59 protein-coding genes, 1 tRNA gene, 1 other RNA gene and 1 riboswitch (2 of these 62 cut by a window edge) are annotated in these 53,945 nt (G+C 67.0%); of the genes, 35 read left to right on the forward strand and 26 right to left on the reverse strand.

Annotated elements, in window-relative coordinates:
• From DM992_RS07560 to nadC, 4 genes are all read left to right on the forward strand, one after another.
• Window positions 1–669 carry the 3' portion of a mechanosensitive ion channel domain-containing protein gene (locus tag DM992_RS07560; protein ID WP_111016294.1) on the forward strand. It extends 729 nt beyond the left edge of the window, so 669 of the gene's 1,398 nt are visible here — the last part of the coding sequence; its start codon lies off the left edge, out of view; its stop codon occupies window positions 667–669.
• Between the two features lie 225 nt (window positions 670–894).
• A complete protein-coding gene (locus DM992_RS07565; protein WP_072444883.1) occupies window positions 895–2,091 on the forward strand; it encodes an acyl-CoA desaturase in 1,197 nt (398 codons plus the stop codon).
• Between the two features lie 302 nt (window positions 2,092–2,393).
• Window positions 2,394–3,530, forward strand: a complete 1,137-nt coding sequence (gene nadA, locus DM992_RS07570) for a quinolinate synthase NadA (RefSeq protein ID WP_111017853.1) — start codon at window positions 2,394–2,396, stop codon at window positions 3,528–3,530.
• Window positions 3,527–4,408 (forward strand): carboxylating nicotinate-nucleotide diphosphorylase, encoded by an 882-nt coding sequence (nadC, locus tag DM992_RS07575; RefSeq protein ID WP_111016295.1) that lies wholly within the window; start codon window positions 3,527–3,529, stop codon window positions 4,406–4,408. Before nadA ends, nadC begins: the two co-directional genes overlap by 4 nt.
• A gap of 93 nt (window positions 4,409–4,501) precedes the next feature.
• Here the strand turns inward: nadC and nadB are convergent, their stop codons facing one another.
• The 4 genes from nadB to radC all read right to left on the reverse strand — a co-directional run bounded on the left by nadB (window position 4,502) and on the right by radC (window position 7,681).
• On the reverse strand, window positions 4,502–6,088 hold the full coding sequence (gene nadB / locus DM992_RS07580) for an L-aspartate oxidase (RefSeq protein ID WP_111016296.1): 1,587 nt from the start codon (window positions 6,086–6,088) through the stop codon (window positions 4,502–4,504).
• A gap of 160 nt (window positions 6,089–6,248) precedes the next feature.
• Window positions 6,249–6,416 (reverse strand): 50S ribosomal protein L33, encoded by a 168-nt coding sequence (rpmG, locus tag DM992_RS07585; RefSeq protein WP_006478046.1) that lies wholly within the window; start codon window positions 6,414–6,416, stop codon window positions 6,249–6,251.
• A gap of 17 nt (window positions 6,417–6,433) precedes the next feature.
• The gene (rpmB, locus tag DM992_RS07590) at window positions 6,434–6,667 is read right to left on the reverse strand and encodes a 50S ribosomal protein L28 (RefSeq protein ID WP_004186391.1); all 234 of its coding nucleotides are present in this window, start codon (window positions 6,665–6,667) and stop codon (window positions 6,434–6,436) included.
• A gap of 240 nt (window positions 6,668–6,907) precedes the next feature.
• On the reverse strand, window positions 6,908–7,681 hold the full coding sequence (radC, locus tag DM992_RS07595) for a DNA repair protein RadC (RefSeq protein ID WP_111016297.1): 774 nt from the start codon (window positions 7,679–7,681) through the stop codon (window positions 6,908–6,910).
• On the opposite strand from radC, the gene DM992_RS43365 reads away from it, so the two are divergent.
• The 9 genes from DM992_RS43365 (at window position 7,680) to DM992_RS07635 (ending at window position 15,034) form a co-directional block, all read left to right on the forward strand.
• Window positions 7,680–7,805 (forward strand): hypothetical protein, encoded by a 126-nt coding sequence (locus tag DM992_RS43365; protein ID WP_275427575.1) that lies wholly within the window; start codon window positions 7,680–7,682, stop codon window positions 7,803–7,805. The two genes, radC and DM992_RS43365, sit on opposite strands and share 2 nt — an antisense overlap.
• A gap of 11 nt (window positions 7,806–7,816) precedes the next feature.
• Complete coding sequence (locus tag DM992_RS07600) at window positions 7,817–8,272, forward strand: peptidylprolyl isomerase (RefSeq protein WP_034178811.1); 456 nt, start codon at window positions 7,817–7,819, stop codon at window positions 8,270–8,272.
• A gap of 2 nt (window positions 8,273–8,274) precedes the next feature.
• Window positions 8,275–9,255 carry a 4-hydroxy-3-methylbut-2-enyl diphosphate reductase gene (ispH, locus tag DM992_RS07605; RefSeq protein ID WP_034178810.1) on the forward strand — a complete coding sequence of 327 codons (981 nt, stop codon included), beginning with the start codon at window positions 8,275–8,277 and terminating at the stop codon, window positions 9,253–9,255.
• Between the two features lie 205 nt (window positions 9,256–9,460).
• On the forward strand, window positions 9,461–10,165 hold the full coding sequence (locus DM992_RS07610; RefSeq protein WP_239511316.1) for an amino acid-binding protein: 705 nt from the start codon (window positions 9,461–9,463) through the stop codon (window positions 10,163–10,165).
• Window positions 10,166–10,378: 213 nt separating this feature from the next.
• Window positions 10,379–11,329 (forward strand): branched-chain amino acid ABC transporter permease, encoded by a 951-nt coding sequence (locus tag DM992_RS07615; protein WP_034178808.1) that lies wholly within the window; start codon window positions 10,379–10,381, stop codon window positions 11,327–11,329.
• An 18-nt stretch (window positions 11,330–11,347) separates the two neighbouring features.
• Window positions 11,348–12,517, forward strand: a complete 1,170-nt coding sequence (locus tag DM992_RS07620) for an ABC transporter ATP-binding protein (protein ID WP_111016299.1) — start codon at window positions 11,348–11,350, stop codon at window positions 12,515–12,517.
• 23 nt (window positions 12,518–12,540) lie between these two features.
• Entirely contained in the window at window positions 12,541–13,317 is a 777-nt protein-coding gene (locus tag DM992_RS07625) for an ABC transporter ATP-binding protein (RefSeq protein WP_034178806.1), read from the forward strand.
• Window positions 13,317–14,033: an ABC transporter ATP-binding protein gene (locus DM992_RS07630; protein WP_111016300.1), complete on the forward strand. Its 717-nt coding sequence runs from the start codon at window positions 13,317–13,319 to the stop codon at window positions 14,031–14,033. Before DM992_RS07625 ends, DM992_RS07630 begins: the two co-directional genes overlap by 1 nt.
• Window positions 14,034–14,362: 329 nt before the next feature.
• Entirely contained in the window at window positions 14,363–15,034 is a 672-nt protein-coding gene (locus tag DM992_RS07635; RefSeq protein WP_111016301.1) for a DUF2278 family protein, read from the forward strand.
• A 27-nt stretch (window positions 15,035–15,061) separates the two neighbouring features.
• Here the strand turns inward: DM992_RS07635 and DM992_RS07640 are convergent, their stop codons facing one another.
• From DM992_RS07640 to DM992_RS07650, 3 genes are all read right to left on the reverse strand, one after another.
• The gene (locus DM992_RS07640; RefSeq protein ID WP_111016302.1) at window positions 15,062–15,517 is read right to left on the reverse strand and encodes a GNAT family acetyltransferase; all 456 of its coding nucleotides are present in this window, start codon (window positions 15,515–15,517) and stop codon (window positions 15,062–15,064) included.
• 13 nt (window positions 15,518–15,530) lie between these two features.
• Window positions 15,531–16,715, reverse strand: a complete 1,185-nt coding sequence (locus tag DM992_RS07645; protein WP_034178802.1) for an acetylornithine transaminase — start codon at window positions 16,713–16,715, stop codon at window positions 15,531–15,533.
• A gap of 287 nt (window positions 16,716–17,002) precedes the next feature.
• Window positions 17,003–18,034: a CDP-6-deoxy-delta-3,4-glucoseen reductase gene (locus DM992_RS07650; protein WP_034178801.1), complete on the reverse strand. Its 1,032-nt coding sequence runs from the start codon at window positions 18,032–18,034 to the stop codon at window positions 17,003–17,005.
• Between the two features lie 107 nt (window positions 18,035–18,141).
• Between DM992_RS07650 and DM992_RS07655 the strand changes: the two genes are divergently transcribed.
• Window positions 18,142–19,179, forward strand: a complete 1,038-nt coding sequence (locus DM992_RS07655; RefSeq protein WP_111016303.1) for an NAD-dependent epimerase/dehydratase family protein — start codon at window positions 18,142–18,144, stop codon at window positions 19,177–19,179.
• Here the strand turns inward: DM992_RS07655 and DM992_RS07660 are convergent.
• Window positions 19,162–19,350, reverse strand: a complete 189-nt coding sequence (locus DM992_RS07660; protein ID WP_111016304.1) for a hypothetical protein — start codon at window positions 19,348–19,350, stop codon at window positions 19,162–19,164. The two genes, DM992_RS07655 and DM992_RS07660, sit on opposite strands and share 18 nt — an antisense overlap.
• A gap of 106 nt (window positions 19,351–19,456) precedes the next feature.
• On the reverse strand, window positions 19,457–20,173 hold the full coding sequence (locus DM992_RS07665) for a 16S rRNA pseudouridine(516) synthase (RefSeq protein ID WP_111016305.1): 717 nt from the start codon (window positions 20,171–20,173) through the stop codon (window positions 19,457–19,459).
• Between the two features lie 112 nt (window positions 20,174–20,285).
• Here DM992_RS07665 and copC point away from each other — a divergent pair, with 112 nt between their 5' ends.
• The 4 genes from copC (at window position 20,286) to DM992_RS07685 (ending at window position 23,315) form a co-directional block, all read left to right on the forward strand.
• Complete coding sequence (gene copC / locus DM992_RS07670; protein ID WP_111016306.1) at window positions 20,286–20,660, forward strand: copper homeostasis periplasmic binding protein CopC; 375 nt, start codon at window positions 20,286–20,288, stop codon at window positions 20,658–20,660.
• A 65-nt stretch (window positions 20,661–20,725) separates the two neighbouring features.
• Window positions 20,726–21,226: a DinB family protein gene (locus DM992_RS07675; RefSeq protein WP_034178796.1), complete on the forward strand. Its 501-nt coding sequence runs from the start codon at window positions 20,726–20,728 to the stop codon at window positions 21,224–21,226.
• A gap of 179 nt (window positions 21,227–21,405) precedes the next feature.
• Window positions 21,406–22,179, forward strand: coding sequence for an SDR family oxidoreductase (locus DM992_RS07680; RefSeq protein ID WP_111016307.1), 774 nt, complete (start codon window positions 21,406–21,408; stop codon window positions 22,177–22,179).
• A 200-nt stretch (window positions 22,180–22,379) separates the two neighbouring features.
• On the forward strand, window positions 22,380–23,315 hold the full coding sequence (locus DM992_RS07685) for a LysR family transcriptional regulator (RefSeq protein ID WP_111016308.1): 936 nt from the start codon (window positions 22,380–22,382) through the stop codon (window positions 23,313–23,315).
• A gap of 40 nt (window positions 23,316–23,355) precedes the next feature.
• On the opposite strand, the gene DM992_RS07690 is transcribed toward DM992_RS07685, so the two are convergent.
• Window positions 23,356–24,252 (reverse strand): LysR substrate-binding domain-containing protein, encoded by an 897-nt coding sequence (locus tag DM992_RS07690; RefSeq protein WP_111016309.1) that lies wholly within the window; start codon window positions 24,250–24,252, stop codon window positions 23,356–23,358.
• Between the two features lie 106 nt (window positions 24,253–24,358).
• Here DM992_RS07690 and DM992_RS07695 point away from each other — a divergent pair, with 106 nt between their 5' ends.
• Entirely contained in the window at window positions 24,359–25,249 is an 891-nt protein-coding gene (locus DM992_RS07695) for an alpha/beta hydrolase (RefSeq protein ID WP_111016310.1), read from the forward strand.
• 30 nt (window positions 25,250–25,279) lie between these two features.
• Here DM992_RS07695 and DM992_RS07700 read toward each other — a convergent pair whose 3' ends face one another.
• Together DM992_RS07700 and DM992_RS07705 are read right to left on the reverse strand one after the other, a co-directional pair.
• Window positions 25,280–26,179 carry an SDR family oxidoreductase gene (locus DM992_RS07700; protein ID WP_111016311.1) on the reverse strand — a complete coding sequence of 300 codons (900 nt, stop codon included), beginning with the start codon at window positions 26,177–26,179 and terminating at the stop codon, window positions 25,280–25,282.
• A 47-nt stretch (window positions 26,180–26,226) separates the two neighbouring features.
• A complete protein-coding gene (locus tag DM992_RS07705) occupies window positions 26,227–26,964 on the reverse strand; it encodes an SDR family oxidoreductase (protein ID WP_111016312.1) in 738 nt (245 codons plus the stop codon).
• Between the two features lie 117 nt (window positions 26,965–27,081).
• Between DM992_RS07705 and DM992_RS07710 the strand changes: the two genes are divergently transcribed.
• The gene (locus tag DM992_RS07710; RefSeq protein WP_111016313.1) at window positions 27,082–27,984 is read left to right on the forward strand and encodes a LysR family transcriptional regulator; all 903 of its coding nucleotides are present in this window, start codon (window positions 27,082–27,084) and stop codon (window positions 27,982–27,984) included.
• 39 nt (window positions 27,985–28,023) lie between these two features.
• Here DM992_RS07710 and DM992_RS42245 read toward each other — a convergent pair whose 3' ends face one another.
• The 4 genes from DM992_RS42245 to DM992_RS07725 form a co-directional block, all read right to left on the reverse strand.
• Entirely contained in the window at window positions 28,024–28,191 is a 168-nt protein-coding gene (locus DM992_RS42245) for a hypothetical protein (RefSeq protein WP_204356106.1), read from the reverse strand.
• Window positions 28,192–28,343: 152 nt separating this feature from the next.
• Window positions 28,344–28,428: transfer RNA gene (locus DM992_RS07715), tRNA-Leu, on the reverse strand.
• Between the two features lie 94 nt (window positions 28,429–28,522).
• Window positions 28,523–29,680, reverse strand: coding sequence for an ABC transporter substrate-binding protein (locus tag DM992_RS07720; protein WP_111016314.1), 1,158 nt, complete (start codon window positions 29,678–29,680; stop codon window positions 28,523–28,525).
• A gap of 171 nt (window positions 29,681–29,851) precedes the next feature.
• Window positions 29,852–30,793 carry a CysB family HTH-type transcriptional regulator gene (locus tag DM992_RS07725; protein ID WP_096471548.1) on the reverse strand — a complete coding sequence of 314 codons (942 nt, stop codon included), beginning with the start codon at window positions 30,791–30,793 and terminating at the stop codon, window positions 29,852–29,854.
• A gap of 219 nt (window positions 30,794–31,012) precedes the next feature.
• Here DM992_RS07725 and DM992_RS07730 point away from each other — a divergent pair, with 219 nt between their 5' ends.
• The 6 genes from DM992_RS07730 to cobA all read left to right on the forward strand — a co-directional run bounded on the left by DM992_RS07730 (window position 31,013) and on the right by cobA (window position 37,209).
• A complete protein-coding gene (locus tag DM992_RS07730) occupies window positions 31,013–32,692 on the forward strand; it encodes a nitrite/sulfite reductase (protein ID WP_111016315.1) in 1,680 nt (559 codons plus the stop codon).
• Between the two features lie 25 nt (window positions 32,693–32,717).
• A complete protein-coding gene (locus tag DM992_RS07735) occupies window positions 32,718–33,260 on the forward strand; it encodes a DUF934 domain-containing protein (RefSeq protein ID WP_034178786.1) in 543 nt (180 codons plus the stop codon).
• Window positions 33,257–34,006, forward strand: a complete 750-nt coding sequence (locus DM992_RS07740; protein WP_111016316.1) for a phosphoadenylyl-sulfate reductase — start codon at window positions 33,257–33,259, stop codon at window positions 34,004–34,006. Before DM992_RS07735 ends, DM992_RS07740 begins: the two co-directional genes overlap by 4 nt.
• 76 nt (window positions 34,007–34,082) lie before the next feature.
• Window positions 34,083–35,045 carry a sulfate adenylyltransferase subunit CysD gene (gene cysD / locus DM992_RS07745; RefSeq protein ID WP_034178784.1) on the forward strand — a complete coding sequence of 321 codons (963 nt, stop codon included), beginning with the start codon at window positions 34,083–34,085 and terminating at the stop codon, window positions 35,043–35,045.
• A gap of 22 nt (window positions 35,046–35,067) precedes the next feature.
• Window positions 35,068–36,384, forward strand: coding sequence for a sulfate adenylyltransferase subunit 1 (locus DM992_RS07750; RefSeq protein ID WP_111016317.1), 1,317 nt, complete (start codon window positions 35,068–35,070; stop codon window positions 36,382–36,384).
• A 75-nt stretch (window positions 36,385–36,459) separates the two neighbouring features.
• The gene (gene cobA / locus DM992_RS07755) at window positions 36,460–37,209 is read left to right on the forward strand and encodes a uroporphyrinogen-III C-methyltransferase (protein ID WP_111016318.1); all 750 of its coding nucleotides are present in this window, start codon (window positions 36,460–36,462) and stop codon (window positions 37,207–37,209) included.
• A gap of 76 nt (window positions 37,210–37,285) precedes the next feature.
• Here cobA and DM992_RS07760 read toward each other — a convergent pair whose 3' ends face one another.
• Genes DM992_RS07760 through lptF form a run of 3 tightly spaced genes read right to left on the reverse strand, consistent with a single transcriptional unit; the run spans window position 37,286 to window position 39,943 of the window.
• The gene (locus DM992_RS07760; RefSeq protein WP_111016319.1) at window positions 37,286–37,669 is read right to left on the reverse strand and encodes a CbiX/SirB N-terminal domain-containing protein; all 384 of its coding nucleotides are present in this window, start codon (window positions 37,667–37,669) and stop codon (window positions 37,286–37,288) included.
• Window positions 37,670–37,696: 27 nt separating this feature from the next.
• Window positions 37,697–38,845, reverse strand: a complete 1,149-nt coding sequence (gene lptG, locus DM992_RS07765) for an LPS export ABC transporter permease LptG (RefSeq protein WP_111016320.1) — start codon at window positions 38,843–38,845, stop codon at window positions 37,697–37,699.
• A gap of 3 nt (window positions 38,846–38,848) precedes the next feature.
• Window positions 38,849–39,943, reverse strand: a complete 1,095-nt coding sequence (gene lptF / locus DM992_RS07770) for an LPS export ABC transporter permease LptF (RefSeq protein ID WP_072443565.1) — start codon at window positions 39,941–39,943, stop codon at window positions 38,849–38,851.
• A 122-nt stretch (window positions 39,944–40,065) separates the two neighbouring features.
• Here lptF and DM992_RS07775 point away from each other — a divergent pair, with 122 nt between their 5' ends.
• Genes DM992_RS07775 through DM992_RS07785 form a run of 3 tightly spaced genes read left to right on the forward strand, consistent with a single transcriptional unit; the run spans window position 40,066 to window position 42,794 of the window.
• Window positions 40,066–41,577, forward strand: coding sequence for a leucyl aminopeptidase (locus DM992_RS07775; protein WP_111016321.1), 1,512 nt, complete (start codon window positions 40,066–40,068; stop codon window positions 41,575–41,577).
• A gap of 34 nt (window positions 41,578–41,611) precedes the next feature.
• Window positions 41,612–42,028, forward strand: coding sequence for a DNA polymerase III subunit chi (locus DM992_RS07780; RefSeq protein WP_034178777.1), 417 nt, complete (start codon window positions 41,612–41,614; stop codon window positions 42,026–42,028).
• Between the two features lie 25 nt (window positions 42,029–42,053).
• On the forward strand, window positions 42,054–42,794 hold the full coding sequence (locus tag DM992_RS07785) for a DUF2486 family protein (protein ID WP_111016322.1): 741 nt from the start codon (window positions 42,054–42,056) through the stop codon (window positions 42,792–42,794).
• A 128-nt stretch (window positions 42,795–42,922) separates the two neighbouring features.
• Here DM992_RS07785 and DM992_RS07790 read toward each other — a convergent pair whose 3' ends face one another.
• Both DM992_RS07790 and ilvD read right to left on the reverse strand, forming a co-directional pair.
• A complete protein-coding gene (locus DM992_RS07790; RefSeq protein ID WP_111016323.1) occupies window positions 42,923–43,249 on the reverse strand; it encodes a c-type cytochrome in 327 nt (108 codons plus the stop codon).
• 127 nt (window positions 43,250–43,376) lie between these two features.
• Window positions 43,377–45,050, reverse strand: coding sequence for a dihydroxy-acid dehydratase (ilvD, locus tag DM992_RS07795; protein ID WP_111016324.1), 1,674 nt, complete (start codon window positions 45,048–45,050; stop codon window positions 43,377–43,379).
• Between the two features lie 135 nt (window positions 45,051–45,185).
• Between ilvD and DM992_RS07800 the strand changes: the two genes are divergently transcribed.
• Complete coding sequence (locus DM992_RS07800) at window positions 45,186–46,100, forward strand: LysR substrate-binding domain-containing protein (RefSeq protein ID WP_111016325.1); 915 nt, start codon at window positions 45,186–45,188, stop codon at window positions 46,098–46,100.
• Between the two features lie 89 nt (window positions 46,101–46,189).
• The gene (gene lgt, locus DM992_RS07805; RefSeq protein ID WP_105393084.1) at window positions 46,190–47,080 is read left to right on the forward strand and encodes a prolipoprotein diacylglyceryl transferase; all 891 of its coding nucleotides are present in this window, start codon (window positions 46,190–46,192) and stop codon (window positions 47,078–47,080) included.
• A 111-nt stretch (window positions 47,081–47,191) separates the two neighbouring features.
• On the opposite strand, the gene DM992_RS07810 is transcribed toward lgt, so the two are convergent.
• The 5 genes from DM992_RS07810 to DM992_RS07830 all read right to left on the reverse strand — a co-directional run bounded on the left by DM992_RS07810 (window position 47,192) and on the right by DM992_RS07830 (window position 49,635).
• Complete coding sequence (locus DM992_RS07810; RefSeq protein ID WP_111016326.1) at window positions 47,192–47,932, reverse strand: SIMPL domain-containing protein; 741 nt, start codon at window positions 47,930–47,932, stop codon at window positions 47,192–47,194.
• A gap of 205 nt (window positions 47,933–48,137) precedes the next feature.
• The gene (locus DM992_RS07815) at window positions 48,138–48,599 is read right to left on the reverse strand and encodes an EVE domain-containing protein (protein WP_111016327.1); all 462 of its coding nucleotides are present in this window, start codon (window positions 48,597–48,599) and stop codon (window positions 48,138–48,140) included.
• Window positions 48,600–48,710: 111 nt separating this feature from the next.
• A non-coding RNA gene (gene ssrS, locus DM992_RS07820) (6S RNA) lies at window positions 48,711–48,892 on the reverse strand.
• A gap of 81 nt (window positions 48,893–48,973) precedes the next feature.
• Window positions 48,974–49,288 carry a cell division protein ZapA gene (locus DM992_RS07825; protein WP_011352906.1) on the reverse strand — a complete coding sequence of 105 codons (315 nt, stop codon included), beginning with the start codon at window positions 49,286–49,288 and terminating at the stop codon, window positions 48,974–48,976.
• A complete protein-coding gene (locus tag DM992_RS07830; RefSeq protein ID WP_111016328.1) occupies window positions 49,285–49,635 on the reverse strand; it encodes an ATPase in 351 nt (116 codons plus the stop codon). The genes DM992_RS07825 and DM992_RS07830 overlap by 4 nt, the downstream gene beginning before the upstream one ends.
• 154 nt (window positions 49,636–49,789) lie before the next feature.
• Window positions 49,790–50,044, forward strand: a riboswitch (cobalamin riboswitch).
• Window positions 50,045–50,107: 63 nt separating this feature from the next.
• Here DM992_RS07830 and DM992_RS07835 point away from each other — a divergent pair.
• The 4 genes in view from DM992_RS07835 to cobT are tightly spaced (at most 52 nt apart) and all read left to right on the forward strand, a layout consistent with a single transcriptional unit that may run on beyond the window.
• Window positions 50,108–52,024: a TonB-dependent receptor gene (locus DM992_RS07835; protein WP_111016329.1), complete on the forward strand. Its 1,917-nt coding sequence runs from the start codon at window positions 50,108–50,110 to the stop codon at window positions 52,022–52,024.
• An 18-nt stretch (window positions 52,025–52,042) separates the two neighbouring features.
• The gene (locus tag DM992_RS07840) at window positions 52,043–53,062 is read left to right on the forward strand and encodes an iron ABC transporter permease (RefSeq protein WP_239511317.1); all 1,020 of its coding nucleotides are present in this window, start codon (window positions 52,043–52,045) and stop codon (window positions 53,060–53,062) included.
• A complete protein-coding gene (locus DM992_RS07845; protein ID WP_111016330.1) occupies window positions 53,059–53,880 on the forward strand; it encodes an ABC transporter ATP-binding protein in 822 nt (273 codons plus the stop codon). Before DM992_RS07840 ends, DM992_RS07845 begins: the two co-directional genes overlap by 4 nt.
• A gap of 52 nt (window positions 53,881–53,932) precedes the next feature.
• Window positions 53,933–53,945, forward strand: the 5' end (the start) of a protein-coding gene (cobT, locus tag DM992_RS07850) for a nicotinate-nucleotide--dimethylbenzimidazole phosphoribosyltransferase (protein WP_111017855.1). Its footprint extends 1,043 nt past the window's final position; the window shows 13 of its 1,056 coding nt (coding positions 1–13); its start codon is at window positions 53,933–53,935; its stop codon lies beyond the right edge, outside the window.

Here is a 53,945-nt window from a genome sequence, read left to right on the forward strand (position 1 = left end):
CTCGGCGTGTTCGGCGGCGCGGTCGGTGTCGGCCTCGGCTTCGGGCTGCAGAAGATCGCGAGCAACTACGTGTCGGGCTTCATCATCCTGCTCGACCGCTCGCTGCGGCTCGGCGACGCGATCAGCGTCGGCGGGCTGCAGGGCGTCGTCACGCAGATCCGCACACGCTACACGGTCGTGCGCGGCCTCGACGGCAACGAGACGCTGATCCCGAACGAGAAGCTGATCACCGATGTCGTGCAGAACCAGTCGTCGTACCTGACGCGCGGCTATGCGAAGGTCGCGGTGCAGGTCGCGTACACGAGCGATGTCGAGCACGCGCTCGCGCTGCTCGCCGACGCCGCGAAGGACGTGCCGCGCGTGCTGGCGGAGCCCGCGCCGACCCCGTATCTGGTGAGCTTCGGCGCGGACGGGATCGACCTGGAGCTCGGCTTCTGGATCGAAGATTCGGCCAAAGGCACGTCGGGCGTGCGTTCGGCCGTGAACCGCAACATCTGGCGGCTGTTCAACGAGCACGGGATTTCGATTCCGTTTCCGCAGCGCGAAGTGCGCGTCGTCGGGTTGCCGGACGGTTTTGCCGCCGCGGGCGCGGCGGCGGGGCACGATCCGGCGGCGGGCGATCCGGCGGCCGGCAACGGTGCGATGGACGGGCGCGCCCCGGCTGGATAGCGCGCGTCGGTCGTCAATCGTATCGACCCCGCGGCCGGAACCGGATCGCGGGCCCTTCCAAGTCCGCCCGTGGACTGTTCCGGTTGCGCCAGGGCAAGAAAATATTCATTTTTTACAAAGACTTGGAACGGTTGAAGTAAAATCCAAGTCTATTCGCGGTATGCTTTCATTTTTCTGACGCCTGCGCGAGCCGGCGTCGCTCTCATCTCATCACAGGTAACTGCCTTGTTGAATTCCCTGCTCGATTTTCTTTCCCACGGGCTCCTGCATTTTTCGTGGTGGCAGGTCGCGTTGTTCGCGCTCGCCGTCACGCACGTCACGATCATCGGCGTGACGGTCTACCTGCACCGTTGCCAGGCGCACCGCGCGCTGGAACTGCATCCGATCGCGAGCCATTTCTTCCGCGTCTGGCTGTGGATGACGACCGGCATGCTGACCGGCCAGTGGGCCGCGATTCACCGCAAGCACCATGCGAAGTGCGAGACCGAGGAAGATCCGCACAGCCCGCAGACGCGCGGCATCTGGAAGGTGTTCCTGGAAGGCGCCGAGCTGTATCGCGCGGAAGCGAAGAATGAAGAGACGATGCGCAAGTTCAGCCACGGCACGCCGAACGACTGGATCGAGCGCAATGTCTACTCGAAGTACCCGATCCTCGGCGTGAGCCTGATGATGGTGATCGACGTCGCGCTGTTCGGCGTGCTCGGCCTGACCGTGTGGGCCGTGCAGATGGTCTGGATTCCGTTCTGGGCGGCAGGCGTCGTCAACGGCTTCGGCCACTTCTGGGGCTACCGCAACTTCAACTCGGCCGACGCGAGCACGAACCTGTTCCCGTGGGGCATCGTGATCGGCGGCGAAGAACTGCACAACAACCACCACACGTTCGCGACGTCGGCGAAGCTGTCGAACAAGTGGTACGAGTTCGACATCGGCTGGATGTACATCCGCATCATGTCGGCATTCGGTCTCGCGAAGGTGAAGAAGGTCGCGCCGACACCGCGTCTGAACAAGCCGAAGACGGTGCTGGACCAGGAAACGCTGCAGGCCGTGCTGTCGAACCGCTACGAAGTGATGGCGCGCTACGGCAAGGCCGTGAAGCGTGCGTACCGTCAGGAGCTCGCGCACCTGAAGGAGCTCGGTTCGAGCGAGAAGTACCAGTTGATGCGCGGCGCGCGCAAGTGGTTCCACAAGGACGCGGACGGCCTCGACGAGCCGCAGAAGAAGCTGCTGCCGGAAATCTTCGCGAACAGCCAGAAGCTGCATACGTACTTTCAGTTGCGCCAGGATCTCGCCGCGATCTGGGATCGTTCGACCGCGTCGCGCGAACAGCTTCTCGCGCAATTGCAGGATTGGTGCCATCGCGCCGAACAAAGCGGCATCAAGGCGCTGCAGGAATTCGCGACACGCCTGCGTCGCTACGCCTGATTCGAAATCGATTAGAATCTCAGGACGTCAAAAACCCCGCGTTGGCGGGGTTTTTTCATTTGGGCCGCCGGTTTTTGACGGAAGCGATCGGCCCGAATTTGTATGAGGCTTGGGGCAGCGGCGCAATGGTGCCCCGGGGCGAGCGTAGAGGATGGGATCGGAGTAGTGTTGAAGCGCTGATTCTGGTTGACCGCGAAGCATGGGACCGGGGTAGACGCTAAAGCGATAACTCCGGTCGACCGCGAAGCATGGGGTCCGAGTAAGCGCTAAAGCGCTAACTCGGACCGACAGGAGATATGGAGATGCAATCGACGATCAAACCCGTCGAGTACGACCGGCCCGTCGCAGCAGGGACCGTGTGCGGCGTGGGGCACGCATGGGCCAAGGTGCCCGATGCACCGACCCCCGACGAACGCGCTGCGCTGAAGGCGCGCATCAAGGCGCTGCTCGTGCGTGAAAAGGCCGTGCTGGTCGCACACTACTACGTGGATGCGGAACTGCAGGAACTCGCCGACGAAACCGGCGGTTGCGTTGCCGATTCGCTCGAAATGGCCCGCTTCGGCCGCGATCACGACGCGCAGACGCTGGTCGTCGCCGGCGTGCGCTTCATGGGCGAAACCGCGAAGATCCTGAGCCCGAACAAGCGAATCCTGATGCCCGATCTCGATGCGACCTGTTCGCTCGACCTCGGCTGCCCGGTCGATGAATTCTCGGCGTTCTGCGATGCGCATCCCGATCGCACCGTCGTCGTCTATGCGAACACCAGCGCGGCCGTGAAGGCCCGCGCGGACTGGATGGTCACGTCGTCGATCGGCCTCGAGATCGTGGCCGACCTGCACGCGCGCGGCGAGAAGATCATCTGGGCGCCCGATCGCCATCTCGGCAGTTATATCCAGAAGAAAACCGGCGCGGACATGCTGTTGTGGCAGGGCTCGTGCCTCGTCCACGACGAGTTCAAGGGCATCGAGCTCGACCTGCTGCGCGCCGAATATCCGGACGCGAAGGTGCTCGTCCATCCCGAATCGCCGGAAAGCGTCGTTGCGCAGGCCGATGTCGTCGGCTCGACCACGCAGCTGATCGATGCGGCCGTGAAGCTGGACGCGACGCGCTTCATCGTCGCGACCGATCTCGGCATCCTGCACAAGATGCAGCTCGCGGCGCCCGGCAAGACCTTCATCGCAGCGCCGACGGCCGGCAATAGTGCGACCTGCAAGAGCTGCGCGCACTGCCCGTGGATGGCGATGAACGGCCTCGCGAACCTCGCCGATGTGCTCGAACGCGGTCACAACGAGATCTTCGTCGATCCGGCGATCGGCGAACGTGCACGCCTGCCGATCGATCGGATGCTCGATTTCGCGGCCGCGCACAAGAAGCGCGTGCAGGCGAGCGGCGACCTGCAGCGCGACCAGCAACTGTTTGCGAACGTGGGGGCGGCATGACCAGTGCTGTATCTCCACTTTACGACATCGTTCGCAAGCAATACGGCGCGGCATTCGATGAAGCGATCGCGCGCAACGTTGCCGATGCGATTGCGGAAGACGTCGGCACCGGTGACCAGACCGGGCGGCTCGTGCCGGCCGGCGGGCGTCGCCGCGCGCGCATCATCGTGCGCGAGGAAGCCGTGCTGTGCGGCGTGCCGTGGTTCGAGGCCGTGATCGGCCGGATCGATCCGGCGATCACCGTGCAATGGCGCTATCGCGAAGGCGACCGGATGATGCCCGATTCGACCGTCTGCGAACTCGAAGGGCCGGCGCGCGCGCTGTTGACGGCCGAGCGCAACGGGCTGAACTTCCTGCAACTGCTGTCGGGTGTCGCGACCGCGACGCGCCGTTACGTCGACCGCGTCGAAGGCACGCGCGCGAAGATCCTCGATACGCGCAAGACGCTGCCGGGCCTGCGCCTCGCGCAGAAGTACGCGGTGCGCGTCGGCGGCGGCGAGAACCAGCGTCTCGCGCTGTACGACGGCATCCTGATCAAGGAGAACCACATCGCAGCGGCGGGCGGTGTCGGCGAGGCGCTCGACGCGGCGTTCGCACTCGATTCGGGCGTGCCCGTGCAGGTTGAAGTCGAGACGCTCGCGCAGCTCGACACGGCGCTCGCGCATCGCGCGCAGTCGGTGCTGCTCGACAACTTCACGCTCGACATGATGCGTGAAGCGGTGCGCGTCGCGGCCGGCAAGGCCGTGCTCGAAGTGTCGGGCGGCGTCAATTTCGATACGGTCCGCGCGTTCGCGGAGACGGGCGTCGATCGCATCTCGATCGGCGCGCTGACGAAGGACGTGCGCGCGACGGATTATTCGATGCGGATCGTCGACTGATCGAGCGTCATACGATCAGACAGAAAAAGCCGTTGGCGCGCAAACGCCAACGGCTTTTTTCCTGCGCGACCGCAGTCGGGAAGGTGCCGCGGTTCAGCGACGCGCGCGCGGCGTGAGCACGCTCGGCAGCGCCTTCGGCAGCGTGTAAGGCCAGTCGCGGCTGTAGTGCAGCCCGCGGCTTTCGCGGCGCGATTGCGCGCTCTTCACGATCAGCGTCGCCACGTCGACGAGGTTGCGCAGCTCGAGCAGGTCGCGCGTCACGCGGAAGTTCGCGTAGTACTCGTGGATCTCGTCGCGCAGCAGCGACAGCCGGTGCTTCGCGCGTTCGAGGCGCTTGTCGGTGCGCACGATGCCGACGTAGTTCCACATCAGGCGGCGCAACTCGTCCCAGTTGTGCGCGACGACGACTTCCTCGTCCGCATCCGACACGCGGCTTTCGTCCCATGCGGGCAGCGTGGCTGGCGTTTCCGAATCGAAGCCGGCCGCCTCGATCGCCTCGGCCGCCGCGCGGCCGATCACGAGACATTCGAGCAGCGAGTTGCTCGCGAGCCGGTTTGCGCCGTGCAGCCCCGTGTACGACGTTTCGCCGACCGCGTACAGGCCCGCGAGATCGGTGCGCCCGGCGAGATCGGTCACGACGCCGCCGCATGTATAGTGCGCGGCCGGCACGACGGGGATCGGCTGTTTCGCGATGTCGATGCCGAATTCGAGGCAGCGCGCATGGATCGTCGGGAAGTGCTCGCGCAGGAACGCTTCCGGCTGATGGCTGATGTCGAGATACACGCAGTCGATCCCGCGCTTCTTGATCTCGAAGTCGATCGCGCGCGCGACGATGTCGCGCGGCGCGAGCTCGGCGCGCGGATCGTGCGCGGGCATGAAACGCGTGCCGTCGGGCAGCTTCAGCAGGCCGCCTTCGCCGCGCACGGCCTCCGAAATCAGGAACGATTTCGCATACGGATGGAACAGGCAGGTCGGGTGGAACTGGATGAATTCCATGTTCGACACGCGGCAGCCCGCGCGCCATGCCATTGCGATGCCGTCGCCGGTCGCCGTGTCGGGGTTGGTCGTGTACAGATAGACCTTGCCGGCGCCGCCCGTTGCGAGCACCGTGTGCGGTGCCTCGATCGTGATCGTGCGGTCGTTGTCGACGTCGAGCGCATATAGGCCGTGACAGCGGCGGCCGGGCAGGCCGAGCCGGTCCGACGTGATCAGGTCGATCGCATGGTGATTTTCGAAGAACGTGATGTTCGGATGCTGGCGCGCGCGCGCCGACAGCGTCGCAAGCACCGCATGGCCGGTCGCGTCGGCCGCGTGAATGATCCGGCGGTGGCTGTGGCCGCCTTCGCGCGTCAGGTGGAAGCCGAGTTCGGCTGCGTCATCCTTCGTGAACGGCACGCCTTGCGAGATCAGCCATTCGATCGCTTCGCGGCCGTGCTCGACGATATAGCGCGTCGCGCCTTCGTCGCACAGGCCGCCACCGGCGACCAGCGTGTCGTCGACGTGGTTCTCGATGCTGTCCGCCGAATCGAGGACCGCCGCGATGCCACCCTGCGCATTATCGCTTGCGCCCTCCATCATCGAACGTTTCGCGATCAGCGCGACACGTCGCGTGCTGGCCAGATTGAGTGCGACCGACAGCCCTGCCAGGCCGCTGCCGACGATCGCCACGTCGAATTTCATGCTGCATCTCCATCGTTGCGCTTTTGATCTTGTGCGTTCCGGCGGCCATGGCCGCGGAAAGGGGAGAGCATACCGCGTCGGGCCCGAGCGTGCGCGCAAAACAAAAAGCCCCGCATGCGCGGGGCTTTTCGGTCGCCGTCAGGCTGGCAGAAACCGGAGATTACTTGATCTTGGTTTCTTTGTATTCCACATGCTTGCGGACGACGGGATCGAACTTCTTGATCGCCATCTTTTCCGGCATGTTGCGCTTGTTCTTCGTGGTCGTGTAGAAGTGACCCGTACCAGCGGTCGACTCAAGCTTGATCTTGTCGCGTGCGCCTTTTGCCATGATTGTGCTCCTTGGGCTTAGGCTTCGCCGCGTGCGCGCAGGTCAGCGAGCACGGAATCGATGCCGTTCTTGTCGATCAGGCGCAGGCCGGCGTTCGAAACGCGCAGGCGCACCCAGCGGTTTTCGCTCTCTACCCAGAACCGGCGGTTTTGCAGGTTCGGCAGGAAGCGGCGCTTGGTCTTGTTGTTGGCGTGGGAAACGTTGTTGCCGCTCATCGGCGCTTTCCCAGTTACTTGGCATACGCGTGCCATGAGAGCACTCCTAATACGCTAAATTCGGGGTTCGATCGCCGATGAAGGTTCTCATCGCACCGCCACGTGATCCATGGCCGCACTCTCAGAACGCCGTAGCCCTTGCAGACAAGGCCCTTCGATGGCTAGAACTGGTTGGAAAAAAGACAGACGGCGATTCTAGCAGAAAAAGTTCAGGAAAATCAAACCTAATTTCGCTTCGCCGTTGCGGCGCCCCGGGGCGGGCCGCCGCGCCACAGTCTACAGCCAACCGGCACGTGCGAACGAGAAAGTGTCGCTGGTGCCGACGACGACGTGATCGAGCAGCCGCACGTCGACGAGTTCGAGCGCGTCGCGCAGCACGCGGGTCAGGCGGCGGTCCTCAGCGCTCGGCTGCACCGCGCCCGACGGATGGTTGTGCGCGACGATCAGCGCCGCGGCGTTATGCGTCATCGCGCGGCGCACGATCTCGCGCGGGTAGACGGCCATGCGCGTCAGCGAGCCGCGCGTGATTTCCTCCGTCTCGATCAGGCCGTGGCGGGCGTCGAGGTACACCGCGACGAACACTTCGTGCGGGTGCGAGCCGATCTTCAGCCGTAGATAATCCTCGACCGCGCCGGGCGAATCGATCGGCGTACGTTCGGCTGCTTTCTCCTTCAGCATGCGCCGCGCGATCTCGGTGACCGCGGCCAGCCGTGTGGAGCGCGCAGGGCCGATGCCGGGGTGCGCCTCGAAATCGTCGGTCGTCGCCTCGAGCAGCCCGCGCAACGTTCCGAACTGCTTGACCAATGCGCGGGCGCTGACGAATACGTCGTGCCCGGGCTTGCCGGTGCCGAGCAGCAGCGCGATCAGTTCGTCGTCGGTCAGCGCGGCCGGTCCGCGCTCCAGCATTCGTTCGCGCGGCCGCTCGGGCCGCCAGTCCACCGGGCGGTGCTTGCGCCGGCGGATCGGGAGGACGCGGCGGGGCGGATCGGCCGGCGCGTCGGCGGCGTCGCGGCATTCGATCGGCGGCAGGGTGAGGCAGGGTGACAGCATGCTCGAAACTCCATTGGTGGCGGGCGGGCTGCGCGACGTCGTCGCACTTTCCGCCTTGCGCGCTCAGGTGACTTACAATATCGGCTTTGCGCCGGGCCTTTCGGCCGTATCGGGCGCCGACTGAACGAGTAATTCATGAGCCTCATCGATCTATCCGAAGTGAAGCCCGGTTCCCACGTCACGTTGCATTACCGGCTCGCACTGGCCGACGGTGCCGACATCGTCAACACCTTCACCGACAAGCCCGCCACGCTGCTGCTCGGCGCGGGGCAACTGGCGCCGTCGCTGGAACAGATTCTGCTCGGGCTCAGGGTTGGAGACCACTCGACTTTTCAGCTAACGCCCGAACAGGGGTTCGGTCCCCGGAATCCCGACATGCTCCAGCGCGTGACGCTGTCGACGCTGCGCGAGAACGGGATGGTCGGCGACGATTTCACGCCGGGCGAGCTGATCGAGTTCAATGCGCCGGACGGCGGACGGTATGCAGGGGTGCTGAAGGAAGTCGGCGAAACCTCGGCGCTGTTCGACTTCAACCATCCGCTCGCGGGCCAGGCGCTCACGTTCGAAGTGAAAATCATCGGAATCCTGTAATCATGAGCACCACCGATACGCTGTCCGGGCAGACCGTCGCCGCCGACGCCGAAATCCTGCTGGCCCAGCCGCGCGGCTTCTGCGCGGGCGTCGACCGCGCGATCGAGATCGTCGAGCGCGCGATCGCGATGCACGGTGCGCCGATCTATGTCCGTCACGAAATCGTCCACAACAAGTACGTGGTCGAGGATCTGAAGAAGAAAGGCGCGATCTTCGTCGAGGAACTCGAGGAAGTGCCGGCCGGCAATACCGTGATCTTCAGCGCGCACGGCGTGTCGAAGGCCGTGCGCGACGAGGCGGACGTGCGCGGGTTGCGCATTTACGACGCAACCTGCCCGCTGGTCACGAAGGTGCACGTCGAGGTGGCGAAAATGCGCCAGGACGGCGTCGACATCGTCATGATCGGGCACAAGGGTCACCCGGAAGTCGAAGGCACGATGGGGCAGGTCGAGCGCGGCATGCATCTCGTCGAGAGCGTCGAGGACGTGCAGAAGCTCGAGCTCGCCGATCCCGAGCGCATCGCGCTCGTCACGCAGACGACGCTGTCCGTCGACGACGCGGCCGAGATCATCGCGGCGCTGAAGGCGAAGTATCCGAAGATCCGCGAGCCGAAGAAGCAGGACATCTGCTACGCGACGCAGAACCGCCAGGATGCGGTGAAGTTCATGGCGCCGCAGTGCGATGTCGTGATCGTCGTCGGCAGTCCGAACAGCTCGAATTCGAGCCGTCTGCGTGAAGTGGCCGAGAAGCGCGGTGTGGACGCATACATGGTCGACGCGCCCGATCAGATCGATCCGGCATGGGTCGCGGGCAAGCGCCGCATCGGCGTGACGGCCGGCGCGTCGGCACCCGAAGTGCTCGCCCAGGCCGTGATCGCGCGACTGCGCGAGCTCGGCGTGCGCAACGTGCGCGCGCTCGACGGCATCGAGGAAAACGTGTCGTTTCCGCTGCCGCGCGGGTTGAACCTGCCGCCCGCTGCCTGATTGCCGCATCGCACCCGCGGAACACCGAAGCGCGCCTCCCGGCGCGCTTTTTTTTTTGTGCGTCGAAATTGCGATCGCAACCATTATTCACGGTAATGGTGCAACCCGGTTGCTCCGGATGTTCGTAACCGTCTCTCAAAATTGGTTGCAATGCAGGAAAACCCCATCGAATCAGGATTATTGGCGTCCTATAAATGGAGTTACAATGCGCCCGTTTTCAAGCCTGAATGGCTTTGAAATCGGATTTTGGCAAGGCGCGGGAGACCATTCAATGCATGTGAAGTTGGCTTACGCCGTGTCCGTCGCCGCACCGGTTGCAATGCGTGCCGGTTGCAGCAAAAAGAGCGACGGCGGGGCGGGCAGGGAGGCTGCGGCGTTCGCGGCAGCGCCGGCCAGCGGCGTGCGCGTCGCCGGAACCGGTCGTGCGGCACCATCGGCGTGCCGCATCTCGCAATTGGGCAAGGACAAGGAAAACGGGGCACGTTTGGCGATCGAGGAAATCAACGCGCTTGACCTGGCGAACGGTCGGGCAGCGACCGTACGTGCCGATCGACGGATGCGGGCTACGGCGCCGCATGCATGCGGCGATGTGGGCTGCGTGCGGATGTCCCCGGCCCCCTTTCATTTCGATTCGATGAAACAGCGTGTCGCCGCGAGCGGTGGTGTCGTGGCGCGCGGCCTGGTTCGTACGATGGATTCCGACGCAGTCCCGACGCATGTCGGGCGCGGCATTCGCAATGCCTTGCAAGGCATTGCGGCACGGAATCCGATCCGCCCGGATGCGGGGCTTGCCTCGCACCGGACGGGAAAAGGCACGGATGCCGGGCAACCGGACGATGGCCGTCCCGGCATGCTGCCCTACGACTTCAAGGAGGCCTCGAACACCGTCCTCGACGTCGTGACGATTTAGCGACGGGACTCATGACGGCACCGGAACAGTGCGGTGCCGTTTTTGTATCCGCTCCGGCGGCAGGTCCGGCCGTACAGGCCGGGCGGCGCGCGCCGGGACGATCCACACCCTTACCGGTATCGACTAGTACCCGCAGTGTCGCCGAGAAGGCGCGATTCCTCGCTTACCCGCGGGGCGCAACGTCCTCCGGCAGCACGGGCCAAGGAGCTTTAAATGGATATTTTCGTCCAGCAGGTTCTCAACGGGCTGGTGCTCGGCAGTGTGTACGCCATCATCGCGTTGGGTTACACGATGGTGTACGGCATTCTCGGCATCATCAACTTCGCGCACGGCGACGTGCTGATGATCGGCGCGATGGTCGCGTTGTCGGCCATCACCGTGCTGCAGAACCACTTCCCCGGACTCGGCAACATCGCCACGCTGACGATTGGCCTGGGCATCGCCGCGGTCGTCTGTGCGTTCGTCGGCTTCACGATCGAACGCGTCGCGTACCGGCCGCTGCGCCGCGCGCCGCGCCTCGCGCCGCTGATCACCGCGATCGGCGTGTCGATCCTGCTGCAGACGGCCGCGATGATCATCTGGTCGCGCAACCCGCTGCCGTTCCCGCAATTGCTGCCGACCGATCCGATCAACGTGATCAAGGCGACCGACACGACGCCCGGCGCCGTGATCTCGGTGACTGAAATCGTGATCATCGCGGTGGCGTTCATCGTGATGGGCGGCCTGCTGCTGCTCGTGCACAAGACCAAGCTCGGCCGTGCGATGCGCGCGATCGCCGAAAGCCCGAACACCGCGAGCCTGATGGGCGTGAACCCGAACTTCGTGATTTCCGCGACGTTCATGATCGGCTCCGCGCTCGCCGCGCTGGCCGGCGTGATGATCGCGTCCGAATACGGCAACGTGCACTTCTACATGGGCTTCATCCCCGGCATGAAGGCGTTCACGGCGGCGGTGCTCGGCGGTATCGGCAACCTCGGCGGTGCGATGGTCGGCGGCGTGCTGCTCGGCCTGATCGAGCAGCTCGGTGCCGGCTACATCGGCAACCTCACGGGCGGCGTATTCGGCAGCAACTACCAGGACGTGTTCGCCTTCATCGTGCTGATCATCGTGCTGGTGTTCCGTCCGTCGGGCCTGCTGGGCGAACGGGTCGCGGATCGCGCGTAACGGAAGGGAGCAAACAACATGACATCCATTCAACCGATCGAATCCTCGACGTCGCTCGTCGAAGAGCGCAATACCGCCAAGACCGTCGTCATCGGCATCCTGACCGCTGTGTTCGTGATCGCCGCGCCGATCATCATCGGCTCGGCCGGCGGCAACTACTGGGTCCGCGTGCTCGACTTCGCGATGCTGTACGTGATGCTCGCGCTCGGCCTGAACGTGGTGGTCGGCTTCGCCGGCCTGCTCGACCTCGGCTACATCGCGTTCTACGCGGTGGGCGCGTACACGGCGGCGCTGCTGTCTTCGCCGCACCTGACCTCGCAGTTCGAGTGGATCGCGGCCCTCGCGCCCGGCGGGCTGCACATCCCGTTCCTGATCATCGTGCCGATCGCGATGGCGCTGGCGGCGACCTTCGGGATCCTGCTCGGTGCGCCGACGCTGCGCCTGCGCGGCGACTACCTGGCGATCGTGACGCTCGGCTTCGGCGAAATCGTCCGGATCTTCATGAACAACCTCGACCGTCCGGTGAACATCACCAACGGCCCGAAGGGGATCACGGGCATCGATCCGGTGCATGTCGCCGGCTTCAACCTGTCGCAGACGCATTCGCTGTTCGGCTTCCAGCTGCCGTCGGTCTACATGTACTACTACCTGTTCGTGCTGTGCTCGCTGCTGGTGATCTGGGTCTGTACGCGCCTGCAGCACTCGCGTATCGGCCGCGCATGGGCGGCAATCCGCGAGGACGAGATCGCGGCGAAGGCGATGGGCATCAACACCCGTAACGTGAAGCTGCTCGCGTTCGCGATGGGCGCGTCGTTCGGCGGCCTGTCGGGCTCGATGTTCGGCGCGTTCCAGGGCTTCGTGTCGCCGGAATCGTTCACGTTCTGGGAATCGATCGTCGTGCTCGCCTGCGTGGTGCTCGGCGGCATGGGCCATATCCCGGGCGTGATCCTGGGCGCGGTGCTGCTCGCGATCTTCCCGGAATTCCTGCGCTCGACGATGAGCCCGCTGCAGCATGCGCTGTTCGGTCATGACATCGTCGATACGGAGGTGATCCGTCAGGCGCTGTACGGCCTCGCGATGGTGATCATCATGCTGTACCGCTCGGAAGGCCTGTGGCCCGCGCCGAAGCATGAGGACAAGATCGCGAAACTGGCGAAGCGCGCCAGCAAGAAGCCGGTGCGCGCGTAACGAACGGACAAGGGGATACACACATGAGCGACAAGCAAATCCGACTGTCCGTGCAGGGCGTGAACAAACGCTTCGGCGGCCTGCAGGCACTGTCCGACGTCGGCCTGCAGATCAAGGAAGGCGAGATCTACGGTCTGATCGGCCCGAACGGCGCCGGCAAGACGACGTTCTTCAACGTGATCACGGGCCTCTACACGCCGGACTCCGGCGACTTCAAGCTGGACGGCCAGAACTACACGCCGACGGCCGTGCACCAGGTTGCGAAGGCCGGCATCGCGCGCACGTTCCAGAACATCCGCCTGTTCGGCGGGATGACGGCCCTCGAGAACGTGATGGTGGGCCGCCACGTGCGCACCAAGCACGGCCTGCTCGGCGCGGTGTTCCAGACGCCGGCCGAACGCCAGGAAGAGCGCGAGATCAAGGAACGCGCGATCGAGCTGCTCGAATACGTGGGCGTGCTGCAGTACGCGGACTACACGTCGCGCAACCTGTCGTACGGCCACCAGCGCCGTCTCGAGATCGCGCGGGCCCTTGCGACCGACCCGAAGCTGCTCGCGCTCGACGAGCCGGCGGCCGGGATGAACGCGACCGAGAAGGTCGAACTCACGCGCCTGCTCGACAAGATCCGCTCGGACGGCCGCACGATTCTCCTGATCGAGCACGACGTGAAGCTCGTGATGGGGCTGTGCAACCGGATGACGGTGCTCGATTACGGCAAGGTGATCGCCGAGGGTCTGCCGCAGGACGTGCAGAAGAATCCGAAGGTGATTGAGGCATATCTCGGCGCAGGGGTGCACTGATGGCAGCGGCAATGTTGAAAATCAAGGGCTTGCAGGTCAACTACGGCGGCATCCAGGCCGTCAAGGGCGTTGACATGGAAGTCCGTCAGGGCGAGCTCGTGACGCTGATCGGCGCGAACGGCGCAGGCAAGACCACGACGATGAAGGCGATCACGGGTCTGAAGCCGTATTCGGCGGGCGACATCGAGTACGACGGCAAGTCGATCAAGGGCATCCCGGCGCACGAACTGCTCAAGCGCGGCCTCGCGATGGTGCCGGAAGGCCGCGGGATCTTCGCGCGGATGTCGATCGTCGAGAACATGCAGATGGGCGCGTACCTGCGCAACGACACCGAGCAGATCAAGAAGGACGTCGACCGGATGTTCGGCTTCTTCCCGCGCCTGAAGGAGCGTGCATCGCAGCTCGCGGGCACGCTGTCGGGCGGCGAGCAGCAGATGCTGGCGATGTCGCGGGCGATTCTCTCCAAGCCGAAGCTGCTGCTGCTCGACGAGCCGTCGATGGGGCTGTCGCCGATCATGGTCGAGAAGATCTTCGAAGTGGTGCGCGAGATCTCGAAGGAGGGCATCACGGTGCTGCTCGTCGAGCAGAACGCACGCCTTGCGCTGCAGGCGGCCGACCGCGGCTACGTGATGGATTCGGGCGTGGTCACGATGGAAGGCGACGCGAAGCAGATGCTCGACGATCCGAAGGTGCGCGCAGCGTATCTGGGTGAGTAAGTGAATGAATGAGCGGGCCCGGTGACGCGCGGCGGCAGACGCCGCGCGCGTCGTGCAAGGGTTTTCGAAAGGCTGTCACGGGATGCCGTGACAGCCTTTTTTTCGTGTTGTGCGATTCGTGTCGAACTGTGCGTGCGGAAGCGACTCCATTCGACTGTTGCACCACGCACGCGACGCGGGAAACGACAGGGCAGGCCATCCGCCGCCGGTCGCCCGCCGCCGGTCGCACGCAGCCGGTCGCCCGCAGCCGGTCGCCCGCAGCCGGTCGCCCGCAAACCGACACACGGGCCGCGTAGCATCGACAGCCCATCGGGACACGGAGAACACGCATGAGTCTGGACTACGGTTTCGTGAAGGCGAAGGTGGCATCGGTGGCGAAGCTGAAGGGCTCGCCGCACGGCAGCGAGATCCAGTATCACATCCACCTGACGCTGGCGCTGCCGGCCGGCGACTGGGATGTCGCGATCAACGTCGGCACCAGCGATGCGGACGACTTGCTGAACTACAAGCTGGTCTACGATTTCCACCATCCCGTCACGCAGACGCTCGCGGCCGCGGCGGAAGGCTACACCGACCTCACGGGGCAGGCCGCGCTGCCCGCGCTCGACTACCTGCGCAGCGACATCCTGAACGAGACGGGCGCGTGGCGGGCGAGCGCGGTGATGGACGGCACCGAGAACCCGGAGCCGATCCCGTCTCTGTTGCGGCTCGTGAGCGCTGCGCAGTCGCAGGGCCTCGACGTCGTCGTGTTCGGCCGCACGTATGCGGAAGGCAACGGCATTCACGACACGCACATGAACCAGGGCTCGACGGGCCCGAACTACCTGCATCGCGCAGGCGACGACCACAACGACCACAACGACGTCTGGCAGGACGGCGCGCTGATCGTGCGCGTGAGCGATACGCAGTGGGCCGCGTATTTCGCGGCGTTCGAACAGCAGGCCGTGCCGACCGACGCGCTCGGCAATCCTCTGCCGGGCGCGGGGCCGATCACGCGCTGAGGGCAGCCACTGTCGCCGCCGGCTGCATCACGCGGCCGGCAGCGTCTTGCCGAACGAGATACGCTCCTCGACGCGATAGCCGAGCGCCGCATAGAAGCGGCACGCGTCGTCGTTGCCGGGCAGCACCTGCAGGTTGATCTTCAGGCAGCCGCGCGCGGCGAGCGCGCTTTCCGCGTGCGCGATCAGCGCGCGGCCGACGCCGAGCCGCCGCGCGTCGTTCGCGACGCCGAACGAGTAGAGCCAGCCGCGATGTCCGTCGAAACCCGCCATCAGCGTGCCGACGACGCGCGCGCCGCTGGTCGCGACGAAGAACAGCTCGGGCTGCGTCGCGAGCTTCAGCTCGATCGATCGCAGCGGATCGCGGTGCGGCGGCGCGCCGGCTTCGTCATACTGCGGGAACGCGTCGCGCCATACCGCGAGCACGGCATCGGTGTCGGCGCGTTCGAACGGGCGGATAGCGACAGCATCGGCGGCGGCATCCATCGCGGCGATCTCCTTAGAGTGTGTCGAGGATCGACCGCAGCATCGCCATCATCTGGTCGATCTCGTCGGTCGTCACGTTCAGCGCGGGCATGAAGCGCAGCAGGTTCGGCCGCGCGGCGTTCAGCAGCAGGCCGTCGGGCTGCATGTCGCGCGCCTTCTCGACGATCTGCGGGCCGATGTCCTTGCCGAGCAGCAGCGCGCGGAGCAGGCCTTCGCCGCGTTCGCCTTCGAAGCCGCGCTCCTCCGACAGCTCGAGCAGCTTGCGCTTCAGGTATTCGCCGCGTGCACGCACGCCTTCGAGGAAGCCGGGCGCGACGAGCTGCGAGATCACCGAATAGCCGGCCGCCGTCATCAGCGGATTGCCGTTGTACGTGCCGCCCTGGTCGCCGGCCTCGAACACCGCGACGTCGGCCTTCGACAGCAGCGCCGCGAGCGGCACGCCGCTGCCGATGCCCTTGCCGAGCGTCATGACGTCCGGCTCGATGTCGGCGAGCTCGTACGCGAACAGCGTGCCCGCACGGCCGCAGCCGCTCTGTACTTCGTCGACGATCAGCAGCAGGTTGTGCTGCTTCGTCAGTGCGCGCAGTTCGCGCATGAACTCGCGCGTTGCCGGGATCACGCCGCCTTCGCCCTGGATCGGTTCGAGCATCACGGCGACGGTCTTGTCGGTGATCAGCTTCTCGACCGAGTTGATGTTGTTCAGCTCGGCCTTCGGGAAGCCCGGCACCTGCGGCGCGTAGATCGTGTCCCAGCCCGGCTTGCCGCTGGCCGACATCGTCGCGAGCGTGCGGCCGTGGAAGCTGTGGTCGAACGTGATGATCTCGTATGCGCCGTTGCGGAACTTGCGGCCCCACTTGCGCGCGAGCTTGATCGCGCCTTCGTTCGCCTCGGCGCCGCTGTTCGTGAAGAACACCTTGTCGAACACGCTGTGCTGCGTGAGCAGGCCCGCGAGCTTCGCCATCGGTTCGTTGTAGAACGCCGGAGAAGGGTTCAGCAGCTTTTCGGCCTGCGTCTTCAGCGCTTCGACGACGCCGTCGTTGCAGTGGCCGAGACTGTTGACGGCCCAGCCCTGGATGAAGTCCAGATAGCGCTTGCCCGTGTGATCGTAGAGCCACGAACCCTTGCCGTGCGTAAACACGATGTCGGGGCGGTTCGTGATGTACATCAGCGAGTCGATCGGATAATCGTTCAAGGGCATGGCAGCAGACTCCAGCGGACGTTGAAAGGGAAACGGGCAATAAAAAAGCCACGGAAGGCCGTGGCTGGTGGGTTCGAACAGCTTGTGCGTAACCGGTGAAGCAGTGTGGGGGTTACGCGCGAATCCGTGACGAGCCTGCGGCATCCGGGCGGAGCGGCGAGCGGCGACGTCGAAGAGCGGACAGGAAGCGGTTCATGTGCGCAAGCATAAGGCATCCCGCGCCCCACTGTAAACCGCCGCGATGCCACGGATGTGACATCGCGGCGCGAAACGCGGGTGTGCGGTACTCAGACCGGATGTGCGAGATCGGCAGCGCTCGTGAACGAGTCCGCGTAGAACTCGTCGGCCGGCAGTGCGTGGTGCTGCGTGAAGTCGCGCTGCGCGGATTCGACCATCACCGGCGCGCCGCACGCGTACACCTGGTGACCCGACAGATCGGGCAGGTCCTCGATCACCGCGCGATGGACGAAGCCCGTGCGGCCCGTCCACTGGTCGCCGTCGTCGGGCTCGGAGAGCACCGGCACGTACTTGAAGTTCGGGATTTCGCTGGCCCACTGCTCGGCGAGCTCGCCGAGGTAGATGTCCTTCTTGCGGCGTGCGCCCCAGTAGAGCGTCATCGGGCGCGTGATGCCCCGGTGCTTCACGTGCTCGATGATCGCCTTGATCGGCGCGAAGCCCGTGCCCGATGCAAGCAGTACGATCGGCTTGTCGGAATCCTCGCGCAGGAAGAACGTGCCGAGCGGGCCTTCGAAGCGCAGGATGTCGCGTTCCTTCATCGCGCCGAACACGTGGTCGGTGAACTTGCCGCCCGGCATGTGACGGATGTGCAGCTCGATCGGGCCTTCCTCGTGCGGCGCGTTCGCCATCGAGTAGCTGCGGCGCGAGCCGTCCTTCAGGATGAACTCGACGTACTGGCCCGCGAGGTACTGCAGGCGCTCGTTGGCGGGCAACTGCAGCTTCACGACCATCACATCGTCGGCCTTGCGCTCGAGCGCGGCGATCCGGCACGGCAGCTTCTTGACCTGCACGCCGTCGACGCCGGCGATTTCGCGCACGTCGATCTCGAGATCGCACTGCGCCTTCGAGCAGCACAGCAGCGCGAGGCCGCGCGTGCGCTCGTCATTGGACAGTGCCGACGCGGCATGCGGGCCCTGCTCGATCTGGCCCGACACGATCTGGCCCTTGCAGGAGCCGCACGCGCCGTTCTTGCAGCCGTACGGCAGATGGACGTTCTGGCGCAGCGCGGCCGCCAGCACGGTTTCGTCCGACTCGACCTGGAATTGCCGGCCGCTTTGCTTGAGAGTGACGTTGAATGCCATAGAACCAAACTAGAACAAAATGTGGGGACCGTGCATGTCGAGCACGGCAGCTACAATGCAAACCCGTTGCGCGTCGCGCAACGGTGGCTACTGATTTCGCAACCAACATGATCGCGACACGAATTCTGCGCCGGCCGCGCGCACTGATCGTCGGCTGCGGCGACGTCGGCATGCGCTGCGTCGCGCAATGGCGCGACACGCGCCGCAACCTGCGGATCTTCGCGCTGACGAGCCACCCGGGCCGCCGCGACGAGTTGCGTGCCGCGGGCGCGACGCCGATCGTCGGCGACCTCGATCGCCCGGCGACGCTCGGCCGCCTCGCGGGCCTTGCCCGCACGATCCTGCATCTCGCGCCGCCGCAGTCCGACGGCCGCGACGACCGGCGCACGCGTGCGCTGATCGCCGCAACGACCGTGCCCGCGCGGCGACCGTCGGCACCGCCGGCACCTGCGGTAGGCCGGCTCCGAACGCTGCGCGCCGCTGCCCGGCAGGCCGGCGCGCCCGTTCGGGCAGCGCGTATTGTACCCGACGGTCTTCGCGCGCCGAGGCTCGTCTACGCGAGTACGACGGGCGTATACGGCGATTGCGGCGGCGCGCGCATCGACGAAACGCACCCGCTGCATCCTGCGAATCCGCGCGCGTTCCGGCGCGTGTCGGCCGAGCGGCAACTGCGCGCGGCGACGGTGCGCGGCGTGCTGTCCGCGCGCATCGTGCGCATTCCCGGCATCTACGCGGCGAATCGTCTGCCGGTCGCGCGGCTCGAGCGCGGCACGCCGGCGCTCGAGCCGGCCGACGACGTCTACACGAACCACATCCACGCGGACGATCTCGCGGCGATCCTGCGCCGCGCGGCCGAGCGCGGCAGGCCGACGCGCGCCGTGCACGCGTCGGACGACAGCGAACTGCGGATGGGGGAGTATTTCGACCGGGTCGCGCAGGCGCTCGGCCTGCCGCTGCCGCCGCGCGTCAGCCGCGCGGACGCCGAGCGCCAGCTCGAACCGGCGCTGCTGTCGTTCATGCGCGAGTCGCGGCGCCTGTCCAACGCACGGCTCAAGGCCGAATTGTGCGTGACGTTGCGTTATCCGACCGTAGACGATTTCCTTCAAACGCTCGCGCCGGGCAGCGCGTCAGGTCAGCGCCGGTAATGCCTCGATCAGCAGGAAGCACAGCAGCGCGCCGATCAGTGCGCCGATCAGGTTCGGATGATATTTGTGCTTCATGTGCATCGCGGCCAGCAGCCCGCCGATCACGATGACCCCGACGACCGTGAACGCGATCATCACGTACGACAGTTCGAAAGAATGGTTGATGTTCATGATGCCTCCCCCTGCATCGCTGCTCGTACAGCTTGTGATTTGAGTATAGCGGGGGATCGTGCGGCCGAGACGCGGCTGGACATCGAACGGTCGTGCGGATTTTCCCTTACAGGGTTTTGACGGGATTGCGCAACGCCGAAAGGTCGGCGTCGTCGAGCCACCTCCACGCGCCGGGTTCGAGGCCGTCCGGCAGCGCGAAGCCGCCGATGCTTTCGCGATGCAGCAACTCGACGCGGTTGCTCGCCGCCGCGACCATGCGTTTCACCTGGTGATACTTGCCTTCGAGGACGGTCAGCGCGAGCACGTGCGTATCGCGCGCGTCGGCGGCGACCGCCGCGATCGGCTTCGGCTCGCCGTGGAGCTGCACGCCGGTGCGCAGCGCGTGCAGTTGCGCATCGTCGAGCGGGTGGCGTACGGTCGCCACGTAGGTCTTCGGCACCTTGCGCTTCGGCGACGTGTACGTGTGCACGAACTGGCCGTCGTCGGACAGCAGCAGCAGGCCCGTCGTGTCCTGGTCGAGACGGCCGACGCACTGCACGCCGCGCGCGACGAGCGGCGCGGGCAGCAGGCTGAACACGCTTGCATGATGTTGCGGATCGCGCGAACACTCGTAGCCGGCCGGCTTGTTGAGCGCGAGATACGCGCGTGCGCGGAACGGCCAGGCCGTATCGTCGACCGAGAACACGAGGCCGTCGGTGTCGAACGTGGCGTCGGGGTCGGTCGCGCTGGCGCCCGCGACGGCGACGCGGCCCGCTTCGATCAGGCCGCGGCACTGGCGGCGCGAGCCGAAGCCCTGGGTGTAGAGAATGCTTTCGAGATCCATAGCGCGCGCATTCTATCAAGCGGTGCGCGACCGGCATGAACATGCTTGCGCTGGTAAGCTGCCGGAACGCCGCGCGGGGGTGCGGCGCCTGTTCATTCTTCACGGAAAGTCCATGCATTTCGATTCGTTCCCGTTCGGCCGCAAGGCTGCCGCCGTCATCCTTGCCGCGACCGTTTCGTCGGCCGCGTTCGCCCATGCGCATCTCGCGAAGAGCGATCCGGCGGCGGGCGCGGCGCTGGCCGCCGCACCGGCCGCCGTCACGATCGACTTCACCGAGCCGCTGGAGCCGGCGTTCAGCTCGATCGTCGTCGTCGACGGCGACGGCAGGACGGTGTCGGACGGCAATGCGCGCATCGATGCGTCGAACCGCAAGCGGATGACGGTGCCGCTCACGGCGGTCGGTACGGGCGCCTATACGGTGAAATGGGTGGCCGTCGCGACCGACGGGCACCGGACGCAGGGGGCGTACGGCTTCGGCGTGAAGTGACGCAACGGCGGCGGCAGGCCCGCGCCAGGGCTGCCGCCGCTCTTATCCGACAGGGAGTTTCCCGCATGAATCCGACGACGCTCGATGCACTCGCCGATTTCCCCCGTCTGCTCGAAGCCCATTTCGCGGCCGTGCCCGACGGCTACGCGCGCTGGACGCCCGATGACTGGGCCGGGATCCCGAGCGAGCACTTCTCGCCGCTCGGGCAGCTCTGCCATGTGCGCGACATCGAGATCGACGGCTATCACGTGCGGCTGCGGCGGATGCTCGACGAAGATCGGCCGCTGCTCGTGTCGATCGACGGCGATGCGCTTGCGATCGAGCGCCGCTACAACGATGCCTACGCGTCCGACGTGCTCGCGGCGATCCGCGAAGCGCGCCGCGAGACGCTGGACCTCGTGTCGCGCCTCACGCCCGAACAGTTCGAGCGTATCGGCGAGTTCGATGGCTACGGGTCGCTGACCGTGCGCGGGCTCGTCCATTACCTGTGCAGCCACGACCAGCAGCATCTGGCCGGCATGCAGTGGCTGCTCGGCAAGATCGACGCGGCGCTGTACGCACGCTGAACCGGCCGGCGCTCGCGTCGCCGCGAGCGGATTCCGGCGTCGCCGTCGGTGCGGCAGAGCACACTGCGACGATCCGATTGGATCGATTTTCTGGATAATTCATCCAGCCGCGGCCGGCTGACCTGCGCGTCGCGCGTGCCTACACTCCTAGCTTCGTTCAACGGAAAAAGGAGTCAACCGTGGCTACTCACACGCTCGCAGACAAGGTCGTCCTGATCGCAGGCGGCGCAAAGAATCTCGGCGGCCTGATCGCGCGGGACCTGGCGGGCCACGGCGCGAAGGCGGTGGCGATTCACTACAACAGCGCGGCGTCGCAGGCGCAGGCCGAGGAGACGGCCGCCGCGGTGCGCGCGGCCGGCGCCGAGGCCGCGACGTTCCAGGCCGACCTGACGACGGCCGCCGCGGTCGAGAAGCTGTTCGACGACGCGAAGCAGCGCTTCGGCAAGATCGACATCGCGATCAACACGGTCGGCAAGGTGCTGAAGAAGCCGTTCGCCGAGATCAGCGAAGCCGAGTACGACGAGATGTTCGCGGTCAACAGCAAGTCGGCGTTCTTCTTCATCAAGGAAGCGGGGCGGCACCTCGAGGATCACGGCAAGCTCGTCACGCTCGTGACGTCGCTGCTCGGCGCGTTCACGCCGTTCTATGCGGCGTACGAAGGGTCGAAGGCGCCGGTCGAGCACTTCACGCGCGCGGCGTCGAAGGAGTACGGCGCACGCGGGATCTCGGTGACGGCCGTCGGGCCCGGCCCGATGGACACACCGTTCTTCTATCCGGCCGAAGGCGCCGATGCGGTCGCATATCACAAGACGGCGGCCGCGCTGTCGCCGTTCAGCAAGACGGGCCTGACCGACATCGAGGACGTCGTGCCGTTCATCCGCCATCTGGTGACCGACGGCTGGTGGATCACGGGCCAGACGATCCTGATCAACGGCGGCTATACGACCAAGTAACCGACCGGATAAGCAGTCACATACCGGGCCGCGCCGGCCGCCGCCGCGGGCGCACGGCGCACCGCAATGGCTCGTTTGCATGGACAATGGACGGGCGCGCAGCCGCGAGGCCGCGCGCCCGTTTTTCTCTGTGCCGCCGGACCCTGCCGCGATGCGCGACGGCTGGCGGCGACGGTCGTCCGAACCCACGTTCCCCGCCGATGGACAAGCTGGATCAGGTCAGAATCTTCCTGCAGGTTGCCGAGATGGGCAGCTTCATCAAGGCCGCGCATGCACTCGACGTGCCGCGCGCGACCGTGTCGGCGGCCGTCCAGCAGCTCGAGGCGGGGCTCGGCACACGCCTCTTGCACCGCACGACGCGCCAGGTGCAGTTGACCGCCGACGGCGTGCTGCTGCTCGAACGCGGCCGGCGCCTGCTCGCCGAGGCCGACGAGCTCGACCGCCTGTTCCGCCGCCGCGACCGCGACGTGGTCGGGCGATTGAACGTCGACGTGCCTAGCCGGATCGCGCGCCGCGTGGTCGCGCCCGCGCTGCCGTCGCTGTTTCGCCGCTATCCGAAGCTGCAACTGTCGCTCGGCTCGACGGACCGCTCGATCGATCTCGTCCAGGAGGGCGTCGACTGCGCGATCCGCGTCGGGCGGCTTGCCGACAGCAGCCTCGTCGTGCGGCCGCTCGGGCAGTTCACGCTGATCAACTGCGCGAGCCCCGACTACCTGCGCGAATGCGGCGTGCCCGAGCATCCGGATGCACTCGCGCACGGGCATTGGGCGATCGGCTATGCGTCGCCGACGACGGGGCGCGAGCTCGGCTGGGAATACTGCGTGGACGGCGAGCGGCACACGCTGACGCTGCCGAGCCGCGTGATCGTCAACAACGCCGAAACCTATATCGCCGGCTGCATCGCCGGGATGGGGCTGATCCAGATTCCGCGGTTCGACGTCGAGCATCTGCTGGACAGCGGCGCGCTCGTCGACGTGATGCCTGGCCACCGCGCCGAGCCGATGGACGTGTCGGCCGTGTATCCGCACCGGCGGCACCGGTCGCGCCGGCTCAATGCGTTCGTCGATTGGTTCGGGGAGCTGATGGCGGATGCGTTGACGGGGGCCGCGGCCGGGAAGGGCGCGGAAGGCGACTGATCGGGTCGGCGGGTGCGCGTCGTGCGCCGTCGCGCGTGTTTCAGTCGGCCGGCGCCGCGAACCGCCGGCTGCGCCCGACTTCCCGCACCGCCTCGATCAGCGCCGCGCCGGCGCCGTCCGGTTTCGACGCGAACGCATAAAAACGCGCGGCCGGCAGCGCGGGCAGGCCGTCCTGCTGCCCGCACGCGCGCAGCCCGTCGCGCAGCTGGCTGCGCGCCAGTGCGGTGACTGCGAAGCCCGCGAGCGCGGCCGACACGCAGCCGGCCATGCTGCTGCTCTCGAACAGCACGCGAAACGGCCGTAGCGCGGCGGCGAGCGCCGATACGGCGGCCTCCCGATAGACGCACGGTTCCGGAAACAGCGCGAGCGGCAGTTCGCCGCCGGCGTCGAGCGTGCGGTCCGACGCGAATGCCCACACGAGCGGTTCTTCCCACAGCAGTTCGCCCGAAGCGTCGACCTGCCGGCACTGCTTGCCGAACACGACATCGAGCCGGCCGAGCGCCTGCTCGCGCAGCAGCGACGCGGTGATCCCGACCTTCAGCTCGATCGCAGTACGCGGATGGCGATCTCGGAACGCACGCAGCACGTGAGGCAGCCACGCACCCGCGAAATCCTCCGACGCGCCGATGCGCAGCCGCCCGTGCGCGGGCGCGCCGCGCAGCCTCGCGCGCACTTCGCGCTCCATGTCGACGATGTTGCGCGCGTACGCGTATAGCGTGTCGCCGGCCGGCGTGAGTGCGATACGGCGCGTCGTGCGTGCGAGCAGCACGGTGCCGGCCGCCTGTTCGAGCCGCTTGATATGGCCGCTGACGGCGGACGGCGTCAGCGCGAGGCGTTCTGCTGCCGGCGCGAACCCGCGACTGTCGACGACTTCGAGGAAGGTGCGCAGCAGCGCGATGTCGAGCGAGGTCGACGCGGGATCGGTCAGCGGTTCCATGGGGCAATTCAACGCAATATTCGATGAATGAGTCATGATACTCCGTGAATCGTGATGAAAGGCCGGCCTACCATCGTCTGCTCAAGTTGACCCGACGGAGAACACGATGACTGCCTATGCGCATGCGACGACCGCGTCGCTCGATATCGCCTATCTCGAATGGAACCCGCGCGGCGAACGCGTGGCCGTGCTGCTGCACGGCTGGCCGGACAGCCCGGTCGGCTGGGAGCCCGTGGCGGCGGCGCTTGCCGCGCGCGGCTACCGCGTACTCGCGCCCGCGCTGCGCGGCTTTGCGCCGACGCGCTTTCGCGACGCATCCGTGCCGCGCAGCGGCGAACTCGCGGCGCTCGGGCGCGACCTGCTCGAATTCGTCGATGTGCTCGGCGTCGAGCGGCCCGTGCTGGTCGGGCACGACTGGGGCGCCCGCGCGGCCGCGAACGCGTGCGGGCTGCGCGACGGCGTCGCATCGCATCTGGCGATGCTGTCGGTCGGATACGGCACCAACGATCCCGGTCAGCCGCTGTCGCTGCAGCAGGCGCGCAACTACTGGTATCACTGGTTCATGGCGACGCCGCGCGGCGAGCAGGCGCTGCGCGATGATCGCCGTGCGTTTGCCCGCGTGATGTGGGACACGTGGTCGCCGCCCGGCTGGTATCGCGACGGCGATTTCGATGCGGCCGCCGCCGCGTTCGACGGGCCCGACTGGATCGACGTCGTGCTGCATTCGTACCGGCATCGCTGGGGGTTCGCGCCAGGCGCGCCGGCCTATGCCGACGACAACGCGCGGCTGAATCCGGCGCCCGTGCTGGCGGTGCCGACGCTCGTGCTGCACGGCGGCGCGGACACCTGCAATCATCCGGACAGCTCGGCTGGGCGCGAACGGTTCTTCGCCGGGCGCTACGCGCGGCAGGTGCTGGACGGCGTGGGGCATTTTCCGCAGCGCGAGACGCCGGCGGCAGTCGCCGACGCGATCCTCGGGTTCTGCGAGCGCGGCTGACGCGCGCCGGCCGGCCCGGCGCGCAGGGGATCAACCGCCGACGCGGGGCGCGAGCAGGTCGGCGAGGCCGATGTTCCGGAACATCTCGCGGCGGATGCGATCGCCGACGCGGAACACTTCCTCGGCGCCGTCCTGCGACGGATCGACGAACACGCGATACGGGCGCTTGCCGGCCGGCGCGGCGACGAGGTCGGCGATCGCCGTTGCGACGGTGCCGGCATCGGCGTCCGCGGGTTCGAGCGCGGCGAGGCCCCGCAGCGCCTGTGCGGCGACGCCCGCGTACGGCCCGCTGTCGTAGGCCGTCTGCACGACGGCATCGGCCGGCTTGCCCGCGTGGGCGAAGTGATTCGTGCCCCGGGTGAACGCGCCCGGCACGACGATCGACGTTTCGATGCCCCAGCGGGCGAGTTCGGCCGCATACGACACCGCGAGCGAATCCATCGCAGCCTTCGCGGCGAAGTAGGGCGCGAGGAACGGCGGGGTGCCGCCGCGCGCCGACGAGGACGATACCCAGACGAGCAGGCCGCGACCCTGGCGGCGCAGGTGCGGCAGCGCCGCCCGGTTCACGCGCTGGGTCGACACGACGTTGATGTCGTAGAGCTGCGCCAGCTGTTCGGGCGTGAACGCCTCGGCGGGGCCGAACACCATGTGGCCGGCGTTGTGGACGACGATGTCGAGACGGCCGTTGTCGGCGATCACGCGGTCGATTGCGGCGTCGACGGACGCGTCGTCGCCGACGTCGAGTTCGACGGTGCGCAGGTCGACATCGTGTTCCCGCGCATAGGCGGCGATGCTCGCGACGCGCGGCGCGTTGCGGCCGGCGCTTTCGCGCATCGACGCGTAGACCGTATGGCCGGCACGGGCGAGTGCCTGCGCGCTCAGCAGGCCGAAGCCGCTGGACGCGCCGGTGACGAGAATGACTTCCTTCATGATCGATCTCCTGCCAGTGTGAGGGAGCGGGCGCGGCGTGCGGTCCGTCAGCACATGCCGCCGTTGGCACGCAGGACCTGGCCGTTGACCCACGCGCCGTCGGGGCCGGCGAGGAACGCGACGACGCCGGCGATGTCCGCGGGCTGGCCGAGCCGTTCCAGCGGATTCATCTTCGCCATCCGGTCGACGAGTTCGGGGCTCTTGCCCTGCAGGAACAGCTCGGTCGCGACCGGCCCCGGCGCGACCGCATTCACGCTGATGCCGCGGCCGCGCATCTCCTGGGCGAGAACCTGCGTCAGGCCCTCGACGGCCGCCTTGGTCGCGATGTACACGCCATAGGTCGGCAGGCGCATGCCGATCACGCTCGACGACAGGTTGACGATGCGGCCGCCGTCGCGCAGGCGTTTCGCCGCCTCGCGGCTGACGTTGAACGCGCCCTTCAGGTTGATTGCGACGACCTGGTCGAAGGCCGCGTCGTCGACGTCGGCGATGGCGGCGAGCTTCATCACGCCCGCGCTGTTGACGACCACGTCGACGCGGCCGAACGCGCGCTCGGCCGCGTCGAACAGCGCGGACGTCGCCGCCGGGTCGGCGACGTCCGCCTGCACCGCGACGGCTTCGCCGCCGTCGGCGCCGATCGCGTCGACCACTTCCTGCGCTGGGCCGGCGCTGCCGGCATAGTTCACGACGACCCTGAAACCGTCCCGGGCGAGACGGCGGGCGATTTCCGCACCGATGCCGCGCGATGAACCCGTGACGAGGGCGACCTTTTCCGATGTGCTCATGTCCTGCTCCTTGGTTCGTGAGTGCCGTACGAGCCGGCGACAGGACTAATGTAGGCTTCCTCGATCAATAAAAATAATGAATAATGATCAGATCAAGAATGACTAAAAGTATGTCTCATGGCATTCGACAGCAGGCTCCTGAGCGGCATCGGCGTGCTCTCGGCGGTGATCGAGGCCGGCACCTTCGCGCGCGCGGGCGAGGCGATGGGGCTGACGCAGCCGGCCGTGAGCCGCGCCGTCGCGCGGCTGGAAGAGCGCGTCGGCATCCGGATCTTCAACCGGACGGCGCGCGCGATCACGCTGACCGACGAAGGGCGGCGCTTTTACGAGGCGGTCGCGCCGCTGCTGGCCGGCATCGAGGAGGCGGCGGTCGACGCCGGGCGTTCCAGGGCGCGCGTCAGGGGGCGGCTGCGGGTCAACGTGGACGGTACGTTCGGCCACTACGTGCTGGCGCCGCGGATGGCGGAATTCCTCGATCGCTTCCCCGAACTGTCCGTCGAAATCAGCGTGCGCGACCGGATGGGCGATCTCGTCGCCGACGGCTTCGACGTGGCGGTGCGCTTCGGCATTCCGGAGCCGTCGTCATACCGCGCGCGGCTGCTGCTCGAGACGCGCGTGCTCACCTGCGCGTCGGCGGCCTATGTCGCGCGTCACGGCGAACCGCGGCATCCGCACGATCTCGCGGACGGGCATCGCTGCGTGCTGATCCGCGATCCGGTAACGGGGCGGCCGTTCGAATGGGTCTTCCATCGCGGCAACGAGGTGGTGCCGCTCGACGCCGGCGGCCGGCTGATGGTTAACGACACGGGCGCGCTGCTCGGTGCCTGCCTCGGCGGCGCGGGCGTCGCGCAGCTGCTGGAACTCTACGCGCGGGACATCCTCGCCGATGGGCGGCTGGTTCTGCTGCTGCCTGAATGGGCGGACGAGACGTTCCCGCTTTATGCGTATCACCACGCGTCGAACCTCGTCTCCGCGAAGGTGCGGGTGTTTCTCGACTTCGTCCGCGAGCTGATGGCCTGAGGTTGCGCGGCGGCGAAAGGCGGCCGGGCGGCCGTCGGGTCATTCGGTGCGATGGGGGATGTTGTCCGGGAACGGATAGGGCGCATGCGGTCCCGGCCAGTCGGGCACGGGCGGCGCGCTCAACACGTCGCATCCGCCCAGCATGAGCGACAGAATCGCGGCGAGCACGCCGCGGCAAATCGGGCTTGAAATGGCGCGCGTGCGCATGGCCGGCCTCCGTGCTGCGTTCCCTGATGCTTGGACTGCCAGGCGAGGTCACGCGTTGCGGTGCACGTTGCGCGCGGCGAAAAACAAAAAACCCGCGAAGCGGTGAGCTTGCGCGGGTTTCGACAGGTGCAGCGCGTGGCGCTGCGAAATACTGGTGCCCAGGGCCGGAATCGAACCGGCACGCCTTGCGGCGGGGGATTTTGAGTCCCCTGCGTCTACCAATTTCACCACCTGGGCTTGATCCTGGCCGCGCATGCGGTTGTGCGCGGCGAAACGCGAATTATGGCGGAAATCCCGGCACCGGGCAAGCCACTCGCTGCCGGCCGCCCCGTCACTGGCTCAGGTAGACGAACCGGCCCTCTTTCACGATCCCCATCACGCTCGCGCGCTGGTCGAGCCCGACATGATCCTTGTCGCTGGTGTTGACGACACCGTTCGGCACGACGAGCTCGTGCGCGCGTTCGAGCTCGCGGCGCAGCGCCGCGCGGAACGCCTGCGTGCCGGGCTGCGCGGTTTTCAGTGCGCGGCCGACCGCGTCGGCGAGGCGCGGGTAGACACCCGCCGCATCGCCCGCGAACTGCGTGACCGTGCCGGCGCCGTACTTCGCCTCGTACGCATCGACGAACGCGAGCGCGGCCTTGCGCGCCGGATGGTCGGCCGGCAGCGAGCGCGCGACGACGACCGGCTGGGTCGGAAACAGCGTCCCGTCGACGTCCTTGCCGCCGAGCTTGATGAATTCCGGCGTCGCGATCCCGTGGGTCTGGTAGATCGCACCCTTGTAGCCGCGCTCGATCAGCGTGCGCTGCGGCAGCACGGCCGGCGTGCCCGAGCCCGCGATCAGGATCGCATCGGGTTTCGCCGCGATCAGCTTCAGCGCCTGGCCCGTGACGCTCGCGTCGGTGCGGTTGAAGCGCTCGGTCGCGACGACGCGGATCTTGCGCAGATCGGCGAAGCGCGTGAACTCGTTGAGCCAGCTGTCGCCGTAGCTGTCCGCAAAGCCGATGAAGCCGACCGTCTTCACGCCGCGGTTCGACATGGCGCGTGTCATCACGTCGGCCATCGCGCGGTCGCTCTGCGCCATCTTGAACGCCCAGGTCCGCGCGCCTTCCTGCGGCTCGACGATCGCGCCGGAGCCGACCAGCGTGATCATCGGCGTCTGCCCTGCGGCGACCGCGTCGAGCGCCGCGAGCGCGGCCGGCGTGATGTTCGGCCCGACCACGACGTCGACGTGATCCTCGTCGACCAGCTTGCGGATGTTGCGCACCGCGGTGCCCGGGTCGGACGCGTCGTCGAGCACCGTCACCTGCACCGGCTGCCCGGCGATCGTCTTCGGCCACATCAGGATCGCGTTCTTGCTCGTGATGCCGATCGTGGCGGCGGGGCCGGTCGACGACAGGTCGACGCCGACCTTCAGGTCGGCATGCGCGGCCGCGCAGGCCAGCACGAAGGCGGCGCCGGCGGCGCGGCGCAGCAGGGCGGGAAGCGTCATGCGGGAATCTCCGTCGGGCAGTAAAAAGGGGCGCGATATGCGCCCCTGTATTTATACACGCCGATTTCAAGAAAACGCCGGGCCGCCCCAAGTTTTCCACCCCGAAGGAAGTCCCCTTGGGGGGACGACCCCTTCGGGAGGTCTGGCGCGAAGCGGCAGGCTGGGGGGAGCTTACAGCTCGTACGATTCGGATTCACCCTTGAGCGCCTGCTCGATCAGCTTGCGGTTCAGCGTCGGCGACAGCAGTTCGACGAGCGTATACACATAGCTGCGCAGGTAGGCGCCCTGCTTGAGCGCGACGCGCGTCACGTTGCTGCCGAACAGGTGGCCGACCGGGATCAGGCGCAGGTTGCGGTCGCGCTCGGGATTGAACGCGATGTCGGCCATGATGCCCACGCCGAGGCCGAGTTCGACATAGGTCTTGATCACGTCGGCGTCGATCGCCTCGAGGACGATGTCCGGCGACAGCCCGCGCAGCGCGAATGCCTGGTTGATCTTCTTGCGGCCCGCGAACGCGTCGTCGTACGTGATCAGCGGATATTGCGCGAGATCGTCGAGCGACGGCGGCTTGCGTTCGAGCAGCGGGTGATCGGCCGGCACGACGGCCGCGTGGTGCCACTGGAAGCAGGGCAGCGACACGAGTTCCTTGTAGTCGGCGATCGCCTCGGTCGCGATCGCGAGATCGGCCTGGTCGTGGATCACCATCTCGGCCACCTGCGTCGGGCTGCCCTGCAGGATCGACAGGTGCACCTTCGGGAAGCGCTTCTTGAATTCGGCGATCGCGGCCGGCAGCGAGTAGCGGGCCTGCGTGTGGGTGGCCGCGATGGTCAGGTTGCCCTGGTCCTGCGCCGCGTAATCCTTCCCGACCCTTTTAAGGCTTTCGACCTCCTGCAGGATCCGCTCGACCGATGCGAGGATGATCCTGCCCGGCTCGGTGAGCGAGCGCACGCGCTTGCCGTGCCGCGTGAAGATCTCCACGCCGAGCTCGTCCTCGAGCTCGATGATCGCCTTCGAGACCCCCGGTTGCGACGTGTAGAGCGCCTTGGCGGCCTCGGTGAGGTTGAAATTCTGCCGGACGGCCTCGCGCACGAAGCGAAATTGGTGCAGGTTCATTTATAACCCTTCCGCATATCAACAGAATTTTTTAGTCGTTTGAAATATAAGGCGAGTTTATTACGATTCACCGGAGTTTTTCAAATATGGATATCTGTTTTCGTCATTAGCAATCCACCCGGCAGCGGATGGCCGGTGGCAGTGACGGTGGAACGGAGATTCGGGCGCGACGTGGCTAGGACGTCGCGCGGTCACCACGAAAACCCCTGGGGTCCCCGAATGTATCAGTACGACCAATACGACCAGACGATCGTCGACGAGCGTGTCGCGCAGTACCGCGATCAGGTGCGCCGCCGTTTGTCGGGCGAGTTGAGCGAAGACGAATTCCGTCCGCTGCGTCTGCAGAACGGCCTGTACATGCAGCGCCATGCGTACATGCACCGCATCGCGATTCCGTACGGCAACCTGCGCAGCGACCAGCTCCGGATGCTGGCGCGCATCGCCCGCGAGCACGATCGCGGCTACGGCCACTTCTCGACCCGCTCGAACATCCAGTTCAACTGGATCCAGCTCGAAGACACGCCCGAGATCCTCGCGAAGCTCGCGTCGGTGCAGATGCACGGCATCCAGACCTCGGGCAACTGCATCCGCAACATCACGGCGGACCAGTTCGCGGGCGTCGCCCAGGACGAGGAGATCGATCCGCGTCCGTGGTCGGAAATCCTGCGCCAGTGGTCGACGTTCCATCCCGAATTCGCGTGGCTGCCGCGCAAGTTCAAGATCGCGGTGTCGGGCTCGAAGCACGACCGCGCGGCCGTGCAGATCCACGATCTCGGCGTGTACCTGAAGAAGAACGCGCAGGGCGAGGTGGTCGCGAGCATCCTCGCGGGCGGCGGCCTCGGCCGTACGCCGATCATCGGCGCGGTGATCAAGGAAGACCTGCCGTGGCAGCACCTGCTCACCTACTGCGAAGCCGTGCTGCGTGTGTATAACCGCTTCGGCCGCCGCGACAACCTGTACAAGGCGCGCATCAAGATTCTCGTGAAGGCGCTGTCGCCCGCGAAGTTCGCGCAGCAGGTCGAGGAAGAATGGCAGCACCTGAAGGACGGCCCGTCGACGCTCACGCAGGCGGAAGTCGACCGCGTGTCGCAGTATTTCAAGCCGCCCGTCTACGAGAAACTGGCCGACACCGACGCATCGTTCGAACAGCACCTGCTCGAGAACAAGGCGTTCGCGCGCTGGGTCGAGCGCAACGTCGCGCCGCACAAGGTGTCCGGCTACGCGGCCGTCACGCTGTCGCTGAAGGATCACCGCGTGGCGCCGGGCGACGCGACCGACCAGCAGATGGAGCTGGTCGCCGACTGGGCCGACGCATACTCGTTCGGCGAGCTGCGCGTGTCGCACGAGCAGAACCTGATCCTCGCGAACGTGAAGAAGCGCGACCTGTTCGCGGTGTGGGAAAAGGCGAAGGCGGCCGGTTTCGCGACGCCGAACATCGGCCTGCTGACCGACATCATCGCGTGCCCGGGCGGCGATTTCTGCTCGCTCGCGAACGCCAAGTCGATCCCGATCGCGCTGGCGATCCAGCAGCGCTTCGACGATCTCGACTACGTGTACGACCTCGGTGACCTGTCGCTGAACATTTCCGGTTGCATGAACTCGTGCGGCCATCACCACGTCGGCAACATCGGCATCCTCGGCGTCGACAAGGACGGCGCCGAGTGGTACCAGGTGTCGCTCGGCGGCGAGCAGGGCACGGGCCAGAACGGCGCGCGCCTCGGCCGCGTGATCGGGCCGTCGTTCTCGGCGGAAGAAGTGCCGGGCGTGATCGCGAAGCTGATCGACACGTTCGTCGAAGCTCGCATCGACGGCGAGCGCTTCGTCGACACGTACGACCGCATCGGCATCGCGCCGTTCAAGGAGCGCGTGTATGCGGCACGCCAGGCAGTGAACGCGTAACCAACCGGGTAGAAGGAATTTGCAGATGGCTTCGATTATCAAGAACCGCGCAGTGATCGACGATGCATGGCAGGTCGTGCGCGCGGCGGAAGACGGTGCGCTGCCCGCGGTCGACGCGTTGCCGGCCGGCAAGGTGCTGGTGCCGTTCGCGTTGTGGCAGGCCGAGCGCGCGGCGCTCGTCGCCGCGAAGACGAAAGACGAGCTCGGCGTGTGGCTCGCGCCGGACAGCGAGCCGGCCGATCTCGCGGCCGATTTCGGCGCGATTTCGCTGATTGCCGTCGACTTCCCGCGCTTCGCGGACGGCCGCGGCTACAGCATCGCGCGCCTGCTGCGCGAGCGTTACGGCTGGACGGGCGAGCTGCGCGCGATCGGCGACGTGCTGCGCGACCAGCTGCTGTACATGTCGCGTTGCGGCTTCGACGCATTCGCGGTGCGTGCCGACCGGGACATCCACGACGCGCTGAATGCGTTCACGGAATTCACGCAGCGCTACCAGGGCGCGTTCGACGAGCCGGCGCCGCTGTTCCGCCGCCGCGCCGCCGCGGCCGACGCCAAGGTGGGCGCATGAGCACCGCGACCACCACCGCGCTGACGCCGGAACTCGCAGCGAAGGTCGAGCGCCTCGACGCGCTGCTCGCGCAGATCGGCGCACGTCACGAGAAGGTGAAGTTCGCGAGCAGCCTCGCCGCGGAAGACATGCTGCTCACGCACGCGATCCTGTCGAAGGGCGTGTCGATCGGCATCTTCTCGCTGAACACGGGCCGCCTGCATGCGGAGACGCTCGGCATGATCGACCGCGTGCGCGAGCGCTACGGCTACGAGATCGAGCAGTTCCATCCGCAGCAGGACGCGGTCGACCAGTACGTCGCCGAGCACGGCCTGAACGCGTTCTACGAGAGCGTCGAGCTGCGCAAGTCGTGCTGCCACATCCGCAAGGTCGAGCCGCTGAACCGCGCGCTGGCCGATGTCGGCGCGTGGGTCACGGGCCAGCGCCGCGAGCAGTCGGTCACGCGTGCGGAGCTGCACGAGGAAGAACAGGACGAAGCGCGCGGGATCGCGAAGTACAATCCGCTTGCCGACTGGACGGAGGCCGATGTCTGGGCGTACCTCGGAGCGTTCGACGTGCCGGTCAACCCGCTGCACGCGCGCGGCTATCCGAGCATCGGCTGCGAGCCGTGTACGCGCGCGATTCGCCCCGGCGAGGACAGCCGCGCGGGCCGCTGGTGGTGGGAATCGCGCGACACGAAGGAATGCGGGCTGCACATCACGATCACGCCGATTCCCGCGACCGCCGAAGCAGGCGCCGCGCACTGAAAGCCTGACAAGAAACTGAATATTGCGCCGCCTGCGACAGCGGGCGACACGAACCCAGAAGAGAAGGACTGAAATCATGAGCACGACGCTCGAGCAATCCGCCTTTGCCCCGGCCACCGGCGGCGACAGCCGCATGGGCCACCTCGACTGGCTCGAAGCCGAGTCGATCCACATCCTGCGCGAACTGGTCGCCGAATGCAGCAAGCCGGCGCTGTTGTTCTCGGGCGGCAAGGATTCGGTCGTCGTGCTGCATCTGGCACTGAAGGCGTTCGGCCTCGGCGCGAACCGCAAGACCACGCTGCCGTTCCCGCTCGTGCACATCGACACGGGCCACAACTACGACGAAGTGATCGATTTCCGCGACCGCCGCGCGCAGGAGCTCGGCGCCGAGCTGGTGGTCGGCCACGTCGAGGATTCGATCAAGCGCGGCACGGTCGTGCTGCGCCGCGAAACCGATTCGCGCAACGCCGCGCAGGCCGTCACGCTGCTCGAGACGATCGAGCAGCACGGCTACACCGCGCTGATCGGCGGCGCGCGCCGCGACGAAGAGAAGGCGCGTGCGAAGGAGCGCATTTTCTCGTTCCGCGACGAATTCGGCCAGTGGGATCCGAAGGCGCAGCGCCCGGAGCTGTGGAGCCTCTTCAACGCACGGCTGCATAAAGGCGAGCACCTGCGCGTGTTCCCGATCTCGAACTGGACCGAGCTCGACGTGTGGCAGTACATCGCGCGCGAGAACCTCGAGCTGCCGTCGATCTATTACGCGCATCAGCGCGAGATCGTGCGCCGCAACGGCCTGCTCGTGCCCGTCACGCCGCTGACGCCGATGCGCGACGGCGAGACGAGCGAAGTCGCCCAGGTGCGCTTCCGCACGGTCGGCGACATCAGCTGCACGTGCCCGGTCGAGAGCGACGCGGACGACGTCGAGAAGATCATCGCCGAGACGGCGGTGACCGAGATCACCGAGCGCGGCGCGACGCGGATGGACGACCAGACCTCCGAAGCCGCGATGGAACAGCGCAAGAAGCAAGGTTATTTCTGAAGCACACGAGGACATTCACATCATGGGCATCATCGAAAATCACGAAGACCTCGGCGTGCTGCGCTTCATCACCGCGGGCAGCGTCGACGACGGCAAGAGCACGCTGATCGGCCGCCTGCTGTACGACAGCAAGGCCGTGCTGTCGGACCAGCTGTCCGCGCTGTCGCGCGCGAAGAACAAGCGCACGGTGGGCGACGAGCTCGACCTCGCGCTGCTGACCGACGGCCTGGAAGCCGAGCGCGAGCAGGGCATCACGATCGACGTCGCATACCGCTACTTCGCGACCGCGAAGCGCAAGTTCATCATCGCCGACACGCCGGGCCACGAGCAGTACACGCGCAACATGGTGACGGGCGCGTCGACCGCGCACGCGGCGATCATCCTGATCGACGCGACGCGCGTGACGGTCGAGAACGGCGTTGCCGAACTGCTGCCGCAAACGAAGCGCCACAGCGCGATCGTCAAGCTGCTCGCGCTGCAGCACGTGATCGTCGCGATCAACAAGATGGACCTCGTCGACTACAGCGAGGCGCGCTTCAACGAGATCCGCGACGCGTACGTCGCGCTCGCGAAGCAGCTCGGCCTCGACGACGTGCGCTTCGTGCCGGTGTCGGCGCTGAAGGGCGACAACATCGTCGGCGCGAGCGAGCGCATGCCGTGGTATGCGGGCGAGCCGCTCCTCGACGTGCTCGAGGCGCTGCCGGTCGAGACGCAGGCGCATGACGCGCTGCGCTTCCCGGTGCAGTGGGTCGCGCGCCAGGACGGCAGCTCGGCCGACGATTTCCGCGGCTACATGGGCCGCATCGAGTCGGGTGAAGTGAAGGTCGGCGACGAGATCGTCGTGCTGCCGTCGAACCGCACCGCGACGGTGGCCGAGATCGTCGCGCCGGTGCCGGGCGGCACCGCGTCCGTCGCGCAAGCGTTCGCGGGGCAGACGGTGACGATCCGTCTCGAACAGGATGTCGACGTGTCGCGCGGCGACATGTTCGTCACGACCGCCGAGCCGGTCGAGCCGGCCAAGAAGCTCGAGGCCGACCTGTGCTGGTTCGACGAGACGCCGCTGTCGCCGCAGCGCAAGTACCTGCTGAAGCAGACCACGAGCACGGTGTTCGCGAAGATCGGCGCGGTCAAGCAGGTGCTCGACGTGCATACGCTGTCGCACGCGACCGACCGTCACGAACTGAAGATGAACGACATCGGCCGCGTCGCGCTGACGCTGCAGAAGCCGATCGTCTGCGACACGTACGATGCACATCCGGGCACGGGCGCGTTCGTGCTGATCGACGAGGCGACGCACCATACGGTCGCCGCAGGCATGATCCGGGCGTTCTCGGCGTAACAACCGGCGAACCGCGCCGCCATGCGGCGGCGCGGGCCGGACGCCGCCGTCCGCAGGACAAGCGAAGCGACAAACATGGGCAAGGTATATCTGATCGGAGCAGGGCCGGGCGCAGCGGACCTCATCACGGTGCGCGGCGCGCGGCTGCTGGCGCAGGCCGACGTCGTGCTGCACGACGCGCTCGTCGAGCCCGCGATGCTCGACTACGCGCCGAACGCGCGCAGGATCGCGGTCGGCAAGCGCTGCGGGCAGCGCTCGACCGCGCAGCACTTCATCAACAAGCAGATCGTCGATGCGGCGCGCGAGCATGCGTGCGTCGTGCGCCTGAAGGGCGGCGACCCGATGCTGTTCGGTCGCGCGGAAGAGGAAATGCGCGCGCTCGACGAGGCCGGCATCGACTACGAGGTCGTGCCGGGCATCACCGCGGCGCTGGCCGGCGCGGCGACGCTGAAGCGTTCGCTGACGCTGCGCGGCGTGTCGCGCAGCGTCGCGTTCGCGACGCACAGCCGTGCGCCGGGCAGCGACGAGATCCGCGAAGCCGCGCGCGCCGATTCGATCGTCTACTACATGGGCCGCGACAGCGCCCCCGGCATCGCGCAGGAGCTGATCGATGCCGGCCGTGCGCCGGCGACGCCCGTGGCGATCGTCGAGGCATGCAGCACCGCGCGCGAGCGCTCGCTGACGCTGACGCTCGCGCAGATGGCGGCGGGCGACGCGCAGGCGTGGCTCGATCCCGCGGAACCGAGCCTGCTGATGATCGGCGACGCGTTCGCCGAGCGCGCACGGCACGCGAAAGAGGGCGATCCGTTGCGGACTGCCGCGTGAGCGGAATCCGGCCGCAGTCGGAAACAAAAAAGCGCTGGCGGAAGCCAGCGCTTTTTTGTTTGGGCCGCCGTTTCGCTTACGTGTCGTCGCCGATCCGGTCGATGCAATAGCGTGCGATCGCGTCGAGCACGCCGTCGTCTTCGCCGACAGCCGTCGCGCAGCGGATCTCGACGCCCGGATGTGCGGCGCGGCACGCATCGACGAGCTGCGGCAGGTCGCGGCGGACATGGCCGCCCTGGCCGAAGAACACGGGTACCACGGTGATGCGCGTGCAGCCGGCGGCGACTTGCGCGGCCACGGCCTCGCCGAGCGACGGCGTCATCAGTTCGAGGAATGCAAGCGACACGTGCGACGCAGGGGAGCCGGCGCCGCGCAGCCGCGCGGCGAGCCGCTCGAACGGCTCGGCCCAGCGCGGATCACGGGCGCCGTGGCCGAACAGGACGATGCCGAACGAGCTCATGTCGAAGTCTCCGTCGTGACGCGGCGCTCAGTGCCGGTCGACCCACTTTAGCGCGAACAGGCCGAGCGCGAGATAGATCAGGCCCGGCGTCGCGGCGGTGAGCGGTGCGGGCCACGTGTTCAGCGTGCCGATGTGCGAGAACAGCGTATTGAGCAGCTGGAAGCTCATGCCGAGCATGATGCCGCCGAACACCTTCACGCCGACCACGCCGGCGCGCGTGTGCAGGTACGCGAACGGCAGCGACAGCACGAGCATCACGAACACCGCGAACGGATACAGCAGCTTGCGCCACAGCGCGATGTCGTAGCGCTGCGTGTCCTGCTGGTTCTCGCGCAAATGCTGGATGTAGCGGAACAGGTTGATGATCGACATGCGCTCCGGCGACACGAGCAGCACCGACAGGATCTGCGGCGTCAGGTCCGAACGCAGCCGGTATTCGGGCAGCGACACCTGCTGCGACCGGTAGACGGGGTTCAGCGCGTCGGCCGGCTGGCCGCTGATCGGCTTGATCGGCGTGAGCTCGGTTTCGGTGACACCTGTCAGCAGCCAGTGGCCGGGCGGCTCGTAGCGGCCCGTCTGCGCGATCCGCACGTTCTGCAGCTGGAATTTCGAGTCGAACTCGTAGATGCGCACGTTGCTGATCGTCGAGTCGGGCGACAGGCTGCCGACGTTGACGAAGCGCGTGACCTGTTCGCCGTTTTCGCGGGCCGCGAGCGTGTCCTTCACCCACACGCCCGACTGGAAGTTCGACGACACCGACGCGCCGAGCGCCTGCAGCCGCACGCGTTCGGACAACTGGTCGGCGTACGGGCCGACGAATTCGCCGATCAGGTAGGTGATGATCACGAGCGGCACGCCGATCTTCAGCAGCGAGCGCAGCGCCTGGTTGGTCGCGAGGCCCGACACGCGGAAGATCGTGAATTCCGAACTCGCGGCCATTTGCGCGAACACGTAGATCGCGCTGATCAGCGCGGCGACCGGGATGATCTCGTAGAAGCGCGATGGCGTCTGCAGCGCGACGCGCATCACCGCGTAGCCGAACTTGTAGTTGCCGTGTCCGACCGAGTTCAGTTCGCTGATCAGGTCGAAGAAGAAGAACAGGCCCGAGAACGCGAACAGGATGAAGACGAACGTGACGTAGATCTGTCGCGCGAAGTACTTTTCATAGAGCCGCATCGATCATGCTCCCGAGCGGCCGAACAGCGCGCGTGTAAACAGCGGACGATTGCGCACGCGCAACCAGAAGATGACGGCGACGATCGCCGCGACGAGCGCGTGCAGGCCGACGAGGCCGACGCCGAACGACATCTTGCCCTGCTCGATCTGCGCCTGCACGACGTTCAGCAGGTTCGAGTAGGTGAGGTAGATCAGCACGGCCATCACGAGGTTGATCGTGCGGCTGCGGCGCGGGTTCTGGTACGCGAGCGGGATGCCGAGCACCATCAGGTTGAGCGCGATCAGCGGCAGCCCCGCGCGCCACGCGAATTCCGCGAGGTTGTCGCGCGTCGGGTTGCGCAGCAGCTCGGGCGTCGGCGTGCTGTTGGTGGTCTGCACGTTCACGACCGGCTTGCTCGTGATCTTCACGCCGTAGCGCTCGAACTCCATGATCTTGAAGTTCGGCTGGCCCGGCGTGCCGTCGTAGCGGCGGCCGTCTTCCAGCACGACGAAACGGTCGCCGTCCTTCGACGTTTCCGTATGGCCCGTCTGCGACACGACGACGTTGACCTTGCCGTTCTCGGTCGACGTCACGAACACGTTCTGCACCTTGCTCTGGTCGGGCGTCATCTTCTCGATGAAGAACACGCGATGGTTCGAGGCCGACTCGCGGAACTGGCCCGGCGCGAGCAGCGAGATCTCGTCGCGCTGCTGGAAGCGCGCCTTGATCATCTTGCTCTGCTGGTTCGACCACGGCCAGCCGACGAACGCGAAGAACGCGATCAACAGGATGATCGGCGTGGCGAACACGCCGATCGGCTTGATGAGGCGCGTGAGGCTCACGCCCGACGCGAGCCACACCACCATTTCGGAGTCCCGGTACCACCGGGTCAGCACGAACAGGATCGACACGAACAGCGTGACGACGAGCATCACGGCGAGATAGCCGATCACGGTCAGGCCGATCAGCACGAGCACGTCCCGCGGGTCGATTTCGCCGGACGCGGCGTAGCCGACGATGCGGATCATCATCGTCGTGAGCATGATCGTGAGCAGCACCATGAACACGGCGCCAGCCGTATACGCAAGCTCGCGCTGGAGGGAGCGTTCGAAGATCATTCTTGATGAGAAGAGGGCGGGAGGCTGCGCACGCGTGGTGGAGCGCTCGCGCCGCCACGGGAAAAATAGCGGATAATTGCGGCTTTCATCCTTAGCCCAGATTTTATCCGAGGACAAGCGCGATGGACTTTAGCATAAAAGGCTGTGATTGGAGCAAAGGCGAGGCCAAGGGATTCCTGACCGGGAAGTCCGACTGCATCGTGCTCGGCATCTTCGAGGCGCAGACGCTTTCGGGCGCGGCGCTCGACATCGACACGGCCACCAAGGGACTGATTTCGCGCGTGGTGAAGGCCGGCGACATGGACGGCAAGCGCGGCAAGACGCTGTTCCTGCACGAAGTGTCGGGCATCGGCGCGTCGCGCGTGCTGCTCGTCGGCCTCGGCAAACAGGATGCTTTCAATCAGAAAGCCTATAACGACGCGGCCACGGCCGCCTGGCGCGCGCTGCTGGCGACCAAGGTCGTCCAGGTCACGTTCACGCTCGCACAACTGCCGGTCGACGAGCGCAGCTCCGACTGGGGCGTGCGCGCGGCAATCCTCGCGCTGCGCAACGAGACCTACCGCTTCACGCAGATGAAGAGCAAGCCGGAACCGGCGTCGCACACGCTCAAGCGCGTCGTGTTCAGCGTCGATCCGTCGGACGAAAAGGCCGCGAAGGTCGCGGTCAAGCAGGCCGTCGCGCTCGCGAACGGGATGGATCTCACCCGCGACCTCGGCAACCTGCCCGGCAACGTCTGCACGCCGACCTATCTCGGCAACACCGCGAAGAAGCTCGCGAAGGATTGGGGCCTGAAGGCCGAAGTGCTCGGGCTCAAGCAGATCCAGGCGCTGAAGATGGGCTCGTTCCTGTCGGTGGCGCGCGCGTCGGTCGAGCCGCCGCAGTTCATCGTGCTGCACTACCAGGGCGCCGCCGCGAAGGCCGCGCCGGTCGTGCTGGTCGGCAAGGGCATCACGTTCGACACGGGCGGCATCTCGCTGAAGCCGGGCGAGGGCATGGACGAGATGAAGTACGACATGTGCGGCGCCGGTTCCGTACTCGGCACGATCCGCGCGGTTGCCGAGATGGGCCTGAAGATCAACGTCGTCGCGATCGTGCCGACCTGCGAGAACATGCCGGGCGGCAACGCGACGAAGCCGGGCGACATCGTCACGAGCATGAAGGGCCTGACGATCGAGGTGCTGAACACCGACGCCGAAGGTCGCCTGATCCTGTGCGACGCGCTCACGTATGCGGAGCGTTTCAAGCCGGCGGCGGTGATCGACGTCGCGACGCTGACGGGCGCGTGCATCATTGCGCTCGGCCATCACAACAGCGGCCTGTTCTCGAAGGACGACGCGCTCGCGGGCGAACTGCTCGATGCGTCGCGCGAAGCGGGCGACCCGGCATGGCGCTTGCCGCTCGACGACGAGTACCAGGATCAGCTGAAGTCGAACTTCGCGGATCTCGCGAACATCGGCGGACGTCCGGCCGGCAGCGTGACGGCTGCGTGCTTCCTGTCGCGCTTTACCGAGAGCTACCCGTGGGCCCACCTGGACATCGCGGGCACCGCGTGGAAGAGCGGCGCCGCGAAGGGTGCGACGGGCCGTCCGGTGCCGCTGCTCGCGCAGTTCCTGATCGACCGCGCCGGCCAGTGATGGCGGTGCTGACGACGATGCGGGTGCGCGGGCAATGACGCGGATCGATTTCCACTCGAACGTCGGCGATTCGCTCGCGTACGCGTGCCGGTTGCTGCGCAAGGCCTACCAGGCCGGGCAGCCGGTCGTCGTGCTCGCCGAGCCCGCGCGCCTGCGCGCGCTCGACGAGCGGCTCTGGACGTTCTCGCCGCTCGATTTCATTCCGCATTGCGGCGTCGACAGCGAGCACGCGGCCGGCACGCCGATCGTGCTGGCCGCCGATCTCGACAAGGCGCCGCATCATCACGTGCTGCTGAACCTCGGCGCGACCGTACCCGCGCAGTTCGCCCGCTTCGAGCGCCTGCTCGAAGTGGTCGGCAACGCGCCGGATGAACTGGCCGCGGGCCGCGACCGCTATCGCTTCTACCGCGATCGCGGATACGCGCTGAACAACTACAAGCAGGGCAGCTAGCCGCAACCGTCGACGGAGTGTTCCCGTGACACAAGCCGATTCATCCTCGATCCCGACGCTGACCGACGTGCTGGTGCCGGGCAAGCCGGCGCCGGCGCGCTCGCCCGCGCCCGACGCGCCGCAGCCGCACGCCGGCGCGGCGATTCCGGTGCTGGCCGACGTGATCGCGCCGGCCGATTCGACGAAAACCGAGGGCGACCCCGAATTCGTCGTGATCGAACCCGTGCCGACGCTGCACGTGCCGGCGGTCGAACTGCCGGGCGACGTGGCGACGGCTGCCGCGGCGGCGATGGGCGAGACCGATGCACCGGCCGAACCGGGCGCTGCGGAGCACGTGGTCGCCGAGCACGCAGCGGCCATGAATGCGCCGCTCCGGTCGTCGCTGGCCGGCGATGATGTGCCGCAGCATGCGTTCGCCGCGGTGGCGCTGGATGCGGTTGACCACGCATCTGAAGCGGTCATGCCGGAGACGGCCGTACCAGCCGCTGCGCCGCAGCCGGACGTGCAGGCAGCCGTCGGGCTGACGCCGGAAGATGCGCAGCATATCGCCGAGCGCCTGCGCAATCGGCTGACGAGCTATCTGACCGGAGCAGGGCGCGAGGCCATCGAGGCCCGCTGTCGCGACGCGCTGCACGAGCATTCGGCCTGGCTGGTCGGCCAGGTCACGCGCGAGGTGGCGCTGACGCTGGAAACCGAGGTCATGGACTGGGTTCGCGACGCGGTCGATGAAGAAATTGCGCGCCGCCGCGCCGGTCATTCGGGCTGAGCGCTCGGCCGTTCCGGCTACGGAAAAGAGGGTGCGGTTCCAGTAAGCGCCGGCAAAGCTGCCGGCGAGGGGCAAGCCCGCCTGTCGGCGGTGCCCGGCACAACGGTCATGCCCTCAGGGCAGCCGGTTCAACGCAGCGACAGCACCCATTGAGCGAGTGCGTGGGCTTCGCCGCTCGTCAGTTGCGTATTGGCGGGCATCGGCACGCTGCCCCATACACCGACGCTGCCTTTCACGATCGATTGGCCAAGGTAATCGACGGCATCGCCGCGCGCCGCATACTTGCCGGCGATGTCGCGGAACGACGGGCCCATCAGCGGCTTGCCGACCGCGTGGCAGGCCATGCAGTTCTTGCGCTGCGCGAGCGCGAGCCCGTCGGCCTGTTCGGCGCGCGCCGCCGCTGCGCCGCCGGTCAGCAGCATCACGAGCAGCGCGCGCAATATCATCTGTTTCATGCGGTTCTCCGCCGACGGGGACGGCCGGCTTCATGGTCCGCGCATTATAAAAGCAAAGGGAACGCACGTTTTGCGCGTTCCCCCGGCGGCCATTCCCATTGGGGTCGCATGCCGCGGCGATATCGCGTCAACCCGTGACGGCGCCCTGGTTCGCCGGCCGGGCGAGGGCCGCGAATTTCGCGAGCACGCCGCGCGTGTAGCGCGGCGCCGGCTGTTTCCATGCGGCGCGGCGGCGCGCGAGCTCGGCATCGTCGACGTTCAGCTCCAGCAGCAGCCGGTGCGCGTCGATCGTGATCGAGTCGCCTTCCTGCACGAGCGCGATCGTGCCGCCGACGAACGCCTCGGGGGCGACGTGGCCGACCACCATGCCCCACGTGCCGCCCGAGAAGCGGCCGTCCGTGATGAAGCCGACCGATTCGCCGAGCCCCTTGCCGATGATCGCGGACGTCGGCGCGAGCATTTCCGGCATGCCGGGGCCGCCCTGCGGGCCGAGGTAGCGCAGCACGAGTATGTCGCCGGCGCGGATCCGGTCGCCGAGGATCGCATCCATCGCGCTCTGCTCGTCGTCGAACACGCGTGCCGGGCCCGTGATCACCGGGTTCTTCAGGCCGGTGATCTTCGCAACCGCGCCGTCTTCCGCGAGATTGCCCTTCAGGATCGCCAGGTGGCCTTCCTTGTACAGCGCGCGCTCGATCGGGAAGATCACGTCCTGGTCCGCGCGCGGCACGCTCGGCACGTCCTTCAGTTCGTCGGCGATCGTGCGGCCGGTGATCGTCATGCAGTCGCCGTGCAGCAGCCCCGCATCGAGCAGGATCTTCAGCACCTGCGGAATCCCGCCGGCCCGGTGCAGGTCGGTCGCGACGTACCGGCCCGACGGCTTCAGGTCGCAGATCACGGGCACACGCTTGCGGATGCGCTCGAAGTCATCGATCGTCCAGTCGATCTCGGCCGCATGCGCGATCGCGAGATAGTGCAGCACCGCATTGGTCGAGCCGCCGGTCGCCATGATCACCGACACAGCGTTCTCGATCGACGCCTTCGTGATGATGTCGCGCGGCTTCAGGTCGCGCTTCACGGCCTCGACGAGCACGCGCGCCGATTCGGCCGCCGAATCGACCTTCTCCTGGTCGGGGTTCGCCATCGTCGACGAGTGCAGCAGCGACATCCCGAGCGCCTCGAACGACGAGCTCATCGTGTTCGCGGTGTACATGCCGCCGCACGAACCCGACGTCGGGCACGCGTTCTGCTCGACGCCTTCGAAATCCTCCTGCGTCATCCGGCCCGCGGTGAATTCGCCGACGGCCTCGAACGACGACACGATCGTCAGGTCGCGGCCCTTCCAGTGGCCGGGGCGGATCGTGCCGCCGTACACGTAGATGCCGGGTACGTTCAGGCGCGCGAGCGCGATCATGCCGCCCGGCATGTTCTTGTCGCAGCCGCCGACGACGACCACGCCGTCCATCCATTGCCCCTGCACGCAGGTCTCGATGCAGTCGGCTATCACCTCGCGCGACACGAGCGAGTACTTCATGCCTTCGGTGCCCATCGACATGCCGTCCGAAATCGTCGGCGTGCCGAAGATCTGCGGGTTCGCGCCGGACGCCTTCACGGCCTCGACGGCCGCATCGGACAGGCGCTGCAGGCCGGAATTGCACGGCGTGATCGTCGAATGGCCGTTCGCGATGCCGACCATCGGCTTGTCGAAATCGTCCTTCTGGTAGCCGAGTGCGTAATACATCGAGCGATTCGGCGAACGGGCCACGCCTTGCGTGATGTGCTTCGAGCGACGGTTGTACGGCATGGGGGACTCCATCGTTGTCTGGGCGACGCCCGTGAGCGGCGCGCCGGTTCGGATGAAACAAGAATGGAGTTTCCGGATTGGGATGTCCAATATATTATTTGTCGCTTATTAAGTCGTTTTGCGAATGAGTGACATATGGCCGATCCGACGCCCGACCTGCGCCAGTGGCGCTATTTCGTGGCCGTCGCCGACGAGCGCCATTTCGGCCGCGCGGCCGAGCGCCTGTCGATGACGCAGCCGCCGCTGTCGCAGGCGATCCGGGCGCTCGAGGATGCGCTCGGCGTCGCGCTGTTCGTGCGCACCAAGCGCTCGGTGGCACTGACCGCGGTCGGCGCGGCGCTGTTGCCCGACGTGCGCCGGCTGCTTGCGTCGGCCGATGCGCTGCCGCCGCTCGCGCGGCGGCTCGCGCGCGGCGAGGCCGGCTCGCTGTCGCTCGCGTTCGTGTCGACCGCCGATTACGGGCTGCTGCCGTCGCTGCTGCGCGCGTTCGGCGCGCGCTATCCGCAGGTGCGCCTGCAGCTCGCGGAGGCGACGAGCGACGTGCAGATCGACGAACTCGTCGCCGGCCGCATCGACGCGGGGCTCGTCATTCCGCCCGTGCCGCCGCGTCACGCAGCCGGGCTGTCATACCTGCCCGTCGTGCGCGAGCCGCTGGTGGTCGCGATGCCGACCGCAACGTCCGACGCGCCCGAGGACGAACCCGTGCATCTCGCCGATGTCGCCGCATTGCCGCTCGTGATCTTTCCGCGTCGTTTGGCGCCCGGCTTTTATGACATCATTACGGGCTGCTACGGCGCGGCGGGGGAAACTCCGCGCATCGGCCAGGAGGCGATCCAGATGCAGACGATCGTCAGCCTCGTGTCGGCCGGCATGGGCGTCGCACTGGTGCCGCAATCGATGCGTAACCTGCGGCGCACCGGCGTGGTCTACCGGCCGCTCGCGGGTCATGCGCCGGTCGTCGAGACAGGCCTCGTGTGGCGCACGGGCGACGTGAGTCCCGTGCTTGCCGGCTTCATCGACGTCGTGCGCGCGCAGGGCCTCGCCGCGTGACGTGAACGATGGAGCGCCGGTGCCGTCCAATGCGCGGTGCTGCGCGTTCGCGACGGCCGTACCGCATTCGAAAACTTCTTCGCTAACCCATGATCATTCACCCGAATTTCGACCCCGTTGCGATCCATCTCGGGCCGCTGGCCGTGCGCTGGTACGGCCTCATGTATCTCGTCGGCTTCATCGCGGCGATCGTCGTCGGCCGGGTCCGCCTGAAGCTGCCGCACGTCGCGGCGCAGGGCTGGACCGCGAAGGACATCGACGACATGATGTTCTACGGCGTGCTCGGCACCGTGCTCGGCGGCCGGCTCGGCTACGTGCTGTTCTACAAGGCCGATTTCTACTTCTCGCATCCGCTCGACGTGTTCAAGGTGTGGGAGGGCGGCATGTCGTTTCACGGCGGCTTCCTCGGCGTGACGCTCGCGATGGTGCTGTTCGCGTGGCAGCGCAAGCGCCACTGGCTGCAGGTCACCGATTTCGTCGCGCCGATGGTGCCGACGGGGCTCGCGGCCGGGCGGCTCGGCAACTTCATCAACGGCGAGCTGTGGGGCCGCGTGACCGACCCGACGGCGCCGTGGGCGATGCTGTTCCCGGGCGCGATGCGCGACGATGCGGCATGGCTGCCGAAACATCCGGCGCTCGTCGAGAAGTGGCATCTCGCCGACGTGTTCATGCAGTATCAGATGCTGCCGCGCCATCCTTCGCAGCTCTATGAAATCGCGCTTGAAGGCATCGCGCTGTTCTTCGCGCTGTTCTTCTTCTCGCGCAAGTCGCGGCCGATGGGCGCCGTGTCCGCGCTGTTCCTGATCGGCTACGGCCTCGCGCGCTTCACGGTCGAGTTCGCACGCGAGCCCGACGACTTCCTCGGCTTGCTTGCGCTCGGCCTGTCGATGGGGCAGTGGCTGTCGCTGCCGATGATCCTCGCGGGCATCGCGCTGATGGTCTGGGCGTATCGCCGCCGCGCGGCGAATGCGGCTGCGTGATGCGATATCGATGCGCGCGCAACTGGCGCGTGCATCGGCAACACGCATGCAAATGAAAAACGCCGGCCCGAGGGCCGGCGTTTTTCGTTTCCGACAGCCGCGCGTTGCGCGTTACTTCATCTGCACCGAGCCGTTGACGGTGACCGACACGGTGGCCTTGCCGCCTTCGACCGCGATCGGTGCGCTCATCTTCGCGCTGTCCATCGGCGCTGCGGCCATCGCCATCACGCGCGGGTACGGCTGCACGTTGCGGCCGCTGCCGACGTTGACGTCGCGGATCGTGTAGCTGCTGTAGCCGAACGCCTTCGCGGCTTCGTCCGCGCGGGCGCGGAACGACTTGATCGCTTCGGTCGTGAGCTTCTGCTCCGCCGTGCGCTGCGCTTCGGGCGACAGCGAGAACTCGACGTTCGCGATCTGCATCAGGTTCGACAGCTGGCCTGCAAGCTTCGATGCTGCTGCGAAATCGCGCGATTCGAGCGCGACTTCGGTGCGGCCGCGCCATGCGGAGATCTTCCCGTCGCGATCGGTGCTCGGATACACGGAGAATGCACCCGTGTGCGCGGTGACGCCCGATACGCCCTTCGCTTGCGACAGCGCGGCATCGGCACGCTGGTTCAGCGCGGACGTGAGGCTGCCCGGATCCTTTGCCTGCTGTTCGTAGAACAGCGTGATGTGGATGATGTCCTGCGGCACGTCGGCGCTGGCCTGCGACGAAAGCGACAGCACGCCCGCCGGTTCCGGAAAGTGCGGGTTCGCGGTCTGCGCGTGCGCGGCGGGCGACGCGAGCGTCAGCGCGACGGGAACGGCGGCGGCGAGTGCGAGCGACAGCGCGAGTGCGGATTTCTTGGTCATTGTTGGACTCCTTGTGCGAGGGCGCGCACGCGGATCACGCGTGCACGACGCGGGCGTACCGCGCAACGAAAAAACAGCCGGCCCGATTGACCGACAGCGGTTGCTTAGGCTGCGCGAACGATCCACGAGTTCCGCGGCGGCAGCGCGTGCTGACCAGATTTGACGTTTGGTGCGCGCGCCTGCTGCGCGCGCCTGCTGCGTGCGCCTACTTCATCAGCTTTTCGGTGATGAACCGCCATTCGGCGCGCGTAACGGGCGTGATCGACAGCCGGTTGCCGCGTGCGAGCACGCGCATGTCGGCGAGTTCGTCGTGTTCGCGCAGTGCGGCGAGCGGCACGAGCGGCGACTTTTTCACATAGCGCACGTCGACGAGGAGCCAGCGCGGCGCTTCCTGCGTCGACTTCGGGTCGTAATAGGGGCTGCTCGGATCGAACTGCGTGGGATCGGGGTAGGGCGTCGACGATACTTCGGCGAGGCCAGCGATGCCCGGCTCGGGGCAGCTCGAGTGATAGAACAGCACGCCGTCGCCGATCTTCATCGTGTCGCGCATGAAATTGCGCGCCTGATAATTGCGCACGCCGGTCCACGGCAGCGAGCGCTGCGGTGCGTTGGCGAGATCGTCGATGCTTGCTTCGTCCGGTTCGGACTTCATCAGCCAGTATTGCATGGATCGTGATCGACGCAGCAGGAGGCATGATGGTCTGTTGGCATGCGCGTTCTGCGTGCAAACAGACCCTGAAAAAGAAAACGGCACCGGGACTCGCCCGATGCCGTTGGATAGGCCCCCGCCTTGGCCGCTAGGCCGGCATCCTGAACCTGAGGTTCAGAATTGGTCGCAGTTAGCAGCACTTCGGGTACATCAGACAGAGTGACGCGCGCGCCCGTGCTACAAATTTCCGCAACCGTGCACATGGCATTGGTTCAAGGAATATATGACCTTGGCGAACCAGGCAGGGAAGCTGACTGAACTGTGTTTCGATGCGCCAATTTGACCACCGTTGATCGCCGAGATCAAGGAGAATCGACGCATCGATTGAAACGTTACTGCGTCTCGTGCTGTGCGAGCACCGCGCCGAGCTGTTCGTTCATCTGGTGCATTGTACGACGGATTTCCTCCGCCGGAAATGCTTCACCGTGCCGCACGCTCGTTTGCAGCCGCAGCAATTCCGATGCGAGCGACAGTGCCGCCATCACCGCGATGCGATCGGTGCCGCGTACCGAGCTGTTCGAGCGGATTTTCGACATTTCGGCGTCCACGCGCGCGACCGCCTCGAGCAGCGCCGCTTCGGTCTCGGCCGAACAGGCGAGACGATAGGCCTGACCGAGAATCGAGACTTCGATCTGCTTGGTGCTCATGCATGTTCTCCGTGGCTGGCCGCGTCATCGCCACCCGTACGCGCCTGCGCATCCAGCAGGTCGAGCTGGTTGTCGGCTTGCTCCGCGCTTTTCGAGCGCGGCAGCTTTTCGAGAATCGCGTTCAGTTTCACCTGCGCGTCGTCGATCTTCGCCGACAGCGTGTCGCGCTCGGCTGCGAGCGCATTGCGTTCATCGCGCAGCTGCGCGAGTTCCGCGCGGACCGTGTCCGCTTCCGCGCGCAATTGCGCGACCTGCTCCTCGAGCGCGAGCCGTTCCGAGTGATAGCGCTTGTTCAGCGAAATCAGACGGCCAATATTTTGAGATAGGGTTTCGAGTTCGTTGAGCATTTGCTGCGTCCTCTAAAGACCCAGCATTTTAGCGCGGAATAACGCGCAATCCGACATCTGTAACGTTTCCAGTCGTAACACCCCCGCTTCTTGCCGCGAATAGGCGCGCCACGTGCGTGTCCGGACGCTTCCTTGACGCTCGCGCGAGCGGCTCCTAAACTGGCGCCGCCTCGGTGCTCGCGCGTGGAACGCGCGGTTAAACGGGAAGCAGGGAGCGGGCTCCGCCGGGAGGCCGCCAACCTGCGCTGCCCCCGCAACGGTAAGCGGCCGCGTCCTGTGACGCAGGCCGGCTCGGGCGCGTTCCGCGTGCAGGTGTCGCACGCGGGCGCGGGCCACTGCGCGTCATCGCGCGGGAAGGCGAGCCGGTACGCCGCCAGCCCGGATACCGGCCGAGGCGGGGAGCCCGCATGGGCTTCGTGACGCGCGGCCTGCGGGGAGGCGGGGCGCGCAGTGCTTCACGGGATTTATCTTCATGCTGACCCCAATCGTCCGCACGGCGCTCGGCGCGCTCTGCGGACTGCCGCTTGCCGCCGCCGCGCAGACCGCGGCGAATGCCGATGCCGCGGCGCCCGCCGTACCCGCGACAACGTCGGCCGTGTCCGCGGCCCGGCCTGGCGCTGCGACCATGCTCGAACCGGTCGTCGTCACCGCGCAGCGCGCGCCGCAGGCGCTGGCCGACACGATTCCGCAAACCACCGTATTCGACGCGCAGGATATCGCCGCGCATCCGGGCGCCGACCTGCCGACCCTGCTCGCGTTCGCACCCGGCGCGCAGATCGTGCGCAACGGCGGCCCCGGCGCGAGCACGACGATGTTTCTGCGCGGCGCGGAGTCGACGCAGTCGCTCGTGCTGATCGATGGCGTGCGGGTCGATTCCGCGAGTCTCGGTGCCGCGCAACTGAGCCAGCTGCCGCTCGACCAGATCGAGCGCGTCGAGATCGTGAACGGCAACGTGTCGTCGCTGTACGGCTCGGGCGCGATCGGCGGCGTCGTGCAGGTGTTCACGAAGGACGGCGGCAATCATCCGCCGCGCTTCAACTTCGCGGTCGGCGTCGGCAGCTACGGCACTCAGACGCAGCAGGCCGGCGTATCGGGGCGGCTCGACGGCGACGGAAAGACGACGTTCAGCGTGTCGATCGCACGCGACAAGGACAACGGTTTTTCCGCGCTCGACCCGGCGAAGAAGCCGAACGCGAACCCGAATGCGAACGGCTACCTGAACGAGAGCATCACCGCGGCGCTGCGCCACCGCTTCAACGACCGCTGGGATGCGGGCATCAGCTACTTCCAGTCGAACGGCAACAACAGCTACGACAATGCGTGGGGCGTGCCGACCGACCTGAACAACCTCTATTCGCGCGTGCAGCAGGTGCGTGCGTTCACGAACGGCAAGCTGACCGACTGGTGGACCGCTCGCGTGAGCGTGTCGACCGGCAACGATCGCAGCCAGTCGGCGCTGAACGGCGTCTATACCGATCACTTCAATACCGACAACCGCCAGTACACGTGGCAGAACGACTTCCGGATCGCGCCGGATCATCTGATCCAGGCCGGCTACGAGCGGCTCGACCAGCAATTCATGTCGAATGCGTATTCCGCGCCGCAGCGTCACGTGAATTCCGGCTGGGTCGGCTATTCGGGGCGCTTCGGCCGCCAGCAGTTCCAGGCGAACCTGCGCCGCGACCAGTACTCGGACTTCGGCGGCGCCAATTCCTACTATCTCGGCTACGGCCTCGAACTGACCGATCGCTGGAAGGTGACCGCGAGCTATTCGGACGCGTTCCGCGCGCCGAGCTTCAACGACCTCTATTACCCGATGGCCGGCAATCCGTCGATCCAGCCGGAGCGCAGCCATTCGATCGAGGCCGCGTTGCAGTACGCGTCCGATGCGGTGGGCGTGATGCGGCTCACCGCGTTCCAGACGCGCTATGCGAACCTGATCAACTATCGGCCCGACGGGAGCGGTTTCTACTATATTGCGCAGAACGTCGGCAGCGCGAAGGTGCAGGGGCTCGAAGGGTCGTGGCAGGGGCATGTCGGCGCGACCGACGTACGGGTTGCCGCCACGTTGCAGAACCCGGTCGACGAAACGCAGAATCAGGATCTCGACCGCCGCGCGCGGCGTTTCGCGTCGATGGCCGTGAACCGCGCGTTCGGCGCGTGGCGCGTCGGCGGCGAATGGCTCGTGAGCGGCGCGCGCAACGATCCGGGCGGCGGGCGGCTCGGCGGCTACGGGATCGTCAACCTGTCCGCGCGCTACAACATCACGAAGTCGTGGTATGTCAGCGCGCGTATCGACAACCTGCTCGACAAGGACTACGAGCTTGCATATGCCTACAACACGCCGAAGCGCGGCGCCTATGTCACGCTCGGCTGGCAGCAGCAGTAAGCGGATGCGCCGCGCGTCATGCGCAGCCCCGTGCGCGGCATGAGCGCCGCGCGCGCCGCCGCGATCTGGGCCGCGCTGGCCGCCGTGGTCGCGTTGCTGTTCGTCGTGTCGCTGTCGATCGGCAGCGTGCCGATGTCGCCGTGGCAGGCGCTCGCGTCGCTCGTGCCGCATGGCGGCGACGCGCTGTTCGCCGACATCGTCCGCACGCTGCGCCTGCCGCGCGCGCTCGCGGGCTTCGCGTGCGGTGCGCTGCTCGCGCTTGCCGGCGCGCTGCTGCAGGTGCTGCTGCGCAACCCGCTCGCGGAACCGTATGTGCTCGGCGTGTCCGGTGGCGCGGCCGGGTTCGCGCTGGTCGCGATGATCGCGGGCGGTGCGTGGTGGCTCGTCGATGCGTCGGCGTTCGCCGGCGCGCTCGTATCGGTCGCGCTCGTGCTCGGTCTCGCGCGCCGCGAGCTGTGGCGCGGCGATTCGCGCGACGCGTCGCCGCGGCTGCTGCTCACTGGTGTCGTGATCGCGGCAGGGTGGGGCGCGCTCGTCACGCTGCTGCTGTCGCTCGCGCCCGATGCGCGGCTGCGCGGGATCATCTTCTGGCTGACGGGCGACCTGAACGGCGTGACCGCGCCGTGGTTCGCGTGGGGCGCGCTGTTCTTGGCCGCATGCGTCGCGCTGCCGGCCGCGCCGCAATTGAACGTGCTGCTGCGCGGCGACGCGACCGCGCTCGCGCTTGGCGTACCGGTCGCGCGCCTGCGCGTGCGGATCTATCTCGTCGCGTCGCTGGCCGCGGCGGCTGCGGTAACGACGGCCGGCACGATCGGCTTCGTCGGCCTCGTCGTGCCGCATGCGCTGCGGCTCGCATTCGGCAACGACCAGCGCATGCTGCTGCCGGCCGCGATGCTCGCGGGCGGCGGCGGCGTGATGGCGGCCGACCTGCTCGCGCGCACCGCGATCGCGCCCGCGCAACTGCCGGTCGGCGTGATGACCGCGTTGATCGGCGTGCCGGTGTTCCTGTGGATGTTGCTGAGGAGGCCGATGCGATGACAGGCACTGCGCAGCACGCTGCCGCCTCCGGCAACCACATGGCCTGCGCGACCGTCGACCTGACGCTGATGGCCGGCGCGCGCACGCTGCTCGACGGCTTCACGCAGGCCTTCCGTCCCGGCGAAATCTGGTGCGTCGCGGGACCGAACGGCGCGGGCAAGACGACGCTGCTCGCGACGCTCGCGGGGCTGCACCCGCCGACCGGCGGCCGGGTCGAGATCGACGGCCGGCCGCTCGCCGCATGGCCGCCCGCGCAGCTCGCGCAGCGTCGCGCACTGATGCCGCAGCAGCTGCACGATGCATTCAGCGCGACCGTGTTCGACACGGTGCTGCTCAACCGCTTTCCGTATCTCGGCGGCTGGGGCTGGGAGCGCAACGGCGACCGCGCGGCCGCGCGCGACGCGCTCGCGACGTTCGACCTGACCGCACTGGCGTCACGCGACGTGCTGTCGCTGTCGGGCGGCGAGCGGCAGCGGGTCGCGCTGGCCGCGACGCTGTGCCAGGATGCGCCACTGATGCTGCTCGACGAGCCGCTCGCGCATCTCGACCTGCATCACCAGATCGACTGCCTGACCGCGCTGGCCGCATGGCTCGACGCCGGCCCGCGCACGGTGCTGTTCTCGTGCCACGACCTGAATCTCGCGCGGCGTTTCGCGACGCATGCGCTGTTGCTCGACGGCCGCGGCCATGCGTGGGCTGGTCCCGTGCACGACGTGCTGACGCCCGAGCGCGCGAGTGACGCGTTCGGCTATCCGCTCGTGCTGATCCGCGAGCATGGCCGCGACGCGCTGCTGCCTGCTTGGCCCGAGCGACAATGACCTTTTCCTTTACGATGCGCGGCGCAGGCCGCGCCAACGACACGGCTTCCCGATGACGACTCCGA

The organism is Burkholderia sp. JP2-270 (genome assembly GCF_003233675.1).
GTDB classification, from domain to species: Bacteria; Pseudomonadota; Gammaproteobacteria; order Burkholderiales; family Burkholderiaceae; genus Burkholderia; species Burkholderia pyrrocinia_C.

What these genes read in the sequence shown, in the direction of transcription:
- DM992_RS07750 (WP_111016317.1), top strand. Translation starts at nt 35,068, where the DNA reads ATGGGCATCATCGAAAATCACGAAGACCTCGGCGTGCTGCGCTTCATC.
- DM992_RS07735 (WP_034178786.1), top strand. Translation starts at nt 32,718, where the DNA reads ATGGCTTCGATTATCAAGAACCGCGCAGTGATCGACGATGCATGGCAG.
- DM992_RS07800 (WP_111016325.1), top strand. Translation starts at nt 45,186, where the DNA reads ATGGCCGATCCGACGCCCGACCTGCGCCAGTGGCGCTATTTCGTGGCC.
- DM992_RS07790 (WP_111016323.1), bottom strand. Translation starts at nt 43,249, where the DNA reads ATGAAACAGATGATATTGCGCGCGCTGCTCGTGATGCTGCTGACCGGC.
- lptG (WP_111016320.1), bottom strand. Translation starts at nt 38,845, where the DNA reads ATGCGGCTCTATGAAAAGTACTTCGCGCGACAGATCTACGTCACGTTC.
- DM992_RS07650 (WP_034178801.1), bottom strand. Translation starts at nt 18,034, where the DNA reads ATGGCATTCAACGTCACTCTCAAGCAAAGCGGCCGGCAATTCCAGGTC.
- lptF (WP_072443565.1), bottom strand. Translation starts at nt 39,943, where the DNA reads ATGATCTTCGAACGCTCCCTCCAGCGCGAGCTTGCGTATACGGCTGGC.
- DM992_RS42245 (WP_204356106.1), bottom strand. Translation starts at nt 28,191, where the DNA reads ATGCGCACGCGCGCCATTTCAAGCCCGATTTGCCGCGGCGTGCTCGCC.
- rpmB (WP_004186391.1), bottom strand. Translation starts at nt 6,667, where the DNA reads ATGGCACGCGTATGCCAAGTAACTGGGAAAGCGCCGATGAGCGGCAAC.
- DM992_RS07615 (WP_034178808.1), top strand. Translation starts at nt 10,379, where the DNA reads ATGGATATTTTCGTCCAGCAGGTTCTCAACGGGCTGGTGCTCGGCAGT.
- DM992_RS07695 (WP_111016310.1), top strand. Translation starts at nt 24,359, where the DNA reads ATGACTGCCTATGCGCATGCGACGACCGCGTCGCTCGATATCGCCTAT.
- DM992_RS07825 (WP_011352906.1), bottom strand. Translation starts at nt 49,288, where the DNA reads ATGAGCACCAAGCAGATCGAAGTCTCGATTCTCGGTCAGGCCTATCGT.
- DM992_RS07720 (WP_111016314.1), bottom strand. Translation starts at nt 29,680, where the DNA reads ATGACGCTTCCCGCCCTGCTGCGCCGCGCCGCCGGCGCCGCCTTCGTG.
- DM992_RS07700 (WP_111016311.1), bottom strand. Translation starts at nt 26,179, where the DNA reads ATGAAGGAAGTCATTCTCGTCACCGGCGCGTCCAGCGGCTTCGGCCTG.
- DM992_RS07705 (WP_111016312.1), bottom strand. Translation starts at nt 26,964, where the DNA reads ATGAGCACATCGGAAAAGGTCGCCCTCGTCACGGGTTCATCGCGCGGC.
- nadA (WP_111017853.1), top strand. Translation starts at nt 2,394, where the DNA reads ATGCAATCGACGATCAAACCCGTCGAGTACGACCGGCCCGTCGCAGCA.
- ilvD (WP_111016324.1), bottom strand. Translation starts at nt 45,050, where the DNA reads ATGCCGTACAACCGTCGCTCGAAGCACATCACGCAAGGCGTGGCCCGT.
- DM992_RS07635 (WP_111016301.1), top strand. Translation starts at nt 14,363, where the DNA reads ATGAGTCTGGACTACGGTTTCGTGAAGGCGAAGGTGGCATCGGTGGCG.
- DM992_RS07840 (WP_239511317.1), top strand. Translation starts at nt 52,043, where the DNA reads ATGCGCAGCCCCGTGCGCGGCATGAGCGCCGCGCGCGCCGCCGCGATC.
- rpmG (WP_006478046.1), bottom strand. Translation starts at nt 6,416, where the DNA reads ATGGCAAAAGGCGCACGCGACAAGATCAAGCTTGAGTCGACCGCTGGT.
- DM992_RS07685 (WP_111016308.1), top strand. Translation starts at nt 22,380, where the DNA reads ATGGACAAGCTGGATCAGGTCAGAATCTTCCTGCAGGTTGCCGAGATG.
- DM992_RS07710 (WP_111016313.1), top strand. Translation starts at nt 27,082, where the DNA reads ATGGCATTCGACAGCAGGCTCCTGAGCGGCATCGGCGTGCTCTCGGCG.
- DM992_RS07655 (WP_111016303.1), top strand. Translation starts at nt 18,142, where the DNA reads ATGATCGCGACACGAATTCTGCGCCGGCCGCGCGCACTGATCGTCGGC.
- lgt (WP_105393084.1), top strand. Translation starts at nt 46,190, where the DNA reads ATGATCATTCACCCGAATTTCGACCCCGTTGCGATCCATCTCGGGCCG.
- DM992_RS07625 (WP_034178806.1), top strand. Translation starts at nt 12,541, where the DNA reads ATGAGCGACAAGCAAATCCGACTGTCCGTGCAGGGCGTGAACAAACGC.
- DM992_RS07760 (WP_111016319.1), bottom strand. Translation starts at nt 37,669, where the DNA reads ATGAGCTCGTTCGGCATCGTCCTGTTCGGCCACGGCGCCCGTGATCCG.
- DM992_RS07665 (WP_111016305.1), bottom strand. Translation starts at nt 20,173, where the DNA reads ATGGATCTCGAAAGCATTCTCTACACCCAGGGCTTCGGCTCGCGCCGC.
- DM992_RS07815 (WP_111016327.1), bottom strand. Translation starts at nt 48,599, where the DNA reads ATGCAATACTGGCTGATGAAGTCCGAACCGGACGAAGCAAGCATCGAC.
- DM992_RS07620 (WP_111016299.1), top strand. Translation starts at nt 11,348, where the DNA reads ATGACATCCATTCAACCGATCGAATCCTCGACGTCGCTCGTCGAAGAG.
- copC (WP_111016306.1), top strand. Translation starts at nt 20,286, where the DNA reads ATGCATTTCGATTCGTTCCCGTTCGGCCGCAAGGCTGCCGCCGTCATC.
- nadC (WP_111016295.1), top strand. Translation starts at nt 3,527, where the DNA reads ATGACCAGTGCTGTATCTCCACTTTACGACATCGTTCGCAAGCAATAC.
- DM992_RS07660 (WP_111016304.1), bottom strand. Translation starts at nt 19,350, where the DNA reads ATGAACATCAACCATTCTTTCGAACTGTCGTACGTGATGATCGCGTTC.
- DM992_RS07730 (WP_111016315.1), top strand. Translation starts at nt 31,013, where the DNA reads ATGTATCAGTACGACCAATACGACCAGACGATCGTCGACGAGCGTGTC.
- DM992_RS07740 (WP_111016316.1), top strand. Translation starts at nt 33,257, where the DNA reads ATGAGCACCGCGACCACCACCGCGCTGACGCCGGAACTCGCAGCGAAG.
- DM992_RS43365 (WP_275427575.1), top strand. Translation starts at nt 7,680, where the DNA reads ATGCTCGAAACTCCATTGGTGGCGGGCGGGCTGCGCGACGTCGTCGCA.
- DM992_RS07630 (WP_111016300.1), top strand. Translation starts at nt 13,317, where the DNA reads ATGGCAGCGGCAATGTTGAAAATCAAGGGCTTGCAGGTCAACTACGGC.
- DM992_RS07675 (WP_034178796.1), top strand. Translation starts at nt 20,726, where the DNA reads ATGAATCCGACGACGCTCGATGCACTCGCCGATTTCCCCCGTCTGCTC.
- DM992_RS07775 (WP_111016321.1), top strand. Translation starts at nt 40,066, where the DNA reads ATGGACTTTAGCATAAAAGGCTGTGATTGGAGCAAAGGCGAGGCCAAG.
- DM992_RS07690 (WP_111016309.1), bottom strand. Translation starts at nt 24,252, where the DNA reads ATGGAACCGCTGACCGATCCCGCGTCGACCTCGCTCGACATCGCGCTG.
- DM992_RS07600 (WP_034178811.1), top strand. Translation starts at nt 7,817, where the DNA reads ATGAGCCTCATCGATCTATCCGAAGTGAAGCCCGGTTCCCACGTCACG.
- cysD (WP_034178784.1), top strand. Translation starts at nt 34,083, where the DNA reads ATGAGCACGACGCTCGAGCAATCCGCCTTTGCCCCGGCCACCGGCGGC.
- ispH (WP_034178810.1), top strand. Translation starts at nt 8,275, where the DNA reads ATGAGCACCACCGATACGCTGTCCGGGCAGACCGTCGCCGCCGACGCC.
- DM992_RS07645 (WP_034178802.1), bottom strand. Translation starts at nt 16,715, where the DNA reads ATGCCCTTGAACGATTATCCGATCGACTCGCTGATGTACATCACGAAC.
- DM992_RS07810 (WP_111016326.1), bottom strand. Translation starts at nt 47,932, where the DNA reads ATGACCAAGAAATCCGCACTCGCGCTGTCGCTCGCACTCGCCGCCGCC.
- nadB (WP_111016296.1), bottom strand. Translation starts at nt 6,088, where the DNA reads ATGAAATTCGACGTGGCGATCGTCGGCAGCGGCCTGGCAGGGCTGTCG.
- DM992_RS07830 (WP_111016328.1), bottom strand. Translation starts at nt 49,635, where the DNA reads ATGCTCAACGAACTCGAAACCCTATCTCAAAATATTGGCCGTCTGATT.
- cobA (WP_111016318.1), top strand. Translation starts at nt 36,460, where the DNA reads ATGGGCAAGGTATATCTGATCGGAGCAGGGCCGGGCGCAGCGGACCTC.
- DM992_RS07780 (WP_034178777.1), top strand. Translation starts at nt 41,612, where the DNA reads ATGACGCGGATCGATTTCCACTCGAACGTCGGCGATTCGCTCGCGTAC.
- DM992_RS07835 (WP_111016329.1), top strand. Translation starts at nt 50,108, where the DNA reads ATGCTGACCCCAATCGTCCGCACGGCGCTCGGCGCGCTCTGCGGACTG.
- radC (WP_111016297.1), bottom strand. Translation starts at nt 7,681, where the DNA reads ATGCTGTCACCCTGCCTCACCCTGCCGCCGATCGAATGCCGCGACGCC.
- DM992_RS07725 (WP_096471548.1), bottom strand. Translation starts at nt 30,793, where the DNA reads ATGAACCTGCACCAATTTCGCTTCGTGCGCGAGGCCGTCCGGCAGAAT.
- DM992_RS07610 (WP_239511316.1), top strand. Translation starts at nt 9,461, where the DNA reads ATGCGCCCGTTTTCAAGCCTGAATGGCTTTGAAATCGGATTTTGGCAA.
- DM992_RS07640 (WP_111016302.1), bottom strand. Translation starts at nt 15,517, where the DNA reads ATGGATGCCGCCGCCGATGCTGTCGCTATCCGCCCGTTCGAACGCGCC.
- DM992_RS07845 (WP_111016330.1), top strand. Translation starts at nt 53,059, where the DNA reads ATGACAGGCACTGCGCAGCACGCTGCCGCCTCCGGCAACCACATGGCC.